The 55586-nt window shown below is 70.8% G+C and carries 57 protein-coding genes (2 of these 57 cut by a window edge); 22 read left to right on the top strand and 35 right to left on the bottom strand.

What is annotated here, in order from left to right:
• A protein-coding gene (locus tag ABZ470_RS25380; protein WP_352016259.1) for a Ku protein crosses the window boundary here: on the bottom strand, positions 1-529 show its 5' portion. 314 nt of this gene lie to the left of the window's left edge; 529 of the gene's 843 nt are visible here — the first part of the coding sequence; its start codon is at positions 527-529; its stop codon lies beyond the left edge, outside the window.
• A 204-nt stretch (positions 530-733) separates the two neighbouring features.
• On the opposite strand from ABZ470_RS25380, the gene ABZ470_RS25375 reads away from it, so the two are divergent.
• The 3 genes from ABZ470_RS25375 (at position 734) to ABZ470_RS25365 (ending at position 1968) form a co-directional block, all read left to right on the top strand.
• On the top strand, positions 734-961 hold the full coding sequence (locus ABZ470_RS25375) for a hypothetical protein (RefSeq protein WP_352016260.1): 228 nt from the start codon (positions 734-736) through the stop codon (positions 959-961).
• Positions 962-1020: 59 nt separating this feature from the next.
• Positions 1021-1647 carry a TetR/AcrR family transcriptional regulator gene (locus tag ABZ470_RS25370; RefSeq protein ID WP_352016261.1) on the top strand — a complete coding sequence of 209 codons (627 nt, stop codon included), beginning with the start codon at positions 1021-1023 and terminating at the stop codon, positions 1645-1647.
• Positions 1648-1737: 90 nt separating this feature from the next.
• Positions 1738-1968: a DUF3107 domain-containing protein gene (locus ABZ470_RS25365; protein WP_184718831.1), complete on the top strand. Its 231-nt coding sequence runs from the start codon at positions 1738-1740 to the stop codon at positions 1966-1968.
• Positions 1969-2447: 479 nt separating this feature from the next.
• Here ABZ470_RS25365 and ABZ470_RS25360 read toward each other — a convergent pair whose 3' ends face one another.
• Positions 2448-3098: a ferritin-like fold-containing protein gene (locus tag ABZ470_RS25360; protein WP_362914266.1), complete on the bottom strand. Its 651-nt coding sequence runs from the start codon at positions 3096-3098 to the stop codon at positions 2448-2450.
• Between the two features lie 364 nt (positions 3099-3462).
• Here ABZ470_RS25360 and ABZ470_RS25355 point away from each other — a divergent pair, with 364 nt between their 5' ends.
• Both ABZ470_RS25355 and ABZ470_RS25350 read left to right on the top strand, forming a co-directional pair.
• Complete coding sequence (locus ABZ470_RS25355) at positions 3463-5277, top strand: DEAD/DEAH box helicase (protein WP_352016263.1); 1815 nt, start codon at positions 3463-3465, stop codon at positions 5275-5277.
• Positions 5278-5391: 114 nt separating this feature from the next.
• Positions 5392-6264, top strand: coding sequence for an alpha/beta hydrolase (locus ABZ470_RS25350; RefSeq protein ID WP_362914264.1), 873 nt, complete (start codon positions 5392-5394; stop codon positions 6262-6264).
• Positions 6265-6274: 10 nt separating this feature from the next.
• On the opposite strand, the gene pqqE is transcribed toward ABZ470_RS25350, so the two are convergent.
• From pqqE to ABZ470_RS25310, 8 genes are all read right to left on the bottom strand, one after another.
• Positions 6275-7393: a pyrroloquinoline quinone biosynthesis protein PqqE gene (gene pqqE / locus ABZ470_RS25345; RefSeq protein ID WP_362914262.1), complete on the bottom strand. Its 1119-nt coding sequence runs from the start codon at positions 7391-7393 to the stop codon at positions 6275-6277.
• Positions 7390-7692, bottom strand: a complete 303-nt coding sequence (gene pqqD / locus ABZ470_RS25340) for a pyrroloquinoline quinone biosynthesis peptide chaperone PqqD (protein WP_352016266.1) — start codon at positions 7690-7692, stop codon at positions 7390-7392. The genes pqqE and pqqD overlap by 4 nt, the downstream gene beginning before the upstream one ends.
• Positions 7689-8375, bottom strand: coding sequence for a pyrroloquinoline-quinone synthase PqqC (pqqC, locus tag ABZ470_RS25335; RefSeq protein WP_362914260.1), 687 nt, complete (start codon positions 8373-8375; stop codon positions 7689-7691). Before pqqC ends, pqqD begins: the two co-directional genes overlap by 4 nt.
• Complete coding sequence (locus tag ABZ470_RS25330; RefSeq protein WP_362914258.1) at positions 8372-9232, bottom strand: MBL fold metallo-hydrolase; 861 nt, start codon at positions 9230-9232, stop codon at positions 8372-8374. The genes pqqC and ABZ470_RS25330 overlap by 4 nt, the downstream gene beginning before the upstream one ends.
• A 462-nt stretch (positions 9233-9694) precedes the next feature.
• Positions 9695-10591: a PD-(D/E)XK nuclease family protein gene (locus ABZ470_RS25325; RefSeq protein ID WP_362914256.1), complete on the bottom strand. Its 897-nt coding sequence runs from the start codon at positions 10589-10591 to the stop codon at positions 9695-9697.
• A gap of 7 nt (positions 10592-10598) precedes the next feature.
• Complete coding sequence (locus ABZ470_RS25320) at positions 10599-11312, bottom strand: MBL fold metallo-hydrolase (protein WP_362914254.1); 714 nt, start codon at positions 11310-11312, stop codon at positions 10599-10601.
• 325 nt (positions 11313-11637) lie between these two features.
• The gene (locus ABZ470_RS25315; RefSeq protein ID WP_352016271.1) at positions 11638-12255 is read right to left on the bottom strand and encodes a MarC family protein; all 618 of its coding nucleotides are present in this window, start codon (positions 12253-12255) and stop codon (positions 11638-11640) included.
• Positions 12256-12809: 554 nt separating this feature from the next.
• A complete protein-coding gene (locus tag ABZ470_RS25310; RefSeq protein WP_362914252.1) occupies positions 12810-13439 on the bottom strand; it encodes a DUF6758 family protein in 630 nt (209 codons plus the stop codon).
• 89 nt (positions 13440-13528) lie between these two features.
• Here ABZ470_RS25310 and ABZ470_RS25305 point away from each other — a divergent pair, with 89 nt between their 5' ends.
• Positions 13529-13933, top strand: coding sequence for an NUDIX hydrolase (locus ABZ470_RS25305; RefSeq protein WP_362914251.1), 405 nt, complete (start codon positions 13529-13531; stop codon positions 13931-13933).
• Here ABZ470_RS25305 and ABZ470_RS25300 read toward each other — a convergent pair.
• Both ABZ470_RS25300 and ABZ470_RS25295 read right to left on the bottom strand, forming a co-directional pair.
• Entirely contained in the window at positions 13896-17183 is a 3288-nt protein-coding gene (locus tag ABZ470_RS25300; protein WP_362914249.1) for a hypothetical protein, read from the bottom strand. The two genes, ABZ470_RS25305 and ABZ470_RS25300, sit on opposite strands and share 38 nt — an antisense overlap.
• A 316-nt stretch (positions 17184-17499) precedes the next feature.
• Positions 17500-18441, bottom strand: coding sequence for a CoA ester lyase (locus tag ABZ470_RS25295; protein ID WP_352016558.1), 942 nt, complete (start codon positions 18439-18441; stop codon positions 17500-17502).
• Positions 18442-18504: 63 nt separating this feature from the next.
• On the opposite strand from ABZ470_RS25295, the gene ABZ470_RS25290 reads away from it, so the two are divergent.
• Positions 18505-18867 carry a hypothetical protein gene (locus ABZ470_RS25290; RefSeq protein WP_352016557.1) on the top strand — a complete coding sequence of 121 codons (363 nt, stop codon included), beginning with the start codon at positions 18505-18507 and terminating at the stop codon, positions 18865-18867.
• Between the two features lie 33 nt (positions 18868-18900).
• Here the strand turns inward: ABZ470_RS25290 and ABZ470_RS25285 are convergent, their stop codons facing one another.
• Positions 18901-19857: a DMT family transporter gene (locus ABZ470_RS25285; RefSeq protein ID WP_362914247.1), complete on the bottom strand. Its 957-nt coding sequence runs from the start codon at positions 19855-19857 to the stop codon at positions 18901-18903.
• 118 nt (positions 19858-19975) lie between these two features.
• Here ABZ470_RS25285 and ABZ470_RS25280 point away from each other — a divergent pair, with 118 nt between their 5' ends.
• A complete protein-coding gene (locus ABZ470_RS25280; protein WP_362914245.1) occupies positions 19976-21217 on the top strand; it encodes a CBS domain-containing protein in 1242 nt (413 codons plus the stop codon).
• Positions 21210-21695, top strand: a complete 486-nt coding sequence (locus tag ABZ470_RS25275) for a DUF1003 domain-containing protein (protein ID WP_352016554.1) — start codon at positions 21210-21212, stop codon at positions 21693-21695. The genes ABZ470_RS25280 and ABZ470_RS25275 overlap by 8 nt, the downstream gene beginning before the upstream one ends.
• A 4-nt stretch (positions 21696-21699) precedes the next feature.
• Here the strand turns inward: ABZ470_RS25275 and ABZ470_RS25270 are convergent, their stop codons facing one another.
• Positions 21700-22167 carry a MarR family transcriptional regulator gene (locus ABZ470_RS25270; protein ID WP_362914243.1) on the bottom strand — a complete coding sequence of 156 codons (468 nt, stop codon included), beginning with the start codon at positions 22165-22167 and terminating at the stop codon, positions 21700-21702.
• Positions 22168-22389: 222 nt separating this feature from the next.
• Between ABZ470_RS25270 and ABZ470_RS25265 the strand changes: the two genes are divergently transcribed.
• On the top strand, positions 22390-23532 hold the full coding sequence (locus ABZ470_RS25265; RefSeq protein WP_352016552.1) for a P-loop NTPase: 1143 nt from the start codon (positions 22390-22392) through the stop codon (positions 23530-23532).
• Between the two features lie 50 nt (positions 23533-23582).
• Here the strand turns inward: ABZ470_RS25265 and ABZ470_RS25260 are convergent, their stop codons facing one another.
• The 5 genes from ABZ470_RS25260 to sigE all read right to left on the bottom strand — a co-directional run bounded on the left by ABZ470_RS25260 (position 23583) and on the right by sigE (position 28032).
• The gene (locus ABZ470_RS25260) at positions 23583-23960 is read right to left on the bottom strand and encodes a sec-independent translocase (protein WP_362914241.1); all 378 of its coding nucleotides are present in this window, start codon (positions 23958-23960) and stop codon (positions 23583-23585) included.
• 106 nt (positions 23961-24066) lie between these two features.
• Complete coding sequence (locus ABZ470_RS25255; RefSeq protein ID WP_362914239.1) at positions 24067-25698, bottom strand: trypsin-like peptidase domain-containing protein; 1632 nt, start codon at positions 25696-25698, stop codon at positions 24067-24069.
• A 96-nt stretch (positions 25699-25794) separates the two neighbouring features.
• Positions 25795-26820 carry a sigma-E factor regulatory protein RseB domain-containing protein gene (locus ABZ470_RS25250; RefSeq protein WP_362914237.1) on the bottom strand — a complete coding sequence of 342 codons (1026 nt, stop codon included), beginning with the start codon at positions 26818-26820 and terminating at the stop codon, positions 25795-25797.
• Complete coding sequence (locus ABZ470_RS25245; protein WP_352016548.1) at positions 26817-27347, bottom strand: zf-HC2 domain-containing protein; 531 nt, start codon at positions 27345-27347, stop codon at positions 26817-26819. The genes ABZ470_RS25250 and ABZ470_RS25245 overlap by 4 nt, the downstream gene beginning before the upstream one ends.
• A 52-nt stretch (positions 27348-27399) precedes the next feature.
• The gene (gene sigE, locus ABZ470_RS25240; protein ID WP_352016547.1) at positions 27400-28032 is read right to left on the bottom strand and encodes an RNA polymerase sigma factor SigE; all 633 of its coding nucleotides are present in this window, start codon (positions 28030-28032) and stop codon (positions 27400-27402) included.
• Positions 28033-28204: 172 nt separating this feature from the next.
• Between sigE and ABZ470_RS25235 the strand changes: the two genes are divergently transcribed.
• Positions 28205-28855, top strand: a complete 651-nt coding sequence (locus ABZ470_RS25235; RefSeq protein ID WP_362914235.1) for an O-methyltransferase — start codon at positions 28205-28207, stop codon at positions 28853-28855.
• A 9-nt stretch (positions 28856-28864) separates the two neighbouring features.
• Here the strand turns inward: ABZ470_RS25235 and ABZ470_RS25230 are convergent, their stop codons facing one another.
• The 4 genes from ABZ470_RS25230 to ABZ470_RS25215 all read right to left on the bottom strand — a co-directional run bounded on the left by ABZ470_RS25230 (position 28865) and on the right by ABZ470_RS25215 (position 32377).
• A complete protein-coding gene (locus tag ABZ470_RS25230) occupies positions 28865-30322 on the bottom strand; it encodes a leucyl aminopeptidase (RefSeq protein WP_362914233.1) in 1458 nt (485 codons plus the stop codon).
• Between the two features lie 175 nt (positions 30323-30497).
• Complete coding sequence (locus tag ABZ470_RS25225) at positions 30498-30665, bottom strand: DUF3117 domain-containing protein (protein WP_012894793.1); 168 nt, start codon at positions 30663-30665, stop codon at positions 30498-30500.
• Between the two features lie 378 nt (positions 30666-31043).
• The gene (locus tag ABZ470_RS25220) at positions 31044-31589 is read right to left on the bottom strand and encodes a DNA-3-methyladenine glycosylase I (protein WP_352016544.1); all 546 of its coding nucleotides are present in this window, start codon (positions 31587-31589) and stop codon (positions 31044-31046) included.
• Complete coding sequence (locus tag ABZ470_RS25215) at positions 31586-32377, bottom strand: hypothetical protein (protein ID WP_362914231.1); 792 nt, start codon at positions 32375-32377, stop codon at positions 31586-31588. The genes ABZ470_RS25220 and ABZ470_RS25215 overlap by 4 nt, the downstream gene beginning before the upstream one ends.
• 42 nt (positions 32378-32419) lie before the next feature.
• On the opposite strand from ABZ470_RS25215, the gene ABZ470_RS25210 reads away from it, so the two are divergent.
• Complete coding sequence (locus tag ABZ470_RS25210; RefSeq protein WP_362914229.1) at positions 32420-32719, top strand: hypothetical protein; 300 nt, start codon at positions 32420-32422, stop codon at positions 32717-32719.
• Here the strand turns inward: ABZ470_RS25210 and ABZ470_RS25205 are convergent.
• The 3 genes from ABZ470_RS25205 to dapE form a co-directional block, all read right to left on the bottom strand.
• A complete protein-coding gene (locus ABZ470_RS25205; protein WP_362914227.1) occupies positions 32696-33283 on the bottom strand; it encodes a TIGR00730 family Rossman fold protein in 588 nt (195 codons plus the stop codon). The two genes, ABZ470_RS25210 and ABZ470_RS25205, sit on opposite strands and share 24 nt — an antisense overlap.
• 40 nt (positions 33284-33323) lie before the next feature.
• Complete coding sequence (locus ABZ470_RS25200) at positions 33324-34118, bottom strand: TIGR00730 family Rossman fold protein (RefSeq protein ID WP_362914225.1); 795 nt, start codon at positions 34116-34118, stop codon at positions 33324-33326.
• Positions 34119-34300: 182 nt separating this feature from the next.
• Complete coding sequence (gene dapE, locus ABZ470_RS25195; RefSeq protein ID WP_362914223.1) at positions 34301-35365, bottom strand: succinyl-diaminopimelate desuccinylase; 1065 nt, start codon at positions 35363-35365, stop codon at positions 34301-34303.
• A gap of 176 nt (positions 35366-35541) precedes the next feature.
• On the opposite strand from dapE, the gene ABZ470_RS25190 reads away from it, so the two are divergent.
• A complete protein-coding gene (locus ABZ470_RS25190) occupies positions 35542-36393 on the top strand; it encodes a hypothetical protein (protein ID WP_352016538.1) in 852 nt (283 codons plus the stop codon).
• On the opposite strand, the gene ABZ470_RS25185 is transcribed toward ABZ470_RS25190, so the two are convergent.
• The 3 genes from ABZ470_RS25185 to fdxA all read right to left on the bottom strand — a co-directional run bounded on the left by ABZ470_RS25185 (position 36390) and on the right by fdxA (position 38599).
• Positions 36390-37055 carry a DUF4178 domain-containing protein gene (locus ABZ470_RS25185; protein WP_352016537.1) on the bottom strand — a complete coding sequence of 222 codons (666 nt, stop codon included), beginning with the start codon at positions 37053-37055 and terminating at the stop codon, positions 36390-36392. The genes ABZ470_RS25190 and ABZ470_RS25185 overlap by 4 nt on opposite strands.
• 11 nt (positions 37056-37066) lie before the next feature.
• A complete protein-coding gene (gene dapC, locus ABZ470_RS25180) occupies positions 37067-38146 on the bottom strand; it encodes a succinyldiaminopimelate transaminase (RefSeq protein ID WP_352016536.1) in 1080 nt (359 codons plus the stop codon).
• A 126-nt stretch (positions 38147-38272) separates the two neighbouring features.
• Positions 38273-38599 carry a ferredoxin gene (gene fdxA / locus ABZ470_RS25175; RefSeq protein ID WP_352016535.1) on the bottom strand — a complete coding sequence of 109 codons (327 nt, stop codon included), beginning with the start codon at positions 38597-38599 and terminating at the stop codon, positions 38273-38275.
• A 109-nt stretch (positions 38600-38708) separates the two neighbouring features.
• On the opposite strand from fdxA, the gene ABZ470_RS25170 reads away from it, so the two are divergent.
• The 9 genes from ABZ470_RS25170 (at position 38709) to ABZ470_RS25130 (ending at position 51987) form a co-directional block, all read left to right on the top strand.
• Positions 38709-38945, top strand: coding sequence for a hypothetical protein (locus ABZ470_RS25170; protein ID WP_352016534.1), 237 nt, complete (start codon positions 38709-38711; stop codon positions 38943-38945).
• 75 nt (positions 38946-39020) lie between these two features.
• Positions 39021-40085: an ABC transporter substrate-binding protein gene (locus ABZ470_RS25165; protein ID WP_352016533.1), complete on the top strand. Its 1065-nt coding sequence runs from the start codon at positions 39021-39023 to the stop codon at positions 40083-40085.
• Between the two features lie 129 nt (positions 40086-40214).
• Positions 40215-40967 (top strand): methyltransferase domain-containing protein, encoded by a 753-nt coding sequence (locus ABZ470_RS25160; RefSeq protein WP_352016532.1) that lies wholly within the window; start codon positions 40215-40217, stop codon positions 40965-40967.
• Between the two features lie 177 nt (positions 40968-41144).
• Positions 41145-43415: a hypothetical protein gene (locus ABZ470_RS25155; RefSeq protein WP_362914221.1), complete on the top strand. Its 2271-nt coding sequence runs from the start codon at positions 41145-41147 to the stop codon at positions 43413-43415.
• Positions 43416-43418: 3 nt separating this feature from the next.
• Positions 43419-45476: a UvrD-helicase domain-containing protein gene (locus ABZ470_RS25150; protein WP_362914219.1), complete on the top strand. Its 2058-nt coding sequence runs from the start codon at positions 43419-43421 to the stop codon at positions 45474-45476.
• 49 nt (positions 45477-45525) lie between these two features.
• Complete coding sequence (locus ABZ470_RS25145) at positions 45526-47373, top strand: sigma factor-like helix-turn-helix DNA-binding protein (protein WP_352016529.1); 1848 nt, start codon at positions 45526-45528, stop codon at positions 47371-47373.
• A 21-nt stretch (positions 47374-47394) separates the two neighbouring features.
• Positions 47395-48717, top strand: coding sequence for a cysteine--tRNA ligase (locus ABZ470_RS25140; RefSeq protein WP_362914216.1), 1323 nt, complete (start codon positions 47395-47397; stop codon positions 48715-48717).
• Between the two features lie 37 nt (positions 48718-48754).
• Entirely contained in the window at positions 48755-49231 is a 477-nt protein-coding gene (locus ABZ470_RS25135; RefSeq protein ID WP_352016527.1) for a GNAT family N-acetyltransferase, read from the top strand.
• Positions 49232-49452: 221 nt separating this feature from the next.
• Positions 49453-51987: a penicillin acylase family protein gene (locus ABZ470_RS25130; protein ID WP_362914214.1), complete on the top strand. Its 2535-nt coding sequence runs from the start codon at positions 49453-49455 to the stop codon at positions 51985-51987.
• A 6-nt stretch (positions 51988-51993) separates the two neighbouring features.
• Here the strand turns inward: ABZ470_RS25130 and ABZ470_RS25125 are convergent, their stop codons facing one another.
• The 6 genes from ABZ470_RS25125 to ABZ470_RS25100 all read right to left on the bottom strand — a co-directional run.
• The gene (locus tag ABZ470_RS25125; protein WP_362914212.1) at positions 51994-52962 is read right to left on the bottom strand and encodes an MBL fold metallo-hydrolase; all 969 of its coding nucleotides are present in this window, start codon (positions 52960-52962) and stop codon (positions 51994-51996) included.
• Between the two features lie 417 nt (positions 52963-53379).
• Positions 53380-53538 (bottom strand): DUF6355 family natural product biosynthesis protein, encoded by a 159-nt coding sequence (locus ABZ470_RS25120; protein ID WP_362914210.1) that lies wholly within the window; start codon positions 53536-53538, stop codon positions 53380-53382.
• Positions 53539-53661: 123 nt separating this feature from the next.
• Positions 53662-54084: a hypothetical protein gene (locus ABZ470_RS25115; protein ID WP_362914208.1), complete on the bottom strand. Its 423-nt coding sequence runs from the start codon at positions 54082-54084 to the stop codon at positions 53662-53664.
• A 153-nt stretch (positions 54085-54237) separates the two neighbouring features.
• A complete protein-coding gene (locus ABZ470_RS25110) occupies positions 54238-54660 on the bottom strand; it encodes a DUF6113 family protein (RefSeq protein ID WP_352013732.1) in 423 nt (140 codons plus the stop codon).
• Between the two features lie 5 nt (positions 54661-54665).
• Positions 54666-55571 (bottom strand): N-acetyl-1-D-myo-inositol-2-amino-2-deoxy-alpha-D-glucopyranoside deacetylase, encoded by a 906-nt coding sequence (gene mshB, locus ABZ470_RS25105; RefSeq protein ID WP_362914206.1) that lies wholly within the window; start codon positions 55569-55571, stop codon positions 54666-54668.
• A protein-coding gene (locus ABZ470_RS25100) for a hypothetical protein (protein ID WP_362914204.1) crosses the window boundary here: on the bottom strand, positions 55528-55586 show its 3' end. It continues 1354 nt past the right edge of the window; only the last 59 of its 1413 coding nucleotides appear in the window; its start codon lies off the right edge, out of view; its stop codon occupies positions 55528-55530. The genes mshB and ABZ470_RS25100 overlap by 44 nt, the downstream gene beginning before the upstream one ends.

Genomic DNA, 55586 nt, shown 5'->3' with positions numbered 1-55586 from the left:
GGAAGGCGAAGTCGGCCGGGCGCACCTCGTCGGGCCAGAGCATGGTCTCCAGCACCAGGACCCCCTCCCTGACCCGCAGCGTCGCGAGCGACTCACGCTGCCGCAGCGCGACCTTCGCGATCCCCACCCGCCCCGAGCGCCCCAGCGCCTCCCGCAACAGGACGTACGGCCCGGCGGCCCCCTCGTCCGGCTCCAGGTAGTAGGCCCTGCCGAGCAGGACCGGGTCGATCTGCTCCGCCGGGGCGAACTGCAGGACCTCGATCCGGTGCGCCGTGGACAACGGCAGGTCCTCGAAGTCCTCCCCCTCCAGTACGACCACCTCACCGGTCGGCAGTTCGTAGCCCTTGGCCACCTCGGCGTAGGGGACCTCCTGCTCGCAGGCCTCGCAGAACCTGCGGAGCCTGATCCGGCCCGCGTCCTCCCGGTGCACCAGGTTGAAGGTGACGTTCCGCTGTTCGGTCGCGGCGTACATCCTGACCGGGATCGTCACCAGACCGAACGAGACCGCGCCGTTCCAGATGCTCCGCATGGCGTCTCCCTGGATAGGGGCTTTCCCCAAGTCTCGCACGCGTGTTCGGAGACGTCACAGGACGAAGGCGAACACCCGCTCACGGGACCGGGCACATCCGAGGCCGTACGCTGACGATGTCCGGCCATGTCCGGTATTCCCCAGAGAACGGGGAAGGTGTCCACCGAGGAATCCGGAGAGCCAGGGAGAGCAACGGGAGGGCAGATGTCAGAGATGGACGTTCACGGCGAAGGCGCGCAGGACGAGCCGCAGGAGCCTTTCAGCGAGGAACTCGACATCGAGGCGCCCGAGGCGGACGCCGTGGAACAGCAGCGCCCGGCACGCGAGGAGGACTCCCCGACCTGGCCCGACCACATCCCCCAGGAGGCCGACACGGCGGACACCACGGAACAGAGCCGTGCTGTTGATCTTGATGAGGACGATTATCGCTGACGTGGATTACCCGCGCGTAGGATGAGCGAGACAGCATGAGACCCCGCGAGGAGACCGCCGTGACGACTACCCCGGACGCCAAGCCCCGGGGCACCCGGCTGCCCCGGCTGGCCCGCCGCCGCCAGTTGCTGAACGCGGCCCAGGAGGTCTTCGTCGAGAACGGCTACCACGCGGCGGCGATGGACGAGATCGCCGAGCGCGCCGGGGTGAGCAAACCGGTTCTCTACCAGCACTTCCCCGGCAAGCAGGAGCTCTATCTGGCCCTGCTCGACCTGCACGTCGACGACATGATCGCCCGCTGCCGCGACGCCCTGGCCTCGACCACGGACAACAAGCAGCGCGTCCAGGCCGCGATCGGCGCCTTCTTCGACTTCGTCTCCGGCCAGGGTGAGGCCTTCCGGCTGGTCTTCGAGTCCGACCTGCGCAACATCGCCCCCGTCCGCCAGCGCATGGAGCGCAACCTCCGCGAGAGCGCCGAGATGATCAGCCAGGTCATCCAGGAGGACACCGGCTGCTCAAGCGACGAGGCCCGCCTGCTCGGCGTCGGCCTGGTCGGCATGGCCGAGGTCAGCGCGCGCTACTGGATCAGCAGCACCGGCTCCATCCCGAAGGACGCCGCGACCCAGCTCATCGCCCGCCTGGCCTGGCGTGGCATCTCCGGTTTTCCGAGGACCGCCGACCACTGATCCGGCTGTTCGCTTGACGCGATCAGCCCGCATGTCGTGCCTCCGATGGGGCGACCATGGGACGAGCAACCCTCGTCGAAAGGGAGCAACATGGAAATCAAGATCGGCGTGCGCTCGGTGCACCGCGAACTCGTGGTCGAGACGGACCTGACGGCCGAGCAGGTCGAGGAGGAGCTCGGCAAGGCGCTCGCCGCCGACCGCGGGATCTTCTCCCTCACCGACAGCAAAGGTCGCAGGGTCCTCGTCCCCATCACCTCACTCGGTTTCGTCGAGATCGGCGAGGAGGAGGCACGCCCCGTCGGCTTCGGCGGCACCCTCTGACAGACCCGGTACGGCTCGCGCCAGGCCGTGACGCCGGTCGTGAGACCGGCGCACCGGTCCTGGCGCGACCCGTCACCGAGCCCTGGGCGATTCCGGCGCCGGCGGAGACGAGACGTCCCGCACCGGCGTCGGCGGACGCCTCAGTGCGGTCTCAGCACTCCCCGGGGCACTCTCCCCTCTCTCCGAGTCCGCACCCGCGCGGACGGCGGGCCCTTCTTGCGGAATGGCCCTCCGAAGGGGCCGCCGGACAGTCGGCGCCTCCCCTTCGCAGCACCGGACGTGACGTCCAGGGGTTCGGTCCACATCTCGTTAGGAAACTGCCATAGCGGCGCGAGGCCCTCATGTCTCGCACGGTACAACCGTTTGGCGCCTCGACGCGTGGTCTCGCCGGGCGCCTTTTCCTCCCGCACCCCACATCTGGCCCGGCGTTCCGCCCGATGGCGCTTTCGCCCGGCGCCGCCCCCGACGCCGGGAGGCGCTCACGGACCGGGGGTCAGGCCGAGGGCGGCCATCCGCCCGCCGTGCGCCTCGGTCAGCCTGCCGAACATCCGGGTGATGTCCTCCCCGGCCGCCTCGACCAGCAACGCCGCCAGCTCGGGGCGCGCGGCCACCACGTGCTGTCCCTGGCTCAGGGCCTCACCGACCAGCCGCCTGGCCCACAGGGCGAGCCGCCCCGCCTGCCTGTGGTCCTGCCTGATCGCCGCACCGACACGGTCCACCGCGAACTGGGAACGACCCTCGTCGACGAGCACCTCCTCGACCAGTTCCCGCGTCTTGTCGTCGACGTGGGCGGCGGCCTCCCGGTAGAAGTCGAGCGCGATCCCCGTGCCGACATAGGCCTTGACCAGCGCCTCAAGCCAGTCGGAGGGCGTGGTCTGGGCATGCCAGTCGTCCAGGGGCCGCACGAAGGGCTCCATCGCCTCCTCCGGATCGACCCCGAGCGAGGCTATCCGGTCACGCAGAAGACGGAAATGGGCGTACTCGGTCGCGGCGAGGTCGCTGAGCGCGGCCCGGTCGGTCAGTGTCGGGGCGTGTCTCGCGGCGTCTTCGGCGAGCCTGAGGAACGCGGTCAACTCGGCGTAGGCGAGCACTCCGAGCAGGTCGGGGACGCCAGGAGGGGAATCACTCATGCAGGAAGCCTATGAGTTGCGGCGCCTGCCCTTTCAGCTGGAATACGAAGAAATCGGCTGCACGTTGTGGTATCGAGTACACTACTGTGTGAAAGTGCGACCGCCCTGTGTTAATCCAGGAGACCTGCTCCTGGACGCCCCCAAGTCGGCATGACGCCGCAGCGGTCGCTGATGACATTGAGAGGGCTAGCCCTTCCGCGAGGACACGGCACGGGGAACCTTTGCGCCCGTGGTCCCGGCAGGACTGCCTTCAACGGAGATTAGGCAGGCCAAGCTGACGACGTTCCGAGACCTCGGAGTCACACCAGAGATCGCTGACGCCCTTGAGACCGAGGGCATCACCGCACCGTTCCCGATCCAGGAAATGGCCCTTCCCCTGGCCCTGACCGGCCAGGACATCATCGGCCAGGCCCGCACGGGTACCGGCAAGACCTACGCCTTCGGCGTGGCGATGCTGCAACGTGTCGGCAAGCCGAGGAAGAACCGAAAGAAGCCGCGCGGGCTGATCGTCGTGCCCACCCGTGAGCTGGCCATCCAGGTCACCGAAGACCTGGTCACGGCCGCGGGCAAGCTCGGCTCCCGCATCCTCACCGTGTACGGCGGACGCGCCTACGAGCCCCAGATCGAGGCGCTCAAGCAGGGCGTCGACGTGATCGTCGGCACCCCGGGCCGCCTGCTCGACCTGGTCAAGCAGAAGCACCTCGACCTCGGCCAGATCGACGCGCTCGTCCTCGACGAGGCCGACCGCATGCTCGACCTGGGCTTCCTGCCCGACATCGAGCGCATCATCAAGCTCGTCCCGGCCAAGCGGCAGACGATGCTGTTCTCCGCGACGCTGCCCGGCGAGATCGTCGCGCTGTCACGGCGCTACCTCAACCGCCCGACGCACGTGCGCGCGGAGAACAACGACGCCGAGGCCGAGGCGACGCCGCAGACCACCCAGTTCGTCTGGCGCGTGCACCGGATGGACAAGATCGAGATCCTGGGCCGCCTGCTCCAGTGCGAGGGCCGGGGTCTCACGATGATCTTCTGTGAGACCAAGCGCGCCTGCGACATGGTCGTCGAACAGCTCAAGGAGCGCGGGTTCGCCGCGGCGGCCGTACACGGCGACCTGGGCCAGGGCCAGCGCGAGCAGGCGCTGCGCGCCTTCAGGAACGGCAAGATCGACGTCCTGGTCGCGACCGACGTCGCGGCGCGGGGCATCGACGTCGACGACGTCACCCACGTCGTCAACTACGACTGCCCGCAGGACGAGAAGGCCTACGTGCACCGCATCGGCCGTACCGGCCGGGCGGGTAAGACCGGCGTCGCGGTGACCTTCGTCGAGTGGGAGGACCTCACTCGCTGGAAGGTCATCAACAACGCGCTCTCGCTCGACTTCGCCGAGCCCGTCGAGACCTACTCGACCTCACCGCACATCTTCACCGAGCTGGGCATCCCCGAGGGCACCAAGGGTGTGCTGCCGCACGCCAACCGCTCCAGGGCGGGCCTGGCGGCGGAAGAGGTCGAAGATCTCGGAGAGACGGGCCGGACCCGCTCACGCGGCCGCAGGGGCCGTGAGGAGGAGCGGGAGGAGCGCCGTGAGCGCCCCGCCCGCACCAGGGAGAGGCGCCGCACCCGCGGTGGCCGTACCGGCGCGGAGGCGGCCGAGTCCGCGGGGGCCCAGGAGTCCCGGCCGGCCGTCGCCGAGGCACAGCACGAGGAGTCCGGGCGCCGCCGCTCGCGGGGGGACCGTGTCTCCGAGGAGACCCAGGCGCCGCTCGCGGCGCGGAGGGTCGAGAGCCCGATCGTCGAACCCGCCGAGCTGGAGGTGGACGTGGATGTGACGCCCCGCAAGGACATCCGTGACGACCGGCCCGCCGAGACCGCGTCCCGCAGGGGCCGCAACCGGAGGGCAGGCCTGAACCCCGAGGTGAGTCTCACCGACGAGGGTCCCGGTGGGGAGGCCGCCGAGGCTCCGCTGTGGGACGACGAGCAGGACTGGGAGGACGAGGCGCCCGCGCCGCGCCCCCAGCCGGAGAAGATCATCCCGCCCAGCCCGTTCGCGGTGATCTTCCAGTCTCCCGACCTGGCCACCGACGACGACGAGATCGCGCCGTCCGCCGCCTCCGAGCGGGCGCAGAGCCGCCGCCGTCCGCAGGTCAGGGGCCAGCAGCGGGGTCCCCGCCGCCAGGGCTAGCCGTACCGGTGTGACGAGGGGCGCGACCGCGAGGTGGCGCCCCTTTGCCGCATCTCGGCACGTCCGGCCTCGGGGCGCGGAGACATGTCACCAAGAGAGGTATCGTGGGGCCACGTGAGTACGCCGCGTTTTCTGACCCTGCCTCCAGGCGTCCGTGCCCGTCGGCTGGAGACTGCGGCCGGCACGTTCGCCGCGCTGGAGGCGTTGCCGGTCAGCGGCATCGCCGAACGCATGCCCGCCCTGCTGGTTCCCGGTCTCACCGGCAGCAAGGAGGACTTCCTCGCGGTTCTTCAGACGCTCGCCCAGTCGGGCCGTCAGGTCGTCGCGATCGACATGCGGGGGCAGTTCGAGACGGGCGGCCCCGACGACCCGTCGGCCTACACGTGCGCGGCGCTGGGCAACGACGTCGACGCGCTGGCGCAGCTGATCGGCAGGGGTGAGCCCGTCCACCTGGTCGGGCACTCCTTCGGCGGCCTGGTCACCCGGGAGGCGGTCATCGACGGCCGCACCAAGTTCGCCTCCTACACGATGATGAGCACCGGCCCCGCCGCGATCGTCGGCCCCAGAGAGCAGGTGGGCCGGGAGATGCTGACCAGGGCCCCCGAGGTGGGGCTCGAACGGATGTGGGACGCCCACCTTGAGCCGGAGGCCCTGTCCGCCGGGGTGCCCGACGAGATCGTGGCCTTCCTGCGCAAGCGTTTCTTCGCCAACTCCCCGGTCGGGATGTCCGTGATGACCAAGGAGATCCTCGCGGCACGTGACCGCTGTGACGAGCTCAACCAGGTGGACGTGGCGACCCTGGTGCTGTTCGGCGAGCACGACGACGGCTGGCCGCCGATGGCACAGTCGGAGATGGCCGACCGGCTGAACGCCGACTGCGTCGTCGTGCCCGGCGCGGCCCACTCTCCCGCGGTCGAGGCCCCGGAGACGACGGCGGCGGCGCTCATCCGCTTCTGGACCGCCGCCGAGGCGAACCTGCGCAGCTGAACCGCGTTCCTCAGGGGTTCGGGCCGACCGCCTGTCGCGGCGGGGTGAGCCGTTCCGGCCGCCGGTAGACCAGCTCCCCGTCCCCCGCCGACTCGACCAGCTCGGTGATCAGGTGGTGGTCGGGTGAGAGCCCGCACGCCGGGTCCGTACGGCTCGCGTCCCCGGTGAGCGCGTAGGCCTGGCAGCGGCAACCGCCGAAGTCCACCTCCTTGCGCGGGCAACCGGCGCACGGCCCGCTCATCCACTCCGTGCCCCGGTAGGCCTCGAAGGCCGCCGAACGCCGCCAGATCCACTCAAGCGAGTGATTCCTGACGTTGGGGAACTCCAGTGGCAGGTCGTAGGAGGCCGGGCAGGGCAGCACCGATCCGTCAGGGCCGACGGTCAGCGAGATCGCCCCCCAGCCACCCATGCAGGGCTTGGGCACCCCGTCGAAGTAGTCGGGGACGACCCAGATCAGTTCGACGCCCTCGACCCGCTCGCGCAGCCGTTCCACGGTCTCCTTGGCCCGGGTGAGCTGCTCGCGCGTGGGCAGCAGCGCGCGCCGGTTGCGCAGCGCCCAACCGTAGAACTGGGTGTTGGCCAGCTCGACCCGCTCGGCGCCCCAGGAGGCGGCCAGTTCGACGATGCCCTCGATGGAGTCGAGGTTGCGCCGGTGGAGGACGACGTTGAGCCCGAGCGGAAGCCCCGTCTCGCGCACCAGGGCCGCCGCGCGCTCCTTCGCGGCGAAGGAGCGGGTCCCGGCGATGAGGTCGGAGGCCGCGGCCGTCGAGTCCTGCACCGAGAGCTGGACGCTGTGCAGCCCCGCCTCGACCAGCCGGGCGAGCCGGTCCTCGTCGAGCCCGACGCCGCTGGTCACCAGCTGGGTGTAGACGCCGTTGCGCGCCGCGGCGGCGGTGATCTCCTCAAGGTCGGCGCGCAGCAGCGGTTCGCCGCCGGACAGGTGCGCGTGGACCACCCCGAGCGCGGCGGCCTCCTCGAAGACCCGCACCCAGTCGGCGGTGGCCAGCTCCCGGGAGCGCGGGATGAGCCCGACCGGGTTGGAGCAGTAGGGGCAGTGCAGCGGGCAGCCGTGGGTGAGCTCGGCCAGCATGGCCCACGGCGGCGCGGGCCCGTCGCCCGTCTCACTCATCGCACCCACCCCTCCGTACGCACCCGGCTGAGAAACTCGGTGACGTCGTCGGCCACCGGCGCCCCGGGGAAGTCCGCGCTCAGCCGCTCGACGATCTCCGCCACGGTCCTGACCCCGTCGCACAGCCGCAGTACGGCGACCGCCCCGCCCTCAAGCAGCACGATCCGCTCGGGCATGACCAGCAGGTCGGCCCGCCGTACGGCGTCGTGCCGCAGGATGATCCCGGAGCCGAGGCGGGGCCGCCAGTCGGCCTGGGGCACGGTCTCCGCCCCCGGGGAGGGGGCCTCGGCGGCCGTCACGCCTGGTCCACCGCGTCGAGCAGCGCCCACAGCACGTCGCACTTGCGGGAGAGCGCGGCCACGGCCCGCTCCTGCTCGGCCCGTCCCCTGGCCCACTCCAGGACCATTTCGAGGGCCTCCCCGCTGTCCTGCCGTCCCTGGCTGATCCTGCCCCTGAAGTACTGCAGGCCCTCGGAGTCGATCCAGGTGTAGTGCCGCTCGAAGGCCTCGATCCTGGTCCGCATGATGTCGGGGGCGAACAGCTCGGTCAGCGACGCGGCGACGGCCTCAAGCGGCGTCCCCAGCCTGCACAGGTTCACGTACGCCTCGACGGCGAACCGCACGCCGGGCAGGACGCCCTCCCCGGACAGCAGGTCCTTGCGGTCCAGGCCCGCGGCCTCTCCCAGGCGCAGCCAGCGCTCGATGCCGCCCTCGCCCGCGCGCCTTCCGTCGTGGTCCTGGATGCGGCGGATCCACATGCGGCGCAGTTCCGGCGCCTCCAGCTTGGCGAGGATGAGCGCGTCCTTGATCGGAATGTGCCGCTGGTAGTGGAAACGGTTGAGAATCCACCGGCGGATCTCCTCCGGCGACAGCTCCCCGGCGTGCATGCGCACGTTGAAGGGGTGGCGGTTGTGGTATCGCGCCTCGGGCACGGCCCGCAGACGGGACTCGAACTCGGCGGGGGTCCAGGATTCGGCGTTCACAGCTCGATCACCATTCCGTCGGCGGCCACCTCGACGCCCAGTTCGGCCAGCCTCTTGTGCTGGGGCGCGTCCGGGTCGACGAGGGGGTTGGTGTTGTTCAGATGCGTGTACAGGCACCGGCCGGGCAGCCGGGACAGTCGCTCCGCCGTCGCCTCGACGGGCAGGTGGCCCATCTCGGTCGCGGTGCGCGAGGAGATCCCGGTACGGCGGGGCTCCTCGTCGTCCCAGAAGGTGCCGTCGACGATCACACAGTCGGCCTCGGCCATCGCCGCCTCAAGCTCGGGCGACCAGACGCCGAAGGCCGGGGCGTACAGGCACGTCCCGCCACTCGCCCGGTCGGTGAAGCGCAGCGCGACCACCCAGTCGGGAGCCGCCGCCTCGTCCGAGGCGTAGCGGGGGCGTTTCCCGGAGACCGGGACCGCCTGGACACCGACGTCCTCGGCGAGCGCGACCTCGCCGTCCGCCGTCAGGTCACGCCAGCGCAGGTCGGCGTACGGGGAGAGCACCTCAGACAGCCTCAGCCCACCGGTGAGCGCCCGGCGGACCGTGGGGGTGGCGACGATCTCCAGTTCGTCGGCCTCGCGCAGCCGGAACAGCCCCAGTGTGTGGTCGAGTTCGGCGTCGGTGAGGACCACGCGCATGACGCGTGTCCGCTCCGTGGGCGTACCGCCGGAACGCAGTGTCTCGACGTGTTCGGCGATGTCGGGGGTCGCGTTGACGATGTGGTCCTCGACGGCCAGCGACGCGTGGGTGCGCCGCCAGGCCGGGTTGGTGCGTGCCCCGGTACACCCGGGGCACGCACAGTTCCACTGGGGGACGCCACCGCCTGCGGCGGTTCCCAGAATTCGCAGTCGCATGGCGTGAACCCCCGTCCGGTTACCTGGTGGCCAGGAAGTACGCCGTCATCTCCATCGACGCCTCGACGACCTGGTAACCGGGCTTGTGCCAGGTGGCCTTCTCGCCTTGGCGCTCCGTGGTCTCGACCATGAGAGTGCACCGCCTTCCATGTGACGCGTGGGTTTTGGGTCACAACCGTTATGACCCGATATCAGTGCTTTCGTCAATGGTTGGCGGCAATTACGTCGGACCTATTTTCTGTTATTGGCCCCAAATATAATAATCTACCACTTTTGATACATATTTCATCGGATCAATCCGGGGCACAACACGACAGAAGCCCTGAGATACTCATGCACTGAACGCCAAATTCCGGACACCCGCGCCCCAGTCATCACCCGCCCCCGGAACCTCGTCTCAAGGGGCGCTCAGGCGTGCCGTAAGGGTCGCTCTGAGACCTGTGGAGATGCTTCGAGAACGCCTCAGTCGTCGCCGAGGCCGTCCCACGGCTGACGGCCGTCGGCGGCCCGCTGTCCCTCCGGGCAGTGCGCGCGAAAATCACACCAGGAGCAGAGCGGGCCCGTCCTGGGCGGGAAAACCTCGTCGATCCGAGGTGGTACTGCGGGCGGCGTGCGCCCCGCGGCGGCCGTACGGGAACCTCGGGGGGCCTCGCCCGCCCAGGCCCGGTAGGCCTCGTCCGCCTCCGACGCCTCGACCGCGATCGCCTCGGCACGCCCGATGTGCCGGGCCAGGGACTCCTCGGAGTGCTCCCACTCCACGATCGAGCCCGTCGGCAGATGGTGCAGCTCCACCCGGTGGCAGGGACGGCGCATCATCCGGGAGGAGGCGACGGCGTAGACGGCCAGCGCCAGCGAGGAACGCGCGTCGTCCTCGGTCAGCGGGCGGCGGCCCGTCTTGTAGTCCACGACGACCAGTTCGTCACCGCGCCGGTCGAGCCGGTCGACCCGCCCTGAGACGGCGATGACGGACGTCCTGGTGGCGACCGTACGCTCGACCCCGACCGGCTCGTCAGCGGGGTCCAGCGAGGCGGCGTAGCCCATGACCATCTCACGGGCCCGCGCACGCCACGCCGCCGACTGGGCGGCGTCGCGGAACCCCTCGCCGATCCAGCCGTTGTTCAGCAGGACACCCGCCATCACGGGCGTGCGCCGCTCGTACGGCTCCCGCCACCACCCGGCCAGCGCGTTGTGCACGCTGACGCCGACGCTGTTGTGCGCCCACGGCGGACCCTTCTGCGGCGCCGGCCGGTCCAGGTAGGTGAACCGGTAACGCCTCGGGCAGTCCAGCCAGGTGTTCAACCGCGACGGCGTGCACGAGTACAGCCGCCGCGGCATGCCCTCCAGGGGCAGCTGGTCCATGAAAGGACTACTCGTCGTTCAGGTTGATCCGGATGCCCGCGGCCCTGGTGCCGTCGGTGAGCGGCCCTTCCTTCTCCTCGACCGTGCCGCGGGTCAGCGAACCGGAGAGCCAGGCGTCGAACTGCGGCTCCAGGTCGCCGATCGTGGACTCCTCGCCGTGCGCGGGCAGCACCCGGGTGCGGTGCGGCAGCGTGAACAGCCTGCCGCCGATCGCGGTGAGCTGGTCGGCCAGCGCGGGATACTCCCCGCCGATCCTGCCGGGACCGTCGGCCTGCAGCGTCTTGCCGCTGAAGACCGCGTCGAGCGTCTCGCAGTACAGCGAGACCCCGCCCTGCGAGACACCGGGCGTCGAGAGGACCTCAAGCTGGACGCCCGCGACGCCGAACAGCCCCTCGTCCTCCATCTCGATGTCCGGCCACGTCTCCGACCAGGTCAGCCGCCACAGCGGCCGGTCCTTCGGGTGGAGCGCGACCACGGCCTCGTCACGGGCCGCCACCTCGATGGCCGCACCCACGTGGTCGGGCAGACCATGGGTGCAGACGACCGCCAGCACCTCCCGCTCGCCGACCTTCTCCAGGATCGCCTCCGCGTCACGCGCGGGGTCGATGACGATGACCTCCTCATCGTCACCCACGATCCAGGTGTTGTTCTCGACCTTGTGCTCGACGCCGTCGACATCGACGACGCCCTCGGTCACCACTCGCTCGATACGCGCTGTCACGCTTCCGCACTTTACCTGTTTTCTTTGCGACGCCTTCGGCGTCGCGGGTTCGGGCGCTCTGTCTCTTGCTCCGCCTGACGGCGTCGCGGGGTTCGGGCGCTTCGAGCCGACGCTCTGTCTCTTTGCTCCCCCTGGCGGCGTCGCGGGGTTCGGGCGCTTCGAGCCGACGCTTTCCCTCGTCGCTCATCCGCTTCGCTCCTTCGCTCCTCAGTCCAAGCGCCGGCGCGCCCGAACCGAAACCCCTCCCACACGACACCGGTAAGGCAAAGGCCAAGCCCTCACACGTGGCGCCGGAAGACCTGGGCCGAAAAGGCGAAGAAGGGTCTCAGGTGGGGGTGTTCAGGAGGGTGCGGATGGCGGTGATGATCAGTTGTACGGCCAGGGCGGACAGGAGGAGGCCGGAGACCCGGGTGATGAGTTCCACGCCGTTCTCCTTGATCACTCTTATGACGGTGACCGAGAAACGCATGAACACCCACAGCAGGATGTGCACGACGGCGATGGCCAGGGCCAGGGCCAGGATGCCGCCGTCCTTGTGGCCGGCCTGCTGCGCGAAGACGATCGTGGCGACGATCGCGCCCGGCCCGGCGAGCAGTGGGGTGCCGAGCGGGACGAGCGCCACGTTGACGTTGGACCGTACGGCGTTGGCGGGAGGCTCGGTGTCTCCGGTGAGCAGTTGCAGGGCGACCAGCAGAAGCAGGAGGCCACCGGCGATCTGCATGGCCGCCACCTCGACGTGCAGGTATCCCAGGATGGCCTGACCGAAAACGGCGAAGATCACGATGAGGCAGAACGCGACGATGGGGGCCTGCCAGGCGATCCTGCGACGTTCGAGGGCCGTACGACCACCCGTGTAGGCGAGGAAGAGCGGAATGATCCCGGGCGGGTCCATGATCACGAACATCGTGACGAACGCCTCGACGAAGAACTGGACGTCGAACACCCGTTTCCCCTGACCCTCGGTAAGGAACACGCCATGACAGACCAGACGTTCCCGACCCGCAGGGTAGCAAGCATCCCCGTTCTCCTCACTCCACGTAGCCCTCCCGGAATTCGGCCCCCTCAGACCACCCGGTAACGGCCCACCGCCCTCGGGCGGACACGCCTCACCACCTGCCCGAAGAACGACGAGGAGTTCTCCCGGCTCACACAGACGAGCCGCACCGGCCCTCAGACCCCCGGCCCCCACACGGAAAGGAAGAGCGCACGGCCGACCAACAAACCCGAAGCGAAGACTTTGATCTTGGCCCTACCGGTGCCGTGCGTGAGGGGTTTCGGCTTGGGCGCGTCGGTGCTTGGACTGAGGAACGCAGGAGCGAAGCGACGGAGTGACGAGGGAAAGCACCGACGCGCCCAAGCCCCGCGACGCCGAAGGCGGAGCAAAGAGACACAGCGACGAGGGAAGACACCGACCCAGGGCGCCCAAGCCCGCGACGCCGCCAGGCGGCGCAAAGAGACACAACCCGCGACGCCGCCAGGCGGAGCAAAGAAACACAACTAGTTTTCCAGGCGCGGAGAGAAAGCTCCCAGAGGGAGGTCGAGGGTTTGGTCGTGTTCCCTGAGATCTCTCAGGGAGAGTTCGGCGAGGGTCACCAGGTAGCCCGCCTCGCCCGGCCAGACGACCGCCCACAGCCAGTTTCCCAGGGCCTCGCCCGCGTAGACCGCCCGGTCGGGGGCCGCTTCGACGCACCACATGGGCGTGGGATGGCCCATGATCTCGACCTTGGCGTGCGGCGGCCCTTCGCCGAAGCCCTCTCCCGGGTCGGTTCCCGCGATTCCGGCGAACCCGGCGCCGAGTCCCACTCCGGGCTCCTCGGCGATGATCAGCATGTCGGCGGGGCCGTGGGTCAGTGAGGGGCCGGAGATCGCGACCACGGTGCCTCTGACGCCGCTGCGTTCGTCGCCCGCCTCCGCGAAGCCCGTCACCAGCCATCCCTGCGGCAGCGGCCACGGAAGCCAGGCCGGGACCCTGGAGTTTCCGAGGCCCTCGATCGCAGCCTGAGAGGGGCGTTTCGGCGACTGCAACGGCAGGACGTCACCGTGCGGTCCACACCGCCAGGCGCTCGACCAGGCACTGGGCGGGCGGAGGGGGCCGAAACAACGCGGACAAATGGGCTCGGCTCTCACGCCTACCCACGGTGCTTTGTCCACACCCGGTTCGTCAAGGGCGCTTCTCGTTGCGCAGCCGTAATCTTGTTCATGTGCGCGTAAATTGTGTGGGAGCGATCATCCGTGACGCGGAAGACCGGTTACTCCTCGTACGGCGAGGCCGTCCCCCGGGGAAGGGCCTGTGGTCCATCCCCGGAGGGCGGGTCGAGCCGGGCGAGTCCGACGCCGAGGCGCTGGCCCGTGAGCTGCGTGAGGAGACGGGCCTGACGGTCAGGGCCGTCGGCCTGGCAGGCACGGTCGACCGTCCGGGTCCCGGCGGCGTCGTCTACGAGATCCACGACTATCTCGCCGAGGCCTCCGGCGGCACGCTCCGCGCCGGGGACGACGCGGAGGACGTCGGCTGGTTCGCCGAGGACGACCTGGCCCGGCTGCCTCTCTCGCCGGGCCTGCTCGACGACCTCATCGGCTGGAAGATCATCGGGAGGCCGTCAGGGTCGAGCGCCACAGGGTGAGGTGGTCGCTGTCGTAGGTGGTCGAACGCCCCAGGGCGACGACCTGGTCGCCGGCGACGGTGACGGCGCCGAGCCGTTGCGCGCCCTCCCCGGCGAGGCCGTCCTCCGTCTGGGTGTGCGGCTGCCACTTCAGGCCGTCCTCCGAGGTCCACGCGACGCTGTCCCCTTCGCCCGGCGCTCCCTGCCAGCCGACCGCGACCACGCCGTCGGCCGTCGCCGCCATGTCCAGTACGGCGGCCGCCCCTTCGGCGGGCAGCCAGGAGAACTCCCACGAGATGCCGTTGTCCTCCGACATCGCCCCGAAGGCCCGTTGCCCGTCGCCGGTGACGGCGGTTCCGGTGGCGACGATGGTCGTGCCGTGCTGGACCACGTGTCTCAGGCCCGCCGCCGTCGCGCCCTCGGGCAGCACGGGTTTGCGCGCGACCCAGTTGATCCCGTCGGCGGAAACCCAGACCACACCGGTCTCGTGGCCGTCGGTGCCCATGCCGCCGACGGCGACGTACCCGGAGGAGGTGACGGAGACGTCGTACAGGCGCACGCCGACACCGCCTGCGGGCAGACGCGCCGCCCGGGTGAAGCGTTTGAGGTCGGCGGTGAACCACAGCACCGGGACGGTCGCGGACGGTCCCCGGTCCTCTCCGGCCAGCACGTAGCCCGAGGGACCCGCGGCCACCGCGTGGGGGGCGAGGAAGTCGTGTTCCGCGGCGGGGGCGAGGGGGCCGGTCGCGGGAAGCCTGCGCCAGGTCGCGCCGTCGGCCGAGGCGACCAGGAGCGGCCCCGTCGAGGAGGCGTCGGTCATCGTGCCGCCGACGGCGAGCCAGCCCTGCCTGCCCCGGGTGACGTCGCTGAGGGCCTGGCGCCACGAGCCGCCGAGAGCCTGTGCCGGGCCCGCGCCCTTCCAGGTGTGGCCGTCCCTGCTGGTCCATATGCCCGCGTCTCCGGCGACCGCGCCGACGGCGACGAACGCGCCGTTCCCGGCGGCGATCCTGGCGGTGTCGCGGGAGGCCCTGGTCAGACCGTCGATCCGGTCGAGGGCTACGGGACGCGCCTGGCCTCCCTCGGGGGCCGTGATGAGGACCAGGCGGTTGTCCACGTCGGCGGCGCGTTCGTCTCCGCCGACGACGAGGGTGCCCTCCTCCGAGATGGCCAGGGCCCGTAGCGAGCCGGGCACGTCGCCCAGGTCGGTGGACCTGCGCCAGTCACGGCCGTCCCTGCTGGTGTAGACGGCGTACCGTTCGAAGCCGGATTCGGCGACCGCGGCGATTCCGGCGTCCGAGGAGGCAAGGCGCCTGACCCCGGAGCCCTCCCGGGCCAGGCCGGTGATGCCGCCGCACTGCTCCCAGTCGTCGCCCCTCGCCGAGCAGTAGACGACGACGTCGCCCTTCGCGTCGCGCCGCTGGATCGGGACGAGTACGAACCCCGAGGAGGAGGCCGCGAGCGCGCCCGCCTCAGGGGTGACGCCCGAGGGCGCGGAACCGGCCCGCGTCCAGGTCTTCCCTCCGTCCGCCGAGCGCAGGACGGCCGGGGAGCCGCTCCGTCCCGGGTCGCCGAGCGCGACCACCGAGTCGCCTCTGGCCACGACCGCCTTGAGTCCTCTGACCTGGTCCGGGGTGCCGAGTTCACCGGCTTCGACCCTGCTCCACCCCTGCCCGTCGGGGGAGGTCCAGGCCACGGCCCCCGATGAGCCGTCCTGGAGCACTCTCGTGCCGACCGCGACGAACCCGGAGGAGGTCCTGGCCAGGTCCATGATCTTGTCGCCGGTCATGAACGCGCCCAGTTTCGCCGGGGCCACGGCGGTCCAGGTGGTGCCGTCCTCGCTGGTCCACAGGCCCCGGCCCGCGCCCAGGAGGTCGTTGCCCGCGGCCAGCCAGAGGCCGTCGCCGCCCGCGACCCTGCCCACGGTCGTGGGGCCGTTCTCGTAACCGGCCGGGCCGGTCACCTTGCCCAGCTGCCAGGTCACCCCTCCGTCGGGGGAGACGAGGAACAGCGGCCTGGGCACGGGGCTGGTCGTGTCGCTGCCCACGGCGACCATGACGGAGCCCGCCGAGGCCACGGCGTTGAGCACCTGGCTCGATCCGGTGCCGCCCGCGTCCGCCGGCGGGGCGAAGTCGGTGTCACCGGGACTCACCTCGGCTCCGACGAGTTGCAGGCCGGTGGTGAACGGCCCGCCGTTCCAGCTCCACAGCACCGCTCCCCCGCCGACCGCGGCGGCCAGTACGGCGGCGACCACGACGGGCACGACCAGGCCTCTGCGCCCGCGTCCGGCCGGGCTCGAACGGCGCAGCGCGGAGGGGGCGGTCGTGGAGCGGTGGTGCCGTCCGCCGGACCCCCTCCTGCCCGGCGGCCCCTCGGCGACCAGCAGGTCGGGCCTGGCGGGCCTGCCTCCGGGGGGACGTCCGAGCCGGTGCACCGGCTCAAGGTCGTCGTCCTCCCCCGGTACGGCGGGCTCGTCCTCGTCCGGTTCCCACGGCTGGGCCGGCGCCTCCTCCTGGAGGTCGTGCCACACGTCGTACGGGCCGGTCCGGTCCTCCTGGGCGGGCTCGGCGGGTCTGCGCGGCGGCCCCGAGGCCACCAGCAGGTCGGGCCGGTCGCCACGGCGGCGTCTGACCGGTTCACGGGGGACGTCCGGCTCCTCGGTCTCCCCCCAGGACGCGTCGGGACCGGGGGCCGAGAAGACCGCGTGGGCGTCGTCGCGCCCCGAGTGGCCGAGAAGGTCCCCGTAGTCGCCCTCTCCGGTCCTCCTGGGCGCCTCGGCCGCCGGGCCGAGAGGGTCGGAGTCGTCGAACCAGGAGGGGCTCAGGAGGTCTCCGTAGTCGCCGTCACCGGGGGCGTCGTCCCGCTCGCGGGACGGCCCGGAGGCCACCAGCAGGTCGGGGCGTTCGCCGTCCCGCCTGCCGTGCCTGCGCTCGGGCGGCCGGTCCGGCCACAGCTCGGGGCCGGAACGCTGGTCGGGGTCCGGCGGGCTGCCCGCCGGGGAGGCGTACGGCTGGGTGTGGGCGCGGCGGCGCTCACCGCCCAGGCCCTCGGGGCGGGCCCTGGGGGGCTCGTCCTCCGGGGTGGGCGCGGCGAACGGCGGCAGCCTCCACGGGGAGGCGAGCGGAAGTCCTCGGGGGTCGTCGTCAGAGGGGCCTGGGGGGGAGTGCTGGATCGTCGGAGGCGAGTCCGGATGCCGCCGGCGTCCGCCTCCGTGCGTCCCTTCGTCGTCCGCCGGCCACTCTCGTGAGCGCGGTTCGTGGGGGCCCGGGGCCACGCTCAGCACCTCCTCGCAGGAAGCCCGTCCAGCCCGGGGTTGGGCACTCCGGACCGTTCCATTCATCTCCGTGACACTCCGTCGCGTCACCGTACGGCCACGGCGAAGCGCAGGAGACCTTACTACTACCCCGTTCCGCGGAAACGATCACCTCCGTGGGGCGGCGGGGGTTCCAACCGTGCACATCAAGAGCAACACGCCGGAGCCCCGATGACGAGACCTCTCTAGTCAGATTTATCGGCGCGGCGCCGGAATTATCACTATCTGTGGCTTTAATTCCGAGATTTCATGACGGGAAAAACCCTCGGGCTGGGAGTCAGGGGGCCGGTGGGGTGAAGGCGGTGGTCCGGGTCATCCCCGCCGCCCTCCCCTTGGCCGTCACGACCAACGCCATCTTGCGGGACGCCTCGTCGATCATCTCGTCACCGAGCATGACCGCGCCGCGCCCCTCGACCGTCGTGTAGTGGTCGTAGGCGTCCAGGATCAGCTCGGCCCGGTCGTAGTCCTCCTGGGACGGCGAGAACACCTCGTTCGCCGCCTCGATCTGCGTGGGGTGGAGCACCCACTTTCCGTCGAAGCCGAGGGCCGCGGAGCGCCCCGCGACCCGGCGGAAGCCGTCCAGGTCCCTGATCGCCAGGTAGGGGCCGTCGACGGCCTGCAGGCCGTGCGTGCGGGCGGCCATCAGGATGCGCATCAGGATGTAGTGGTAGGCGTCGCCCTCGGTGTAGCCGGGAGGCTGTTCCCCCACGACCAGCGTCCGCATGTTGATCGAGGCCATGAAGTCGGCGGGGCCGAAGACCAGCGTCTCAAGCCGCCTGGAGGCTCCGCCGACCGCGTCCACGTTGACCAGGCCCCTGGCGCTCTCGATCTGGGCCTCGATGCCGATCCGGCCGACCGGCAGGCCGTTGGCCTTCTCGATCTGGGTCAGCAGCGTGTCGAGCCAGACCACCTGGGCCGGGTCCTCGACCTTGGGCAGCATCAGGCAGTCGAGGAACTCCCCGGCGCCCTCGACGACCTCGATGACGTCCCGGTAGGTCCACTGCGTGCTCAGGTCGTTGACCCGCACGACCCGGGTCCTGCCCGACCAGTCGCCCTCCCGCAGGGCCGCCACGACGTTCTTGCGCGCGCCCTCCTTGGCCGACGGCGCCACGGAGTCCTCAAGGTCGAGGAAGACCTCGTCCGCGGGCAGCCCCTGGGCCTTCTCCAGGAAGCGGGGATTGCTGCCGGGCACCGCCAGGCACGAACGTCGTGAGCGCATGACCCAACGCTAGCGGCAGCCCGCCCCGCCGGGGACGGCAGGCGAAGGCCGTACATTCGTGCCATGGGAGTGATCGAGGAGGGCGCCAGGAAGTCCGGGGTCCTGTGGCTGTCGCTGGACCGGCAGCGGCTCGCCTGGCACGTGTGGCACGACGGCGCGATCTATCTCGTCACCGGCGGGGACGAGCAGGACCTGCCCCGCCTCGCCGAGGCGGAGCGGGTCCAGGTGACGCTCAGGAGCAAGGACAACGGGGCCCGCCTGGTCGTCTTCGACGCGGCCGTCGAGGTGGTCGACCAGGCCGCCTCCCCCGAGGCGGTCGCCGTGCTGGCCAAGGAACGGCTCAACGCCCCCGACGCCGCGGGTCTGCCCGAGCGCTGGGCCGCCGCCTGCACGGTGGTACGGCTGACGCCCCAGGAACCCGCCTGAGGCCCGGCTGAGGCCCGCCTGGAACCCGCGGCCTCAGCCGACCCTGGCCGGTTCCCCGGCCTCGACGGGGACGGGCAGGGCCGCGGTGGCGCGCTGGGCCAGGTAGGCGCCGAACAGGACGATGAGACCGCCGACGATCTGGAAGGGGCCGAGCGCCTCACCGACCAGCACCCAGGCGATGATCGCCCCGGCGATGACCTCAAGCGAGGCGACCGTCGAACCGACGGCGGCCGACAGGCGGCGTACCGCGGTGACACCGAGGATGTAGGCGGCGACGGTCGCGATGAGGATCATCCACAGCGCCGCGGCCAGCACGGGCAGGGGGTGGCCTCCTGCGGGGGCGACGACCTGGCCGAAGGCCCGCCACGGGATGTTCCACGGCTGGGAGACCGGCACGAGCACGATCGCCGCGCCGACCAGGCCCCAGGCGATCAGGCCGAGCGGGTCGACGTCCCCGCCGAAGCCGTCGCTGAGCAGGAAGTAGCCCGTGCAGCAGGCGGCGGCGCCGAAGGCGAGCAGCAGTCCGAACGGGTCCAGGGCCATGCCCGACCACACCTCGACCACGATGCCGAGGCCGACGACCGCGACCACGGCGCCGACGAAGGCGGCGCGCGGCAGCCGTACCCGGCGGACGAAGCGCACCCAGAGCACGACCAGCACCGGGGCGGTGAACTCGATGAGCAGGGTGACGCCGACCGGCAGCCTGGTGATCGCCGCGAAGTACAGCGCCTGCACCCCGGCCACCGCGACGACCGCGTAGGCCACGAAGAGCGGCAGCCGGGAGCGTGGGATGCGCAGCGCGGCGGGCCGCAGGAGCGCCAGTACCCCGGTGAGCAGCAGCCCGGCTCCGGCCATCCGCACCCAGACGGCCTCAAGAGGGGACAGCCCGGCCGCGCCGAGATATTTGGCCATCGGCCCGGAGAACGCGAAACACCAGGACGACGCGAAGGCGATCAGCAGACCGTCACGCCGCACGGATTCACCACCCATGTAACTACCGTTCGCATGCTTTGATGCTGACATATCGGATATGCGCACAGCAAGGGGACGTCCGAAATGTGAGCGAGCCTTGAACCGCCCCGGCGAGAAGGCGACCTACCCTGCAAATGTGAAGATCTTCATCGCGCGACTCGCGGGAACCCCGGTCTTCGACCCGGTGGGTGACCAGATCGGGCGGGTGAGGGACGTCGTGGTGGCGTTCGCGGGCGCCGCTCCCCCACGCGTGCACGGCCTCGTCGTCGAGGTGCAGCCCAGGCGGCGGGTCTTCCTGCCGATCACCAGGGTCCGCGGCATCGAGGCGGGCTCCGTCGTCTTCAGCGGCCAGATCAACGTGCGGCGCTTCGAGCAGCGGGCCACTGAGAGCCTGGTCATCGGCCAGATGCTCGACCTGGAGGTGCAGGTCGAGGGCGAACGTGTGACCGTCCTGGACCTGGCCATGGAGCAGGTCAGACGCGCCGAGTGGCTCATCACCAAGGTCGCCGTCGTCAGGGTGGGCCAGGGCCTCGGCCTGCGGCGGCGCGGCCCGGCCAGGATCGTCGACTGGGCCGAGGTCAGTGGTTTCAGCGCGGTGCAGAAGGACCAGGGCGCGGCCGGCCTGCTGGTCGCCTTCGAGACGATGCGCGCCGCCGACCTGGCCGGCGCGCTGCACGAACTGCCCGCCAAACGCCGCACCGAGGTCGCCGCCGCCCTCGACGACGTACGGCTCGCCGACGTGCTCGAAGAGCTCCCGGAACGGGACCAGATCGGCATCCTGGGCAGGCTCACCCCCCGGCGCGCCGCGGACGTCCTTGAGGAGATGAACCCCGACGACGCGGCCGACCTGCTCCAGGACCTCCCGGCCGAACAGGCCGAGGCCCTGATGGCGCTGATGGAGCCCGAGGAGGCCGCCCCCATCCGGCGGCTGCTGATCTACCCGGAGGACACCGCGGGCGGCATGATGACCAGCGAACCCGTGGTGCTCCCGCCGAGCGCGACCGTCGCCGAGGCGCTCGCCCACATCCGCCAGCGGGAGGTCACGCCCTCCGTGGCCGCGCAGGTCTACGTGGCCAGGCCGCCCATCGAGACCCCGACCGGCCGCTTCCTCGGGCTGGCGCACTTCCAGCGGCTGCTGCGCGAGCCTCCCTCGACGCTGCTCGGCGGGGTCGTGGACAGCTCGCTCGACCCGATCAGGCCCGAGTTCACACTCAACCAGGTGGCCTCCTACATGGCCACCTACAACCTGATGGCGGTGCCCGTGGTGGACGAGCTCGGCCGTCTGGTCGGCGCCGTCACCGTGGACGACGTTCTCGACCACCTGCTGCCCGAAGACTGGCGGGAGCGCAACCACGAACCGGGAGCCGAACATGGTTGACCGTCTCGACCAGCCGAGACAGCAGGGCCTGCGTCTGCGCGCGCACTACGACCCCGAGGCCTTCGGGAAGCTGTCCGAACGCATCGCGCGTTTCCTCGGCACCGCCAGGTTCCTCGTCTACATGACCGTCTTCGTCGGAGTTTGGGTGGTGTGGAACGCCCTGGTGCCGGGCGAGGGGAGGTTCGACCCCTACCCGTTCATCTTCCTCACCCTGATGCTCTCGCTCCAGGCCTCCTACGCGGCGCCGCTGATCCTGCTCGCCCAGAACCGGCAGGACGACCGGGACCGCGTCCAGACCGACATAGACCGGGCCGCGGCCGAACGCAACCAGGCAGACCTGGAGTACCTGACCCGGGAGATCGCGGCCCTGAGGATCGCCCTTGGCGACGTGGCCACCCGCGACTACGTCCGCTCCGAACTCCAGCGCCTGCTGGAGGACCTCCAGCAGCCCCGGCCCCCGGCGAACGACCTCCTCTGAGAGATCAGTCGTCCGCGGGGAAGAGCTCGGTCAGGATCGAGGCGCACCGGCGCAGTTCCTCAGGGCCCAGGGTGTCGAGGAGCTGGGCGCGGATGCCCCGCAGATAGGTGGGCCGCGCCTGCGCCAGCCGTACGCCACCGGCCTCGGTGAGCACCGCGAACAGGCCACGCGCGTCGCTGGGACAGGCCTCGCGGTCGACCAGGCCGTCACGCTGGAGGCGGTCGATCAACCGGGTCAGGCCGCTGCGGGAGAGCAGGACCCGCTCGGCCAGGTCGTTCATGCGCAGTCTGCCCTCCGGCGCCTCCGCCAGATGGGAGAGCACGTCGTAGGAGGCCAGGGCGAGGTCGTGACCGACGAGCAGTTCGGTCTCCAGTGCCCGGGTGACACGCGCCTGGACGCGTTGCAGCACCCTCCAGACCACCAGTTCCTCTGAACTGACGGCCTCCTTCGGCTCGTCCGCCGTAACGGTCACGCAGTAACCTTAGACTGTTGCACGCGCACCTACATAGGGGATCACCCGGGTGCGGGAGCCCGGAATTCCCGGCGTCAACTCCCGGTTCATACCATGGGTCCGTGACCCCTCCCACTCTCAGCCGGGAGCGGCACGAACTGTCCGTGAAACGCCTGGACGACAATAGACAAGGAGGGACGGCAGCCCCGCCGCCTCATCGCGACGCCCGTTGCCGACACTTCGATGGCACCTACCCCGGAACTGGTCACGGCCGCGCTGGCGACCGTCAACGACCCTGAGATCCGTCGGCCGATCACCGAACTCGACATGGTCAAGAGCGTCGACATCTCCCCAGAGGGGGTGGTGCGCGTCGGAATCTACCTCACCGTGTCCGGCTGTCCCATGCGTGACACCATCACACGCGACGTCACCACGGCCGTCTCCAAGGTCGAAGGGGTGACCGGCGTCCAGGTCGAGATGGACGTCATGAGCACCGAGCAGCGCAAGTCGCTCCAGACGAAGCTGCGCGGCAACCGGGGGCCGGAGAAGGAGATCCCCTTCGCCCAGGCCGGTTCCCTGACCCGGGTGTTCGCGGTCGCCTCGGGCAAGGGCGGAGTCGGCAAGTCCTCGGTGACCGTCAACCTCGCCGCCGCGATGGCCGCCGGCGGCCTGAAGGTCGGTGTCGTGGACGCCGACATCTACGGCCACAGCGTGCCCCGCATGCTCGGCGTCTCCGACCGCCCGACCAAGGTCGAAGACATGATCATGCCGCCGGTCGCGCATGACATCAAGGTCATCTCGGTCGGCATGTTCAAGCCGGAGGGCAACACCCCGGTGGTGTGGCGCGGCCCGATGCTGGACAGGGCGCTGCACCAGTTCCTCGCCGATGTCTTCTGGGGCGACCTCGACGTCCTGCTGATGGACCTGCCCCCCGGCACCGGTGACATCGCGATCTCGGTGGCGCAGCGGATGCCCTCTGCCGAGATCCTCGTGGTGACGACCCCGCAGCAGGCCGCCGCCGAGGTGGCCGAGCGCGCCGGTTCGATCGCCGTGCAGACCCACCAGCAGATCGCGGGCGTCATCGAGAACATGGCCTGGCTGCCGTGCCCGCACTGTGACGAGCGGATCGCCGTCTTCGGCGAGGGCGGTGGCCAGACGGTCGCCGACGCGCTCACCCGCACCCTCGGCGCCCGTGTGCCGCTGCTCGGCCAGGTGCCGATCGACATGCGGCTTCGCGAGGGCGGCGACGAGGGCAAGCCGCTCGTGCTGACCGACCCCGACGCCCCGGCCGCCGCCGAGCTGATCAAGATCGCCTCGGGCCTGAGCAGGAGGTCGAACAGCCTCAAGGGCATGCAGCTCGGCATCTCCCCGACCAGGGGCCGCTAGAGCGGGACGTACGGCGGGCCCCAAGAGGTCACTGCGGGGTCACCGAGAGGTCAGGTGGCCTCGGAGTCGTAGGGCGGGAGCTCGCCGTACCCCAGTTCGTCGAAGTCGTCCAGGACGTCGGTCCCCGTGCGGCCGGAGACGGCGGCCCCTCCGGCGACGCCCGCCGTGGCGCTGCGCCACTCGTCCTCCAGGTCACCGGTGAGGTGCTTGCGGACGAAGTTCTTCGGGTTCAGGTCGGTCGGGTCGAAGTTGGCGAACTCCGGCCCGAGACCGTCCTGCAGGTCCTGCTTGGCGTTGTTGGCCATCTGCCGCAGGGAACGCAGCGTCTTGCCCGCCTGCGCGGCCGCCTGGGGCAGCTTGTCCGGCCCGAAGACGAGGAGCGCGATGACCACAAGCGCCAAGATCTCAGGCCAGCCGAGTCCGAACACCGTGATCTCCTAGCGGGATGACACCAAGGCGGCGCTCCGGGCACACGCCCGGAGCCTTTTCCAGACTAATGCCCACGACCCGTGCCCGCACCAGCCCCTCCATCGATCATGAGGGACTGGGCGTGGGCTGCGGGGACGCGGCACCGACGGTCACGACGACCGTCTTCTCCTGGCCGCCGCGCTGGAACTTCACCGTCAGCCTCTCCCCCGGCGCCTTGTTGCGGATCAGCGCGATCAGCTCGTAGCCGTCCTGCAGCACGATGCCGTTGACCTCGGTGATGATGTCCCCGGGCTTGAGCCCGGCCTTGTCGGCCGGCCCCTCGGGCTCGACGGGCTTGGTGGCGCCCCTGACCTCGGTGTCGATGCGGACGCCCGCGCCCTGGTAGGACTGGTCGATGGTGACGCCGATCCGGGACTTCTTCGCGGTGCCGGTGGTGATCAGCTCCTCGGCGACCCTGCGGGCGTGGTTGACCGGGATGGCGAAGCCGAGGCCGATGCTGCCGCTCTGGCCGCCGACCGACCTGCCGAGGGTGGCGATCGCCGAGTTGACGCCGACCACCTCACCCGCCGAGTTGACCAGCGGTCCGCCCGAGTTACCGGGGTTGATGGCCGCGTCGGTCTGGATGGCGCTCAGCCAGGTCGTGTCGGTGCTGTTCTCCTCACCGGCCTGGACGGGACGGTTGAGGGCGCTGACGATGCCCGAGGTGACGGTCCCGGTCAGGCCGAGCGGGGAGCCGATGGCGACGACCGGGTCGCCGACGACCACGTTGTCGGAGTTGCCGAGGGCGATCTCCGGGGCGCCGAAGGTCTCGTCCGGCTTGACCACCGCGAGGTCGGACTCCGGGTCGCGGCCTACGACGTGGGCGGAGGTCGACTTGCGGTTGCTGAACTGGATCTGGATCTGGCTGTTGTTCGGCTCGGCCCCGGCGACCACGTGGTTGTTGGTCACCACGTAACCGCCCTTGATCAGGAAGCCGGAGCCGGTGCTCGCGCTCGTGCCCGCGTTGACCGACAGCGAGACCACGCTGGGCAGGACCTTGGAGGCCACGCCCGCGATCGACTCGGGGGCCCTGGAGTTGGAGCCGCTCGGCGCCGTCCCCAGCCGGTAGGACGGGTCGAGGTCGGAGTTGGCCGGGCGGGTGAGCAGGTAGGTGCCGAAGCTGCCCGCCGCGGAGGCCAGCAGCGCGATCAGCACGGCCAGTACGGCCAGCGTGCCGGTGCGCGGGCCACGCCGCTCGGTGACGGCCGACCCGCCGAAGGTCCCGTCGTACGGCCCCGGCCCACCGGGGACCGGAGGCGCGGGCGGCGGTGCCCAGCCCAGCCCGAGGCCGTGCGCCCGCGACGGCGGGGGCGGCTGGTTCCCCGGAAAGCCCCCGGGGGCGGCGAAGACCGCGGTGTCGCGGTAGGTCCTGCCCGACGGGTCTCCCCAGCCGCCGTTGGCGGGAGGCGCGGCCTGACGCCCGGTCCAGTCCTCGTATCCGGGCCCCTCGGGCTCCCGGGCGCCCCAGCGGGCACGCCCCGGGGGCTCACCGAGCTGGCTCCAGCCCTCGCCGTACCCCTGGGAGCCCTGGACTCCGTGGGACCGGTCCACCGGCGAGGGAGGCGTCTGCCCTGCGGGCAGGAACTCCGGCCTGGAGAACTCCGAGGTCGCGCCTGCACCGCCTCTGTCGTCGGTGAGGCCCGACTGCGTACGCCCCTCGGCGTCGTCCGCCTCGTGGGTACGGTTCTCGTCGGTCATCGAATGTTCACCACTCCTCGCCTCGCATGAGGCAACTCACCGGGGGGCACCCGGCAATCTTCCCCTGAACGGCATACGAGAGACGTAAAACGCGCCCTATCCGAAGGGATTGACCCAGGAAAGCAGGCGGTGGGCTCCTCTGCCCAGCCGGTTCCACAGGTTCGGGGCGGGTTCGTGGGGCAGTGCCGCGACCGCGGCGTCGACCGTGTCGGCCGGAGCGTCCGCGAAGACGGTGTAGACATGGTCCCCACTGGCCCAGATCGTCCCCTGCTCGGCTGAGTTCCGCATCCAGATCGTATGCCCGTCATGACGCTGGGCATGCCACCCACGGAGCTTTTCCCCATCAAGCACACCAGAGTCCACGAAAACCGACACGACCGACAACCCATCCGAATATCCCAGATACAAGTATCCGGCAGGTGCGGTGTGCGCCGCGAACAGCTCAAGGTGACCGGGCAACTCGGCGGGGAAACGCCACCCCCGGTCCAGGAGCTCGGGCACCTCGCCCAGGTCGAGCCCGCCCGGAGGCGGCACGGGGACGACGCTCCCACGCGCAACCGGATCGAGGGTCAGGTCGAGGAAGCCGCCCACGTGGACGGTCCGGCCCCGGCCGTCGAACAACTCACGGCGCAGCGCCAGGCCCCCCGACTCGTCCAGCCAGTAACGCGCCGCGGGCGTGCCGTCCGTGCGCAGGACGTCCACCAGGCGGGCGGCACGTCCGCCGGTACGGGTCCTGCCCGCGTCGACCACCCGGTAGTTGCGGGCCAGCACCTCAAGCATCGTCTCCGAGGGGGCGGCCATGCTCCCCGCGGGGGTGCCGGGGTCGACCCAGCCCGCCGTACCCGAGGGGCGTGAACTCACCGACAGGCCGCGCCCGGGGACGTTGCGGACCTCGACCATGGAGGAGAAGGACCCGGAACGGCCCCAGGTCGTGACGTACTGGGTGCCCGAGTAACCGCGCCCCCTGGCCGCGGCGGCCGCCTCACGCAGCAGCCGCAGGCCCGTGTCCTCGTCGCGCTCGCCCTGCTGCACAGACTGCTGTACGGCTCGCGCCGGGCTGCCCGCCACCAGGCCCAGCACCATGGCGACCACCACGGCCAGGCAGGCGGGCAGCCGGATCACGGAGTCGGCGAGAAGCTCGGAGTCGCCGAGCCTCCGTACGGGGCGGTGTTCCTGTGCTGGTTGGCGAACATGTCGACCGGAGGCACACGCGGGCCGGGGTCGGGACCGCCGACGACGAACAGCGTGCCGATGGCGACCGCCGCGGAGGCGACGCCGACCGCGACGTAGCCGACCCTGCGGGCACGGCGCGTCGACGCGGCCCGCCCGCGCGGCCGGTTGTCCGGCGGCGCGACGGTGTGCATGCCGGGGATCGGCGCCCCGCCGAAGGTCCGTGAACCGCTGGGAAAAGGCCGCTCACGCGGCGGTAGCGGGTCGCCGGGGTCGGCCATCCGCAGCAGGGACATCGTCAGGTCGGCGGGCATCGCGGGCCCGTCGAGCGACCTCAGGCGGCTCTTCAGCGCCCGCATGGCCTCCACCTCGGCCCTGCAGGAGGCGCAGAAGGCGAGGTGGGACAGCGCCCGGTCACGCTCGTGGTGGTTCAGCTCGCCGTCGACCAGCGCGGAAACACGTTCTCCAAGATGACTCATGACCACTCCTTGCCAAGCGGCTCGTCGTGACATTCGTCATAACTGCGGCTTCTCATGCGAGTTCCTCCCCGCGGGTGATGGTCGGGGGGAGTTGATCTCCGCGGGGCGCGCGGTGTTCCAGCGCGTCACGCAGCTGAGCCCGGCCACGGTGGATACGGCTGCGGACCGTGCCGAGCTTCACGCCGAGTGTCGCGGCGATCTCCTCGTAGGACAGCCCCTCGATGTCACACAGAACGACGGCCGCGCGGAACTCGGGCGCGAGCGCGTCGAGTGCCGCCTGGATGTCGGGTTCGAGATGGGTGTCGTCGTACACCTGGGCGGGGGACGGCTCACGGCCACGCAGCCGTTCCGCCGCGTCGTCCGCCAGGCCCTCGAACCTGATGCGCTGCTTGCGCCGCGCCATGTCGAGGAACAGGTTGGTGGTGATGCGGTGCAGCCAGCCCTCGAAGGTCCCCGGAGTGTAGTTCGACAGGGACCTGAAGACCCGGACGAAGACCTCCTGTGTGAGGTCCTCGGCGTCGTGGACGTTACCGGTCAGCCGATAGGCCAGCCTGTAGACACGCGCCGAATGGGTCCGAACCACCTCCTCCCAGGTGGGAGGTGTCCATTCAGACACGGGAGTATCCGTCTGGTGGTCGAACTCGTCCACCAGCACTCCTCTCTCCGGGACCACCGCTATCGCCATAGTGCCTGGTTTCGTCCCTTCGTGCGCACTCACTACCCTCAGGACCGGCAAAGGCCGCTTAAACCGTGCAACGCACCAGGCATGACATGAGTTCCCGATCGGGCTTGGCTCCCCTAGGCTGCGACCCAGTCCCTATATGGCTCTGTACGGAGAAAGCGGGAAGGAGAGGCCGATGGCAGAGACGCCGACAAGTCCGTTGGAGGCCGCTCTGGCCTATGCCGAGGAATTCCACCGGGAGGACGAGATCCTCTGGGAGGCGCGCCGACGCGCCGCGGAGGTCGGGGTCACCCCCATCCCGCCCGGCACCGGCGCCGCGCTCTGTTTCCTCGCCTCGGCCACCAACGCCAAGGCCGTCGTGGAGGTCGGCACGGGATGCGGTGTGTCCGGGCTGTGGCTGCTGCGCGGCATGCGCCAGGACGGCACGCTCACCAGCGTGGACGTCGAGCCGGAGTACCAGCGCCTCGCCCGGCAGAGTTTCGCCCAGGCGGGCTTCCCCGGCGGCAGGACCCGCCTCATCACGGGACGGGCCCTGGACGTGCTGCCTCGTCTGTCCGACGGCGGCTACGACCTGGTCTTCTGCGACGGAGCCAAGCAGGAGTACGCCGACTACCTGGCCGAGGCGGTCCGCCTGCTGCGTGTCGGCGGCATCGTGATCTTCGACAGCGCGCTGTGGCAGCACAGGGTGACCGACCCCACCCGGCGTGACCCGGACGTCGTGGCCCTGCGGGAGCTGGGCAAGCTGGTCCGCGGTGACGAACGACTGCGCCCCCTGATGATCCCTCTCGGCGACGGCGTCCTGGCCGCCGTCAAACTCGGCTCCTAGCCGCCCGGCTCAGCTCCTGGTCAGCCAGTCGAGCAGCAGGCGCACGCCGTAGCCGGTGGCGCCCTTGCTGAGGAAGCCCTCGTCCGCGGTGCTCCTGCCGACGCCCGCGATGTCCAGGTGCGCCCACGGCCGCCCGCCGGTGAACTCACGCAGGAACAGCGCCGCCGTGATGGAACCGGCGCCGTAGGTCGATCCGGCCTCGATGTTGGCCAGGTCCGCCACACTCGACTCCAGCGCCGGAGAGTAGTCCTCGATGAGCGGCATCCGCCACAGCCGCTCCCCCGCCTGCGTGCCCGCCTCGGTCAGCTCGGCCGCCAGGGCGTCGTCGGAGGCGAAGACGGCCCCCACGTCCTTGCCCAGGGCCACACTGATCGCGCCGGTGAGCGTCGCGACGTCCACCATGACGTCCGGGTCAAGCTCGGCGTCGGCGTAGGCCAGCGCGTCGGCCATCACCAGCCGGCCCTCCGCGTCGGTGTTGAGCACCTCGACGGTCCGCCCGCCGTACTGGGTGATCACGTCGGAGGGGCGCTGGGCCGTACCGGAGAAGGCGTTCTCCGCGGCGGCGACCAGGGCGGTGACCCGCACCCGCGCGCCCAGTGCGGCGAGCGCGGCGACGGCCGCGATGACGGTCGCGGCGCCCGCCATGTCGGTCTTCATGAACTTCATGCCGTCGCTCGGCTTCAGGGACAGGCCGCCGGTGTCGAAGGTGATGCCCTTGCCGACCAGGACGACGTGCCTGGTTGCGCCCTGCGGGCTGTAGGAGAGCCGGACCAGGCGCGGCGGGCTGACCGAACCCTGACCGACCGCCAGGATGCCGCCGAAGCCCTCGGCGCGCAGCTCGCGCTCGTCCCACACCTTCACGTCGACGCCCCCGGCCGCCTCGGCGCGCTCCGTCGCGCGCTCGGCGAGCCACTGCGGCGTCTTGATCGAGGCCGGGGTGTTGGCCAGGTCCCTGGCGAACGAGACGGCCTCTGCGACCACGGCACCCCTGGCGACCTCGGCCTCGACGCCGTCGCCGACGAGCTCGACCAGGGCCGCGGGGGCGGACCTGGTCTCGCCGATCCTGAAGGTGTAGGTGGCCAGCAGCGCGCCCTCGACGAACGCTGCCACCGGCCCCTCCGGCAGCACGACCCTGATGGAGGACCTGCCCCTGCCCCGCCGTACGACCGTGGCGCCGGCCTTGCGCAGCGCGCCCGCCGAGCCGTCGCCGACCCCGTAGAGCAGCACCCGGCCGACGCCGTCGCCGTTGGCCACCGGGACCTCGACGACCTCACCGGCCTCGCCCTTGGCCTCGTAGTGCGCCAGCAGGGCCTCGACGGGCAGTGGCAGCTCCACCTCGGGCGCGCGGTCGGCGGAGAAGGGTACAGCGAGCAGCCCTGCCTCCCCGAGCGGCGGCACCCTCGCCGGGACGGCGGCCCCGGGTTCCGAAGGGGCACCGGTGAGCAGGGTGTACGGAGAGATGGGCATGTGGAACTCCAGTCATCAGCCGGGGGACACCGCGGCCCTGGCACGAGCCGCGCTCCGGCGGTCCGGTGGCCAGGGCCGTGTTCGTCGATCGGGGGCGCACGGGCCGCAGTGGCTGTCGTGCTCCGCGAACGAGATCGAGTCGGGGCCCGGCGTCACCGCTGGTCTCAGGCCGGGATCAGACGACGACCTTCTTCAACTCTTCGCCAAGGGCGCTGGCCTCGTCCGCCGAGAGCTCGACGACGAGCCGGCCGCCACCCTCAAGGGGAACCCGCATGACGATGCCCCTGCCTTCCTTGACGACCTCCAGCGGACCATCACCGGTCCTCGGCTTCATAGCCGCCATGCGTGTATCCCTTCCTGCTTCGGGCTCCGGATCTCCGACTGACCCGAGGGTGGCCGACGCATTCACGTCTTCTGTGATGTCCTATTATCCCGTCTCCGCGCTCGGAATGGGAACGATCAGCCCCAGCATCGACTCATCGGGCAATCAAGACCGTCCTTCGCGCTCGGGGACGGCCCCGCGGACATCCGGGCCGTCGCGGTCCGCGGGACCTCTCACTTCCCTGACCAGGCCACAGAGGTGGCAGGTTACGAAGCGGTCCCGGAACGGGCGGGACGGGCGCGCGTGGCGGCGCGGAGAATTTACCGGACCGAGACGATCAACTGAACGGCCCGGGGGTCGCCGGGAAGGCGTTCCGGCTCGGCGGGGTCAGGTCCGAGGTCAGTAGGTGCCCCGCACCCAGCAGTCCTCCAGATGGTCGTTGACCAGTCCGATGGCCTGCATCAGGGCGTAGGCGGTCGTCGGGCCGACGAAGCGGAAGCCGTTCGCCTTGAGCTCCTTGGCGAGGGCCTTCGACCCGGGCGTCTGGGGAGGCACGTCCGCCAGTGTCCTGGGGACGGGCGCGCCGGGATCGGCGTGCTTCCAGATCAGGTCGGACAGGTCGACGTCGAGCGCGGCCCGCGCGTTCGCGACGACCGCCTCGATCTTGGCCCGGTTGCGGACGATGCCGGTGTCGGCGAGCAGCCGCTCGACGTCGGCCGCGCCGAACGCCGCGACGGCGGGGATGGAGAAATCGGCGAAGGCCGACCGGAAGTTCTCCCGCTTGCGAAGGATCGTGATCCACGACAGACCCGACTGGAAGGCCTCAAGGCACAGGCGCTCGAACACCCGGTCGTCACCGGTGACCGGACGGCCCCACTCTTCGTCGTGGTAGGCGATGTACTCGGGCGCGGAGCTCACCCAGCCACAACGTGTCGGTTCCGTCACCGGCCCTCCTTCACGCCCTGCTTCTCCCGCTTCTTGTCCTTCTCATCTTGCTCGTCCGGGTCCTTGTCGGCGCTCTCGGCGGGCTCGGCGGACTCCTCAGGGGACCGTACGGTTTCCAGGGGCTCCTCGGGTTTGGCGGCTTCCTCGGCCGCGGGCTTCCCGGTTTCCTGAGGCTCCGAGGCTTTCCGGGGCTCTGCGGCCTCCCCGGGTTCTTCGGCCTCCTGAACTTCCCGAACGGCCTGGGGCTCGTCCGGCTCCTGAACCTTCTCGGGCGCGTTCGCCTCCCCGGTCTCCACCGGTTCGCCGGCTTCGGAAGCCTTCTGAGCTTCCTGAACCTTCCCGGGGTCCACGACCTCGTCCGTGTCCGTCTCTCCGGCCGTCGGCGGCTCCTCGGACTCGGGGTCCGCGCGCCGTACCGTGTCCGTGGGCCCGGGGAGGGCCTCACGCATGACCGGCGGGGCCGTGAGGGCGGCGTCGTGGCGGGCCTGGAGCCTGCCCGCGAGCAGTTCGGCGATCTGCTGTTCGAGGACCGCGATCCTGGTGTCACGCTCGCTCAGCGCGTTCACCACGCGGTTGAGGGTCTCGTCGACGCTCTGCGTGTTGTAGCCGATCACGCTCACCGGCAGCTGCAGGGCCATGAAGTCGGCGGCCCCGAGTCTCTTCGGCTCGGGCAGCTCAAGCGGGGGGACGTCGGGGACGAATCTGGCCAGTTCACCACCCCGCCCCATGGAGACCGCCACGACTGCGGCGATGACGGCTAAGGCGGCGAGGGCGAGTACGACCAGCACATACGAATCGTGCCACAACTCCCACTGATCTAGGATCGCCTCATGACCGCTCTCACGGTGCTCACCCCCGGCGACCAGGGCGATTCCTCCTGGGCCGAGGCGAGATCGATCGCCGAGATCGAGAAGTTCGTCCGGGCCGGGCACACCGTCGTCGTCACGCCCGCCGAACTCGCGGGACACGACGGAGAGGCCGCCGAACTCGCGGCGGCCTCCGTCTGCGCGTGGGCCGGAGCCAGGGTGTTCCGCACCAACCGTCCCGAGCAGGTACGGCTCGCGGTCGAGATGACCGAGTCGCTGGCCGGGCGGCGCCCCCCCGCGCTAACCCGCCGTGGCCTCGCCTAGCTCCTCGATGCCCGGCTCCAGGTGCCTGGTCCGCTTCTCCAGGTGCTCGAAGGCCTCCTCGACCGTGGTGGTCCAGGAGATCGCGTCGAAGACGTTGGGCCGGGTGAAGCCCTCCGCGTGCATGCCCTCGACCAGGCTCCGCAGCGGCGCGTAGAGTCCCCACGGGTCGAGGAGCACCAGCGGCCTGTCGTGGAGACCCAGAGTCCTGGTCGTCCAGATCTCGAACAGCTCCTCCAGCGTCCCGATGCCGCCGGGCAGCACGAGGAAGGCGTCCGAGCGGGCGTCCATGACCCCCTTGCGCTCACGCATGTCGGTGGTGACGACCAGTTCGTCGGAGTCGTGGTCGGCGACCTCGACGTCCACCAGGGCCTGCGGGATCACCCCGACCGTACGGCCGCCGCCCGCCCTGACCGCTCCGGCGACCGCCCCCATGCACGAGACCGTCGCCCCGCCGCTGACCAGGGTGTGCCCGCGCCGGGCCAGTTCGGCCCCGACCTCCTCCGCCAGCGTCAGGTACTTCCTGTCGATCTTCCGGTGTGATGCCAGGAAAACGCATATGAACACATCGGAACCATAGTCGTGGCCCGGGATCGCGGGGAAACCCTTATTCGGCGTCGGCGACCGTGCTCCGCGCGGCCTGCTGTCCCTTCCCGAGACCGCTCGCCCGGTCCCTGTCGGCCTCGACGATGATCCGTACGGCCTCGTCCACGTCGTCGGTCACCTGGATGAGGTCGAGGTCGACCGGGGAGATCTTGCCGGTGTCCACAAGGGTCGTCCTGATCCACTCGTACAGGCCGCCCCAGAACTCCGTGCCGAGCAGCACGACGGGGAAGGAGGTGACCTTGCGCGTCTGGACCAGCGTCAGCGCCTCGAACAGCTCGTCCAGCGTGCCGAAGCCGCCGGGCAGCGCGACGAAGCCGCGGGAGTACTTCACGAACATGGTCTTGCGTACGAAGAAGTAGCGGAACTCGATGCCGAGGTCCACATATTCGTTCATGTGCTGTTCGAAGGGCAGCTCGATGCCCAGGCCGACGGAGACGCCGCCCGCCTCCCTGGCACCGCGGTTTGCGGCCTCCATGCAGCCGGGACCGCCACCGGTGATCACGGCGTAGCCCGCCTCGGAAAGCCTGCGGCCGAGCTCCACGCCCAGTTTGTAGTCCGACGACTCCTGCGGGGTACGCGCGGACCCGAAGACGGTCACCGCCTCGGGCAGTTCGGCGAGCTGACCGAATCCCTCGACGAACTCCGCCTGGATGCGCATAACCCGCCACGGGTCCATGTGCAGCCAGTCGGCGGGGCCCCTGCGGTCGAGAAGGCGCTGGTCGTGGGTGGAGTCGGAGACCAGGTCACCGCGGACGACCGCGGCTCCCTGACGGCGTTCGGGGCGTGTCTTCTTCATGCCGAACACGCTAGCGCCGCTTCTGGAAAAATCTTGAAAATTCTGGGGGAAAACCGGGAACCGGATTTCTCCGGAGCCACGTCTAACTGCCGAGGGTGCTGCTCGGGACTGAAAGTGGCTTTCCCCGCCAAATGGCCGGCGAGGAAAGCCACTTTCATTTGTGCCCGTGTACCGTGCGGCGCTCAGCCGCGGAGCCAGCCGATCATCCTGCGTTCACAGTCGGCGATCTTCTCCAGCGAGACGTACTCCCCCCGCTGGTGCGCCAGATTGGGGTCGCCGGGACCGTAGTTGACCGCGGGAATCCCGAGCCCGGAGAACAGCGAGACGTCGGTCCAGCCGAGCTTGGCCCTGGGCGTGCCGCCGACCGCGGCGACGAAGGCCCCGGCGACCGGGTCGGTCAGCCCGGGACTCGCGGCCGGGGCGAGGTCGGTGAAACGGAGCTCGAACCCGTCGAAGACCTCGCGCACGTGCTCCTGCGCGGCGTCGAGGGAGAGATCGGGGGCGAAGCGGTAGTTGACGGTCACCACGCACTCGTCGGGAATCACGTTGCCCGCGACGCCGCCGCGGATCGCCACCGCGTTGAGCCCCTCGTGGTATTCGAGCCCGTCCACGACCGGCTGCCTGGCCTGGTAGGCGTTGAGGATCTCCAGCACCGGCATGGCCCGGTGCACGGCGTTGACGCCGAGCCACGACCTGGCGCTGTGCGCCCTCCTGCCCCGCACGGTGATCTCGGCCCTGAGCGTGCCCTGGCAGCCGCCCTCGATCTCGCCGTCGGTCGGCTCCATGAGGACGGCGAAGTCGCCGGTGAGCCAGTCGGGGTGGTCGAGGCTGAGCCTGCGCAGGCCGTTGCGCTCCGCCTCGATCTCCTCGCAGTCGTAGAAGACGTAGGTGACGTCCCTGGCTGGCTCGTCGAGCGCGGCGGCGAGCTTCAGCGCGACCGCGACGCCCGCCTTCATGTCCGAGGTGCCACAGCCGTACAGCAGGCCGTCCTCGACGTGGCTGGGCAGGTTGTCCGCGACCGGGACGGTGTCGATGTGGCCCGCGATCACCACCCGCTCGCTCCGGCCGAGCCCGGTCCTGGCCACGATCGACTCGCCGTCACGGTCGACACGGAGGTGCGGCAGTGCCCGCAGTGCCTCCTCGACCGCGTCCGCCAGGACCTTCTCGTCTCCGCTGACCGACTCGATGTCCACGATTCGCGCGGTCAGCGCGCCGACGTCCTGTGTGAGGTCCAGCCGCGTACTCATGCGGCGACCCTATCCTCAGCCGGTCTTCGGCCGCCCCGGACCCGGCCGTCCGCCGTCACGAAGGGCGATCCCGTTCGCAAAACCTGTGAAACGATAACAGAGCGCGACGGCTCCTCCGGGGGTTCGCAGGAAGTGCCGTCGCCTTCCCGCTGTCTGCGATCGGTAGGTTCTTCAGCGTGCGTCGGCGCTTCTCCAAAGGGGTCATCGCGATCGTCGCGATCGTGACCGTGCTCGCCGCGGCCATCACCGTGGGGGTCTTCACCCTGATCAACCGGGTGACGCCGTTCCGGGAGACCGGTGAGGGGTGCAAGATCACAACGCCCGGCGGCACGCTCGAACTGGAGATCGACCAGGCCCAGGTCGCCTCGGTCATCGCGGCGGTCGCCGCCCGCAGGAAGCTGCCCGAACGGGCGGTGGTGATCGCCTACGCCACCGGCATCCAGGAGTCCAAGCTGCTGAACCTGCCCTTCGGTGACCGTGACTCCGTCGGGGTCTTCCAGCAGCGGCCCTCGCAGGGCTGGGGCACCCCCAAGCAGCTGATCGACCCGGTCTACGCGTCGGGGAAGTTCTTCTCCGCGCTGGTCAAGGTGAAGGGCTACCTCAAGTTGCCGCTCCACGAGGCGGCGCAGCGGGTGCAGCGCTCCGCCGACGGGTCGGCCTACGCCCAGCACGAGGACGAGGGCAAGATCCTGGCGGCGGCCTTCACCGGGCGGGTGCCCAAGGCCGTGCACTGCTGGTTCCCCGAGCCGACCTCGACCCCCCGCACGTCGGGCACGGCCACCACGACACCGCGCCCCCCTGCGGACAGGGCGATGCGCGGGCTCGTGCACGCGCTCGGCGCCAATGCCACGTTCGAGGCGGCGTCCTCACGTGACGGCTGGCTGATGGCGAGCTGGTCGGTCGCCCACGCGCAGAAGTTCGGGCTGCGGCGGGTCCGCTACAGCGGCCAGGCGTGGACGTCCGCCGACGGCGAGAACGGCTGGCGGCCCGACACGACCACCCCCAAGGGCAAGGTCGACATCTCCTAGGCCCGTTTCTGGATGGTGATGGAGCCCGGGGCCAGGGGCTGGGCGTAGGAGGAGGTCCAGGGCTCGTCCTGGGGACGGTCGAAGGAGAGCAGGCGGCCGTCGGAGGCCCGGTAGTCGGCGAAGTCGAGCAGGCCGCGTTCGGGCATGAAGGTGACGCCCTCCGAACGGAAGGCCGCGGTGCCACGGCCGACGGGGAAGAACTCGACGCCCTCGACGCTCAGCGTGGTCCTGGCCGGGACCATGCCCTGTGTCGGCACCGGCGTCCACAGCAGCACCTCCAGGTGCGGCGCGTCGGAGTCGGAACCGGTCCGCGTCTCGATCGACAGCCACTGGTAGCGACGGCTGCCGTCGTCGAGGAGGTACTCGGTCCACTCGACGCCCTGCGACGACAGGTACAGGGCACCCAGGACACGGGTCCGCACGCCCTGGCAGTCGATCGTGTCACCGACCTTGATCGTGCGAGGGTCGGGGTAGTCGATGCCGACATGGCCCGCGCTCGGCCTGGCAGGCTCCGCGGCCTGTGCCGCCTGGACGGGGGACTCGCCGGGGGCCCCGGACCCGCGTGGCCTCCTGTCCTGGCGCGTGGTCGCGAACAGCGCGCCCAGCAGCAGAACGAGCGTGACCGCGCTCAGTCCCAGTATCGCGGCGACCTCAGGGGTCATGGCGCGCGATCCTACTGGAGGCGGCTCACCGCCGCACTTATGCGCTCGTCACTCGCGGTCACGGCGATCCGGACATGTTCCGCGCCGGCCCTGCCGTAGAAGTCTCCGGGCGCGACCAGGATGCCCTTGTCCGCCAGCGAGCGCACCTGCTTCCAGCAGTCGGTGCCGTTGGTCGCCCACAGGTACAGGCCCGCCTCGGAGTGCTCGATCCGCCAGCCGGCCGCCTCAAGGGCGGGGCGCAGGAGCGCGCGACGGGCCGCGTAGCGCGCGCGCTGCTCGTCGGCGTGCGCGTCGTCGTCGAACGCCACGGCCATCGCCGCCTGGACCGGCCCCGGCATGATCATCCCGGCGTGCTTGCGGACTTCGAGCAGCCGCCCGACCAGCGCCGGGTCTCCGGCCACGAAGCCCGCCCGGTAACCGGCCATGTTGGAGCGCTTCGACAGCGAGTGCACCGCGAGCAGGCCCTCGTGCGAGCCGCCGCAGACATCGGGGTGCAGGATCGAGATCGGCTGTTCCTCCCAGCCCAGCTCGATGTAGCACTCGTCGGAGGCCACGACGGCGCCGCGCTCACGGGCCCACGCGACCACCTTGCGCAGGTGCTCGGCGGGCAGGACCTTGCCGCTCGGGTTCGAGGGGGAGTTCACCCAGACGAGCGGCACCCGCTCGGGACCGAGGGAGAACAACCCGTCGGTCGCGTACGGCTCCGCCCCCGCCAGGCGCGCTCCGACGTCGTAGGTGGGGTAGGCCAGCGCGGGGAAGACCACCCGCTGCCCCGGCCCGACACCGAGCAGGGTCGGCAGCCAGGCGACGAACTCCTTCGAGCCGATCAGCGGCAGCACGTCGGCCTGGTCCAGGTTCACCCCGTGACGGCGGGAGAGCCAGCCCGCGGCCGCGGAGCGCAGCCGTTCGGTGCCGTAGGTCAGCGGGTAGCCGGGACTGTCGGAGGCGTCGGCGAGCGCCTGCCGTACGAGAGGGGGCACCGGGTCGACGGGGGTGCCGACGGAGAGGTCGACGATCCCGTCGGGATGCTCCTGCGCCAGCGTCTTGAGCGGCGTGAGCCGATCCCACGGAAAATCTGGCAGGCCGATCACAGCTCTCCCCGCTGATGACTGTCCCCCCGCCTCACCGGCCGGGAGAAGGGACCTCTTCGCCCGGGACGTCCGGGTGACTGACTCTCGCGGGCGGACGGCGTCGCCCCCCGCCCGCGGGGATGTTTTCTAGTGCTCCTCGGCCTGCGGGGGCAGAGCCGAGACGACGGAGTGGTCCTTGGCGATCTTGCCGATCTTGGAGGCGCCACCCGGGGAGCCCAGGTCGTCGAAGAACTCGACGTTGGCCTTGTAGAAGTCCTTCCACTGGTCGGGAAGGTCGTCCTCGTAGAAGATCGCCTCAACCGGGCAGACGGGTTCGCACGCGCCGCAGTCCACGCACTCGTCGGGGTGGATGTAAAGCATGCGCTCGCCCTCGTAGATGCAATCGACGGGGCATTCCTCGATGCACGCCTTGTCCAGGACGTCCACGCAAGGCTGCGCGATGACGTAGGTCACCTCGGGCTCCTTCTTTTATCCGCACCTAGGCACGACTTCGACCGCGGGTTGCTACGCCCTAGTATTGCCGTGCCCACCAGATGTCTGAAACGGGAGGGGGCAAAAGACGATGATCCTCGGTATCAGCGCTGCCCTCAAAATCACCCTAACCCCTTCCGACGTGGGCAAAAGGGTAACTACCCGGCGTCGTGTTCCCGAGGGCTTCCGTGACGCCGTCGGCGAACTTGAGTTCTGGCGTGACGATCTTCTCGGAGTGCGCAAACGCGACGGCACGCTCGTTGAGATCCGCCGTTCCGAACTCGTCGCGGCGAAGGTCGTCCAGGGCGGACGGCCCGGCCGGACGTAAGTCGTTCCCCAGTCGTTTCCCAAAAAAGGCCGCGCCTCCTCGACCCGCCGCGCGATCACCGAGAGTATTCGATGAGTGACCGTACGCATCAGCGCCGCCGCCATGCTCCTCATCGCCACGACCGCCGGATGCGGCGGCACACAGGCACAGGACGACGGGAAGCTCCCGCCGATCAAGCCACAGGCCGCCTCCCTGAAGGACGGCTTCTCGACGATGGACCGCCTCGTCGAGGCCGCCAGGAAAGAGGGTTCGCTCACCGTCATCGGGCTGCCGCGTGACTGGGTGAACTACGGCGAGATCATCGACACCTTCTCCGACGAGTACGGAATCAAGGTCAACCAGGTGGAGCCCGCGGCCAGCAGCCGCCGGGAGATCGAGGCCGCCGCGCAGCTCAAGCCGGACGTGTTCGACCTGAGCCTGGAGGTCGCGGTCGCCAACGCCCCGATGTTCGCCCCCTACCGGGTGCAGCAGTGGCCGGACGTGCCCGACAACCTGAAGGACTACGGCGGGCGCTGGTACGCCGGATACGGCGGCTACATGTCCATCGGTTACGACCCGCGCAAGGTCGCGACGCCCGCCTCCTACCAGGACCTGCTCAAGCCCGGCTACAGCGTCTCGCTGCCCGGCGACCCCCGGCAGACGGCCGCCGCCTTCAACGGGGTGATGGCCGCCTCGCTCAGCGCGGGCAAGGCCGAGGCCGCCAGGGGAGTCGCCTTCTTCGGCCGCCTGAAGAAGGCGGGCAACCTCGCGGCGAACGAGCGGGCGGCCACCGTGGTGGTCGACTGGGACTACCACAACGCCGAGCGGGCGGCCCACGAGGCGAACGGCTGGAAGGTCGCCATCCCCGGCGACAGCGTGCTCAGCGCCTACTACGTCCAGGCCGTCAACAAGGACGCCCCGCACCCGGCTGCGGCCCGCCTCTGGCAGGAGTTCCTCTTCTCCGACCGGGGTCAGAACCTCTTCCTCAAGGGGTACGCCAGACCTGTCAGAATGGAGGCCCTGCAGATGCGTGGCACCCTGGACACCGAGGCCGCCGCCAGACTCCCGGTGACCGGCGCGAAGCCGGTGATCCTGACGATCCCCGAGACCGACACGGCCAAGACCTACCTCAAGAAGGAGTGGGGGGAGAGGGTCGGTTAAGCCGGAGGCTGATGCGACTGATATGTCGGGACATCTTTGAGGCTCTAAAGTGTCTGGGGAGGACCGATAAGAGGCCGTGGCGTCTCGGAATGTGAGCTGATCGTCTTGCGATACGACACCCCGAGTCAGATGAGGTGGAACGCTCGCGCCTACGACAGCAGCTTCGGATACGTCTCGGCCCACGGCGCGCCCCTGGTCGACCTGCTCGACCCCCAGCCGGGGGAGCGTGTCCTCGACCTCGGCTGCGGCACCGGGCTGCTGACCGCCGAGATCAGCTCACGGGGGGCACGGGTGCTCGGCATCGACGGCTCCTCCGCGATGATCGAGAAGGCGCTCTCCCTGCATCCCGGGCTTGAGTTCATCGTGGGGGACGGGCGCGACTTCACGGTCGCGGAGCCGTACAACGCGGTCTTCTCCAACGCGGCCCTGCACTGGATGGGGCGGGAGCCCGACACGGTGATCTCCAACGTGTGGCAGGCGCTGACGCCGGGCGGGCGGTTCGTCGCGGAGATGGGCGGCGCCGGCAACTGCGCCGCGCTGACGGCGGCGCTGTCCACCGCCTGGCGGGAACACGGGCTCCCCGAACCCGATCTTCCGTGGTACTTCCCCAGTCCGGCCGAATACGCCACACGGCTGGAGAAGGGCGGTTTCACCCTCCGCCTGCTTGAGTACTTCGACCGGCCGACCCCGCTCGACGAGTGCCCGGGGGGAGCCGCCGACTGGGTGCGAACGTTCGCCGGTTCCCTGATCCAGGGAAAGCCGGTGGAGCTGGTCGAATCCCTGCTGCTTCGGGTGAACGAACTGGCCGCTCCCGCCCTGCGGCGGGAGACCGGTTGGATGGCCGACTACGTGCGGCTCCGCTTCGCGGCCGTACGACGCTGACCAGACCCGATGCGCTGGGGCGATTTGCCAGACTATGGTCTGTTCCATGAGTCTCGTTCCCCGGCGACGAGGAGTGACTCGGGCGGCTTGAGGGGCTGGTGAAGGGAACGGATGAACTTCTGTCTGAGTGACCTCGTGCCGCCGCTCCGCTGGAGCGACGCGGCCACGATTCCACTCTTGCGCGACCAGTCTGAACTGCCCGGCGCGTGGTGGCGCAGCCTGCCCGTCTCCCGGGTGCTGGCCCTGCTCGGCCCCGAGCGGTTAGCCGGGATCCTCGCCGGGATCACCCTGGAGCACTGGCCCGCCGCCGCCGTCGGCGACGTGTTGCCCGCCCTGTACGTCCTGGACCCCGAGGACGCCGACGAACCCTGTACGGCCATCGCCCTCGACCGCGCGGGCTCGTGGGCGGGGCTGCTGGCCCTGACCGGTCACGAGCTGCGCGAACAGCCCTTCATTCAGCCGCTCCCCGTGCTGAACGCGCTGTTCGGCGCGGTCTTCTCCCGTCTGGCCGCCCCCGGCGTCGCACCCGCCCGTACCGGTGGGACCGCCGAGGACGTCGCGGAGAACGCCGAGGCCGCCGGAAGCGCCAAGGCCCCCGAGGCCGCCCAGGACGCCGCGAGCGCCGAAGGTGCCGGGAAGACCGAGGACGCCGCGAGCGCCGAGGGCATCGAGGATGCCGGGGACATCGGGGGCTCCGAGGGTTCCGAGGACTCCGGGGAGGCCGCGCCGCAGGACGCCCCTGAGGCTCCTCAAGAAGCCCCCCAGGAGGCCCCGCAGGACGACGCCGAGGCCGTACCCGAAACCACGCCCGAAGCCACGCCTGAGGCCGTGTCCGAGGGCATGCCTGAGGCTTCCGAGGCCGAGAAGGAGGACGCGGAGAGGGCCACGGACAAGGCCGGGGAGGAGCCCGTGGAGGCTCCGGCTCCCCCGGACGTCCCGTTGGCCGTCTCCCCTGCCGCTCCCCCGGCCCCGCCCGAGCCCAAGCCGATCCCCCTTCCCGTACGGCCGAAGCGGACCCCCGGGTCCACGCTCCCCAAGCCGCCGCCCCAGGTGGGTTCCACTCCCGAGCGCGGGCTCTTCGAGCCGATGACCGCCGTGAGCCCGGAGACCGGACCCGAGCCGAAGCCCGAACCGGAACCTCAGCCCGAGCCGGAGGCCGCACCGGAACCAGAGGTCGCACCGGAACCGGAGGCCCTGCGGGAGCCGGAACCGGAGCCCGTTGAGTCCGCCGAGCCTGTTGGGCCCGTTGAGCCCGTCGCCGAGCGGGCTCCCCAGCCGGGCGACCTGTACGCGCTGCTCGACGGTGCCTTCGCCGACCTCGACGACAGGAGCTGGGCCGTCGCGCAGAACAGGGTGTTCACCGACGCGCCCGCGGCCGTCGAGGCCCTGTCCAAGCTCTTCGCGGTGCCGCCCGAGGTCATCGACGAGGTCGAGGCCGCCCTGCGGCACCGGCTCGGCGAGTGGCTCGCCTCAGCGGAGGCGGAGCCGTACCGGGAGCATCTGGCGGAGGTCGGCAGGGCGCTCGGCAAGGCCGCGCCCAAGGCCCGTCTGGCCACGGTCGCGCCCTGGCACGCCCGTGAGCTGCGCTCGCTGGACGTGCCCGCCTGGCAGTTCGTGCTGGCCACCCTGCCCCACCACCGGCTGGCCGAGGACTGGCTCGTCGAGGGGGACATCACCGAGCTGCGTCACCTCACCCGCGACGTGATCAGCGGCGCCAAGCCCCCGCTGACCATGTCCAAGGCTCTCGACCTGGTCGCCTCCCTGGGCATCCACCACGAGGTGGCCAAGGACTGGCTCGCAGGCGTCCCGCAGCTGCGCATCCTCGGCGCCGGGCAGCGTCCTGCGCAGCAGGGGCCCCCACAGCAGGGATCCCCGTCTCCGCGGCAGGAGCAACCCGTCCAGGAGGACGAGGAGCGCAGGGAGGGCCCGTTCCGCCCGCTGAAGGACGTCTCGCTGACCCGGCGCTGCTTCAGGCAGCCCGACGGCCGCTGGTGGCTCAGGATCGACGTCACCGCCGAGCACCTCCAGGGCGTCGAGTGTCCGCTGCCCAGCGGGTTCGCCGCCTATCTCGGCCTGTCGCCGGGGAGCGCCCGCAGGGTGCAGAGCGCGGTCGGCGAGCTGGGCCTGAGCTGGCAGGAGCGTCCCGTCCTCGAATCGCTCAGGACACTCCTTGAGGACGCGGGGGCCAAGCCCGGCGGCCACCTGTTCGTGACGCTGTCCGACGAGGGGGTCCTGCGGGCCAGGCACCTGCCCGCGGCGGGCGGTGACACGGAGCCGGTCGCGCGGGCGCTGCGGCTGGTCGGCTACACGGCACCCGGCGGTACGGCGGAGCAGGCGGCCAGGGTCATCGCCACCCGGGTCGGCATGACCGGGCAGGTCGGCCTGCCGGACCTGCTCGCCCGGTTGAGAGAGCGTGGGGACCGCGACCTGTTGTCCCTGCTGGCCTAGCCCATGCCCCGACTCGCGATCTCCCCGGACTTCCCCGCCGAACTCGGCGCGCTGGCCCAGCCCGCGCGCCGGGACGCCGTCGTCGCGGTACGCCGCTTCATGCAGAACGTGGCGGGGGCTCCACACCCGGAACGGGTCAGGGGGGCCAGGGACCCCAGGGTCGTCACCCTCAGGCTGGCCGAGGGCCATCGCGGCGTCATGGTCAGGCACCGGGACGTCCACTGGCTGCTGACCGTCCTGCCGGAGACGGAGGCCTGGGCCTACGCGAGACGCCACCGTTTCAGCGTCAACACCGCGCTCGGCGTGGTCGAGATGTGGGACGCCGAGGCGCTCGAACGGATCGAGCCCGCCGTGCTCAGGGCGGCCGGGGCGACCTCGGTCCGGCTGTTCGCCGACACCTGTGACACCGACATGGCCGAGCTCGGCGTCGAACGCGGGCTGCTCGGCCTCGTCAGGCAGATCACCGACGAGCTGACCCTGGAGGCGCTCGAACCCCTGCTGCCCGCCACGCAGTACGCCCCGCTGGCCGCGCTGGCCAGGGGTGAGTCGATGGCCGGGGCCTGGCGGGAGCTTGAGGCCTGCCGGGCGACCGCGCCTCCCTCCGGGCCGATCGACCCCGACGACCTGACCGCCGCGCTGCTGCGCAGCCCCGACCGTGCGATCTTCGTGGGCAGCCCGCGTGAGCTGAACCACGTCCTCGACGCGCCCGCCTGGTGCGTGTTCCTCCAGCCGACGCTGCACCGCCTGGCCCGCTGGGAGACCCACGAGCAGCCGACCCTGGTCACCGGCGGGGCCGGGACGGGCAAGACCCTGCTGGCCCTGCACCGGTCGGCCTTCCTGGCCAGGCGTGGCGCGGGTCAGATCCTGCTGGTCACCTTCTCCCAGCGGCTGAGCGCCGACCTCGCCTCCCGTCTCGACCTGCTGATCGAGGACGAGGTGACCCGTAAGCGGATCGAGGTCGGCAACGTGGACCGGCTGGCCCACCGCATCGTCGCCGAGGCCGAGGGACGGGCGCCCGCGCTGGCCGGGGCCGCCGAGGTGAACGCGCTCTGGCTGGAGACCGACACCGGCCACAGCCCGGCCTTCCTGCTGCGCGAGTGGGAACAGGTCGTGCTGGCGCAGAACCTCAAGACTCTGCAGGAGTATCTCGACGCCCCCAGGTCGGGCCGTGGCGTCGGGCTCTCCGCCGAGGAGCGGACCGAGGTGTGGCGGGCCGTCGAGCACGTCACCCTGCGGCTCAGGGAGCGCGGCAAGCGCACCCTGCTCCAGCTCGCGGGCGACGCCTGTCAGCTGCTCGGCCGTACGACCGGGGACCTGCTGGCCGACAGCGCGCCGCGGCGGGAGCCGTACCGGCACATCGTGGTCGACGAGGCGCAGGACCTGCATCCGGCGCAGTGGCGGCTGCTGCGGGCGGCGGTGCCGTACGGGCGGGACGACCTGTTCATCGTGGGAGACCCGCACCAACGGATCTTCGACACCCGGGTGACACTCGGTTCGGTGGGAATCGACGCGATCAGACGGCGTCTGCAGGTGTCGTACCGGCTTCCACAGGAGATCCTCACCTGGGGCGTGCGGTTGCGCGGCGGCGGCCCCGCGGACGGCCTGGTCGACGGAGTGCAGGAGCTGTACGGCTTCCGCGCGACGCGGAACGGGGCACGTCCGATGGTCCGTGCCTACGATTCACCGGAGGAAGAGCTGACCGGTCTGGCCACACAGGTGGGACAGTGGGTCCAGGAGGGCGTGCCGCCCCAGGAGATCGGGGTGGCCGCCAGGACGGCGGGCCTCGTGCGCGACGCCCGTGACGCCCTGCGCGAGGTGGGGGTGCGGGTGACGACGTTGCACGGCATGAAGGGCCTGGAGTTCCGCCGGGTCGCCGTGATCGGAGTCGCCGACGGTGTCGTGCCCGCTCCCGACTCCCTCACCCCGGCCGAGGAGGACCCGACCGCGCGGGCGCACGACCTCCAACGGGAGCGTGGCCTGCTCTATGTCGCGTGTACCCGAGCCAGGGAGCTTCTTTACGTGTCCCACTCCGGACGAGCAAGCCCCTTTCTCCCGACCTAACGACATACTCTGAACTGCGGATATATTCCCCTTTGCCGGTTGGACCTCAATGAACCTCAGCCTGAGCGACATCGCGCCCCCCCTGCGCTGGACCTCTCCCGGCCAGGTAGCGCCGATCGCAACCGACCCCCGTCTTCCCGAGGCGTGGTGGCAGGCGCTCCCGCTCGACCGGGCCTGCTCGACCATCGGGACGTCCGAGGTCGCCGGACGCCTGGCCGACCTCGCCCTGACGTGCTGGGGCCACCTGATGCTCGGCGACGTCCTGCCCCTGCTCAGGTTCTCCGACCCGGCTTCGAGCGTCAGCACGCCGGAGGGCCTGGGACGCGAGGTGGTGCACCGGATGTTCACCGGGGTCATCGAACGCCTCCTGGAGCCCGTCACCGAGGAGAGCGTCGGCCAGACCCGCCCCACCCGTCCTGACCGGCCGCTGCCCGAGCTGATCGACGAGGTCTTCGCGACCCTGGACGAGCGGCAGCGGGCCATCGCCAGGGACCGCCTCTACGCCTCGCAGCGGGCCACGCTGGACGACCTGGCCCAGCGTTTCTCCGTGACCAGGGAGCGCATCAGGCAGATCGAACGCGACCTGCGCGACCACGTCGAGGCCTGGCTGACGAGCGAGGACGCCGCCCCGCTGGTCGGGCACGTCTCCTGGCTGCGCGGCAGGCTCGGCTCCGCGGTCCCCGCCGACGACCTGGCCGCCGCCGTCCCGTGGCACCGCAGCGACCTGGCCACGCTGGGCATCCCGTCCTGGCGGTTCGTGCGGACCCTGCTCACCGGCTACGACCAGGTGGACGGCTGGCTCGTCGCGGGCGGCGCCGACGAGCTGCGGGAGAAGACCAGGCAGCTGTTCACCGACGGGCCGCGCCCCCTTGAGGAGGCCGTCTCGCTGGTCAGCCAGCTCGGCATCCGCGAGGACGTGGCCGAACGCTGGCTCATCGCCGTACCCCAGTTGCGGGTGCTCGACGGGCACGTGGTGCCCTGGCCGCGCAGCGTCAACGACAAGGCCGAGGCGGTGCTCGCGGTCGCGGGCACCGCGCTGACGCCGGAGGAGATCCAGGAGCGCATCGGCGAGGACTACAGCCTGGTCGGCATCCGCAACCAGCTGACCGCCGACGACCGCTTCCTGCGCCTCGACCGCAACAAGTACGGCCTGGCCAGGTGGGGCGGCGAGGAGTATCTCGGCATCCGAGAGATGATCGCCAGGGAGATCGAGCGGGCCAACGGAGAGGCCTCGGTCAACACCATCGTGACGAACCTGACCTCGCGCTACGACGTGAGTGAGAGCTCGGTGCGCGCCTACGCGGGCGGCCCCGGGTTCGAGCGCACCCAGCGCGGCTGGATCAGGGTCGCGGGCTCGGAGCAGTCGGACTACCAGCCCCGCAGGGACGTCTCCTCGACCAGGCGGTGCTTCCGCAGCCGTGACGGGCGCTGGTGGCACCGGGTCGACGTCAACGCCGAGCACCTGCGCGGTTCCGGCTCCCCGCTGCCCACCGGGTTCGCCGCCTACCTGGGCATGGCCCCCGGAGGCCAGCTGACCGCCTCGACCCCGTCCGGCGACGTGGTGATCAGCTGGCACAACCAGCCGACCATGGGCTCCATCCGCCCCATCCTGGTGGCCGCGAACGCGGCGGAGGGCGACCACGTCTTCCTCACGGTCTCCGACGGGGGCGAGCTGCTGACCCGCTACCTGCCCTCGGCGGCGGCGACCCTGCCCCCACTGAACCGGGCCCTGCACCTGATCGGCTACACCGCGCCCGTCGCCTCGGAGGCCGAGGGCATACGTCTCATCGGCGCCCGCATCGGCCTGCCGGACGGCTCTCCGAAGGAGGATGTCGGCGCCCGGCTGCGTGACCGGGGCGATCGCGACATTCTCGTCCTTCTTGAGGGGGCCGTCTGAGGCTTCCCGTAGGCTCGAAGAATGCTACGGCTGTATGACACGCGGCACCGCCGCGTCGAACCGGTCCTCCCGCAGGGTGCCCGTTCGATGCGCGTCTACGGCTGTGGCCCGGCCGCCGGGCGTGTGACGAGCCTGGGCGACCTGCGCGCCGGTCTGCTGGCCGACCTGGTCAGGCGGGTGGTGGAACGGCGGGGCGTCCGGGTCGTCCGCTGTCTGGGCCTCACCGATCTGGGCCGCCCTCCCGCGGGCCACGGGGCCGAGGGGCGTGGTCGGCGCGACGCGTTCGAGGCCGAGGCTCTCGCGCTGAACATCCATCCGCCCCAGCACTCCCCCGAGGTCTCCGAGACCGTCGGCCCGGTGATCGAGATGATCGCCAGGCTGGTCGAGCGGGGGCACGCCTATCCGGCCTCCGACGGGTCCGTCCTCTTCGACGCCACCTCCTTCCCCTCCTACGGCGAGCTGTCCGGCAACCGCCCCGAGCGGCTGCGGCCCCGCGCCGGGGAGGCCGGCCCGCGCAAGCGGCACCCCGCCGACTGGGTGCTGTGGCGGCCCACCGAGGAGGAACCCGCCTGGCGGGCGCCGTGGGGGCGGGGGGTGCCCGGCCGTCACATCGGGTGCTCGGCCATGGCCCTGCGCTCCCTCGGCGAACGGATCGACCTGCACGTGGGCGGGATCGACCTGTGCTTCCCGCACCACGAGAACGAACGCGCCCAGTCGGACGCGGTCACCGGACACGAGGTGGTCGCCCACTGGGCCCACTCCGGTCACCTGCTGTTCGACGGGCACGAACTGGACGGACGCGCGGGCGGGGCGCCGGCGCTCGGGGAGGTCACCCGGGCCGGTCTCGACCCGCTGGCCGTACGGCTGGCGCTGCTCGAACACCGCCACCGCGGGCGGCTGAACCTCACCTGGCAGGCCCTGCGCGTCGCCGACGCCACGCTGCGGCGCTGGCGTTCGCGGGTGGCCGGGTGGGCGGAGGCGCCGAGCCGCCCGATGCCCTCGGGGCCGGTCTCCGCGATCGAGGACGCCTTCGACGACGACCTCGACACACCGCTGGCGCTGCGCCTGCTGCGCGGGCTCGAACGCGACGAGGCGGTCGCGCCCGGCGCCAGGCTTGAGGCGTTCCTGCATCTGGACCGTGTCCTGGGCCTCGACCTGTCCTGCGGGATCGGCCGCTCCGAGAGCCTGCCGCCGGGCGCGGCCGAGCTGCTCCAGCGGCGCCCGAGGGCGCGGGAGGCCGGAGACTGGGCCGCCGCCGACCGTCTCCGCGCGGAGCTGGCCGGTCTCGGGGTGCTCGTCCGTGACACACCCGAGGGGCAGGACTGGTCGGTGCGGCCCTCCTGAAAGCCGTTTGTCGGTGGCGACCGGTAGCGTCCCGATCATGAGTGACAATGGCGTTGTCGTACGGCCGGCCACGGCCGCCGACCTCGACGGGGTCGTGGCGTGCAGTTCGGCCCTCTTCGCCGAGGACGCCGGCAGGCGTGACCCCTCTCTCGACGTGAACTGGCCGAAGGAGCACGGCCCGGTCCACTTCGCCGCCGCGCTGGGCGACCCGGCGCGCCTGGTGATGGTCGCCGACGACGGGGGCAGGGTCGTCGGCCACATGACCGGCTCGCTGTCGGGGCCGACCCCGATGCGGCCGGTCGCGGTCGCGACGCTGGGCAGCATCTACGTGCAGCCCGCCTACCGGGGGCAGAAGATCGGCAGCAGGCTGGTCGCCGAGTTCAGGACGTGGGCCGGGGGCAACGGGGCGCAGTACGCCGGGGTGACGGCCTACGCGGGCAATGAGGGGGCGGTCCGCTTCTACCAGCGCAACGGCTTCGCCACGCGCTCCGTCGTCCTGGAGACACCGCTGTGACCCATCGTCGTCGCCGATAACCGGCTGTCACCGTCCTCCTTGAGCCGTTCCACCGTCTTTTCCCGTCTCACCGCGGGTTTTCCCCTGTTGTACACGGGGCCGCCACGCGGTTCCCCGGGGGTCGCGGAGGTGGAAGCGGCGTTCTGACGTGCGAAGAGCTGCCAAACTTGTTCGAGCACGCCGCCTAGGAGGTGTTTGTGAAGTTCCGGCCATATGCCCGGATGCCCCGACCGCTCATGTGGCTCGCGCGGGTGGTGACCACCCTCGTGGTGCTCTGCCTGGCTCTGGCCGGAGCGGGGGTGCTGGCCGTACGAGCGTCGTTCCCGCAGGTGTCGGGCGACCTCAAGGTGAAGGGCCTGACCGGAAAAGTCACCGTATATCGCGATAAAACAGGGGTGCCGCATATCTATGCGGACTCCTCGGAGGACCTGTTCCTCGCCCAGGGCTACGTGCACGCCCAGGACCGGTTCTTCGAGATGGACTTCCGCAGGCACGTGACGGCCGGACGCCTGTCCGAGATGTTCGGCCCCTCGACGCTCCCCGAGGACAAGGCCATCAGGACCATGGGCTGGCGGCGGATCGCCGAGCGGGAGCTGCCGATGCTCTCCGAGCAGACCCGCCGCTATCTCGACGCCTACGCCAGGGGCGTCAACTCCTGGATGGAGCAGCACGAGGGCGCACTCGGCAAGAGCCTGGAGTACGGCCTGCTCAGGCTCACCAACTCCGGCTACCAGCCGGAGCCGTGGACCCCCGTCGACTCCGTCGCCTGGCTCAAGGCCATGGCCTGGGACCTGCGCTCCAACCTCTCCGACGAGATCGGCAGAGCGGTGGCGGCGAGCAAGCTGCCCCGTGAACGGGTCGAGCAGCTCTGGCCCGGCTACCCCTTCGGCACACACCGGCCGATCGTCACCAAGGGCTCGGTCACCGACCACGGCTTCGACCAGGCCCAGGAGCCGCGTGGCGCCTCACCCGGCCCCGAGGAGAGCGCCGACCCCACGGCGCTGACCGGGGCCGCCGCGACCGTCGCCGCGGTACCGAGCCTGATGGGCGACCCCAAGGGGGGCAACGGCATCGGCTCGAACTCCTGGGTCGTCGGCGGCGCGCACACCGCCTCGGGCAAGCCGCTGCTGGCCAACGACCCGCACCTGGCGCCGGGGATGCCCTCGATCTGGTACCAGGCCGGGCTGCACTGCCGTACCAAGAGTGAGCGGTGTTCCTTCGACGTCACCGGGTTCACCTTCTCCGGGCTGCCCGGCGTGATCATCGGGCACAACGACCGGGTCGCCTGGGGGTTCACCAACCTCGGCCCCGACGTCGCCGACCTGTATCTCGAACGGGTGAAGGACGACTCCTACCTGTTCATGGGCGAGTGGCGGCCGCTCACCACGAGGGCCGAGAAGATCGAGGTCGCGGGTGGCGATCCGGTCACGCTCACTGTGCGCGAGACCCTGCACGGGCCGATCATCTCCGACGTCATGGGCGACGCGAAGGACGCCCTGCCCGGCGCGGCCGCGGTCTTCAGGGAACCGGCGGACGCGGTCGCCCTCAAGTGGACCGCGCTGGAACCCGGCAGGACCGCGGACGCGATCTTCGACCTCAACACGGCACGTGACTGGCCGAGTTTCAGGGCGGCGGCGAGCAAGTTCGAGGTTCCCTCGCAGAACATGGTCTACGCCGACGTGGACGGCAACATCGGCTACCAGGCGCCCGGCCGCATCCCCGTCAGGACCAGGGGCGACGGCACCTGGCCCGTCCCCGGCTGGACCGGCGAGTACTCCTGGCAGTCGACCATCCCCTTCCAGGACCTGCCCAGCGCCTACAACCCACCGGAGGGCTACGTCGTGACCGCGAACAACGCGGTCGTCGATCCCGGGCGCTACCCGCACATGCTGACCAAGGACTGGGCGTACGGCTACCGCTCCCAGCGCATCCTCGACCGCCTTGAGGCCGAGATCGCCAAGGGCAAGGTGGACGTCGAGACCATGGGCGCGGTCCAGCAGGACACCGGCAACGGCCTCGCGCCCTTCCTGGTGCCCCGCCTGACGGCCCTGAAGGTGGCCGGGGACCCGGCACGCGCCCTCGACCTGCTGCGTTCCTGGGACGGCTCGCAGGGTGTCGACTCGGCCCCCGCGGCGTACTTCAACGCCGTCTGGCGACACCTGCTCATCGAGACCTTCAACGACGACCTGCCGGAGGTGGCCTGGCCGACCGGCGGCGACCGGTGGTTCGAGGTGGTCCGCGTCATGCTCGACCGGCCGGAGGACCCGTTCTGGGACGACACGCGGACGCCGCAGCGGGAGACCCGCGACGACATGCTGCGCCGGGCCATGGCGCTCGGCTACGACGAGCTGCGGCGGCTCCTGGGCGAGGACGTCAAGGCGTGGCGCTGGGGTGAGGTGCACACGCTCACCCTGACCAGCCAGACCTTCGGCTCCTCGGGGATCTCTCTGGTCGAACGGCTGTTCAACCGTGGCCCGTTCCCGGTGCCGGGCAACGACGACGCGGTCGACGCCGCGGGCTGGGACGTCCAGGAGGGGTACGAGGTCAGCTGGCTGCCGTCGATGCGGATGGTCGTCGACCTCGCCGACCTGGACAGGTCACGATGGATCAACCTGACGGGCGCCTCGGGACACGCCTTCCACGCCAACTACTGGGACCAGGCGCCCCTGTGGGCCGACGGCGGGACGACGCCGATGCTCTCCCGCGAGGAGTCCGTCAGAAAGGCCGCCGTCGACACCCTGACCCTCACGCCGTGACCCGTCTCACGGCAGGACGCGGGACTCGCCGACGGCCAGGTCCCACAGGTCGGCGCGGTCTCTGCCCGCCGCGGCCCATGCCGCGCGGGCCTGTTCGACCGGGGCCAGCAGCGGCTCGCCGGACAGCAGGAAGGTGCCCCAGTGCATCGTCGCCATCCGCCGCGCCCCGACGTCCGCGCACGCCTGTACGGCCTGCGCCGGATCGACGTGCGAGTTCTTCATGAACCAGCGGGGCTCGAACGCGCCGACCGGCATCAGGGCCAGGTCGACGCCCGCCGGATAGCGCTCCCCGATCTGGGCGAAGCGCTCGCCGTACCCGCTGTCCCCGGCGAAGTAGACCGTCTGGTCCACGGTCCTGATGACCCAGCCGCCCCACAGCGTCCTGCAGGTGTCGCTGATCGACCTGCGGCTCCAGTGGTGGGCGGGGACGAAGTCGAAGGACACCTCGCCGATCTCGGTGCTCTCCCACCAGTCGAGTTCGACGACGTCGGTGAAGCCCCGCCGGGTGAACCAGGGCCTCAGTCTGGCCGGGACGAGGACGGGGGTGTCCCTGGGCAGGCGCCGTACGGTCGGGGCGTCCAGATGGTCGTAGTGGTTGTGGCTGATCACCACGGCGTCGATCCTGGGCAGGTCCGTCCAGGCGACGCCGGGCGGGGTGAGCCTGGGCCTGCCCCCGGGGATGCGCCTGGCCCAGACGGGGTCGGTGAGGATCGTCAGGCCGCCCATCTGCAGGACGTAGGTCGCGTGCCCGACCCAGGTGACCACGGTCTCGGTCGCCACCGGCCTGGGCAGCCCGTTCCTGGTCACCGGGATCAGGTCGGCGTCCCCGGTCTCCGGCCGGAACCCGCCGTGCCACATGGCGGCGAGCAGTTCCTGGAAGGCGGGCAACGGAGAGGTCAGCCGGTCTCTGAAGCTACGTGGCCACGCCCGTTCCGGTACGCGCGGCGAGATCTCAGGCTGGATCGTCTGAGACATGGGTGACCCCCTTGGCAACCACCGGTCCGGGCGATGATCCCTATATGAGGTGATTTATTCCCATTAAGGTGACTTAAGCCGAAACCGCCAGGGCGATTTACGGGTCCAGTTCCCGTCTTCCAGGTTCGCGAGGCGCTCGGGCACGCGCGGGGCCCCATGCCGGAGGGGCCGGACCGCGCACGCGGCCCGGCCCCTCCACTGTGGATCACCACAGTGTTTCCGCTCCGTCACGGGGAACCGCGGAATCCGGTCCCACGCCGTTCATCGATCAACGAATCAATGCCGACGGAGATGTTCACCGAATTATCCTCGACCGATCACACCCCAGAGGACCGGACGTGGAACAACCCGGCGACCGTCTCCCCGGAAAACGGCGTCGTCCCGATGTTCCTCGGTCTCCACCGCCACGGAGTCGGTTCAGCGGGGACCCTTCGCCCGGGCGTACTCGATGTCGTACGGCATGCCGGGCAGGGTCATCCCGGGCCTGACGCACCGGTCGTATCCGGGCCGGTCGAAGGTCCGCCCGACACGGATGAGAACCCGGTCGGAGGAGCCACAGTGGTGGTAGCAGGCCACGGCACCCCTTCGTGTTCTGGCTGGAATTTCGTCAAAACTATCCGCCGGACGGACTCCGGCTCCACCGTGATCCCTGCCAAATGACGAAGGTTTGCCGCCAACCTCCTCCGCCGTCACAAAATCCTAAAACCGCTTCCTGAACCACCATGGTGATTTACGGATGTAGTTTCCGTCCTCCAGGTTCGCGAGGCGTTCGAAGACGTTCCACGAGGAGGGGTCGCCGCAGACGAGCACCGAGACGACCACCGCCACGACGTACAGCGGAAGCATCGGCAGTCCCGCGCAGAACATGTACTGCGAGGCGTGCCTGCCCTCGTGCCTGACCAGGGACTCGGTCAGACTCCCCTCCTGCGACCTGGTCAGCACCACGTTGCCGACGGTGAACGCCCCGGCGACGGGGAACGGGATGCGGTAGCCGTAGGCGAGGATCAGCCCGTCCGGCCCCGCCCTCCTCCTGGCGCCGCCCAGCCGTACCAGCAACAGTCCGAGCGGGGTGGACAGGTTGAGGTAGTTGAGCGTGCGCCGTACGCGATGCAACCGCCGCATACCAGGATTGTGCGCCGCCGTGCCGCGGGGAGCCAACGGCTCTCCGGTACGGGAGATGACCGGATCGTCTGCCTCGCGACCGTTCGCGAGTCCGAGGTTACGATTGGCGGCTGCGACGCGGTGGCGCGATCGTCACCGCCAACGTGGACATCCTCAGTGGCGGGTCAGCAGCCAGGAGCCGCCGTGTGAGGTCGGGGTGATCAGGACGGCCACCAGGGCGGCGATCATGCCCCCGTAGAGGTAGACGTAGCCCGACAGGTCGGCGGCGATGATCACGTCGCCCTCCTGTCTGCCGGAGAGCCACATCATCGTCATCACCAGCCAGCCGCTCGCGGCGGCCAGGGCCGCCAGCTTGCCGCGCATCATCCGCCCGGCCCCGTAGCAGACGGCGAACAGCGCCAGGACGCAGCCGAAGGAGGAGATCGGGACCGTGGTCGGCCTGAGGTACCACGAATGCTGGAAGGCGCCCAGAAGGCCCATGAGAAGGCCGAGAACGAAGAGGACGGCGTACGCCGCCACGGCGACCGCCCTGCCCGAGGACCGCTCGGCCGTGGGGACCTGCTCCATCACAACCATGGAGGCTAGTCGATCCCGGCGAAGAGATCGTCCTCCGGCTTGTACGGCTCGCCGAGGCCGCCGACCTCGACCGGTGCCGCCGGAGCGCCGGAGCCGGGGAGGCCGGAGCGCAGGATGTAGTGCTCGACCGCCAGCACCTCCTGGCCGACGTCGTTCGACAGGGCGTACCACGGGGCCTCGACGCTGATCTGGGTGGCGTGCGCCCGCATCGCCGCGAACTTGGCCTCGATGTGCGCGCGGGCGTCGATCTCGGTGGTGACGTCCTCGTCGGCGCAGCCGTACGGCAGGTCCTCGACCCGCTCGGGGAGGAAGCGCGTCCCGGCCTCGACCAGCGCCTGGGCGGTCCTGCGCATCGTGGACCTGGCCACCGCGGTGACGTAGAACTTGGCGATCCGCCACGGCTCGCCCTCGCCGAACGCCGGGTCCGCGGCCAGTTCGAAGGCCCGTGCCGAGACGCGGTGCGCCTGGATGTGGTCGGGGTGGCCGTAGAAGCCGTTCTCGTCGTAGGTGACGAGGACCTGGGGACGCGTCTCGCGGATGACCTTGACCAGTTCTCCGGCCGCCTCGTCCAGGTCGGCCCGCCAGAAGGCGGCGGGGTGGTCGTTCGAGGCCACGCCCATCATGCCGGAGTCGCGCCAGCGCCCCGGGCCGCCGAGGAAGCGGTGGTCGGTGACGCCGAGGGCCGCGCAGGCGGCGGCCAGCTCGCCGATCCGGTGCCCGCCGAGGGCGTCGTCACGGTCGGACGTCAGGTGGGCCAGGCCGGGCGGGATGACCTCGCCCTCGTCGCCCAGGGTGCAGGTCACCAGGGTCACCCCGGCTCCCTCGGCGGCGTACTTCGCCATGGTGGCGCCGGTGCCGATCGTCTCGTCATCGGGATGGGCGTGCACGAGCAGCAGACGGCGGTCGTTCATGGTTCGAGGGTAGCC

Origin of the sequence: Streptosporangium sp. NPDC020072 (assembly GCF_040631445.1) — a bacterium.
Taxonomy (GTDB): domain Bacteria; phylum Actinomycetota; class Actinomycetes; order Streptosporangiales; family Streptosporangiaceae; genus Streptosporangium.
Note: the sequence above shows the minus strand (reverse complement) of the source record. Positions and strands in the feature narration are given on the sequence as shown.

What these genes read in the sequence shown, in the direction of transcription:
- ABZ470_RS25225 (WP_012894793.1), bottom strand. Translation starts at nt 30,665, where the DNA reads ATGGCGGCTATGAAGCCGAGGACCGGTGATGGTCCGCTGGAGGTCGTC.
- ABZ470_RS25200 (WP_362914225.1), bottom strand. Translation starts at nt 34,118, where the DNA reads ATGAAGAAGACACGCCCCGAACGCCGTCAGGGAGCCGCGGTCGTCCGC.
- mshB (WP_362914206.1), bottom strand. Translation starts at nt 55,571, where the DNA reads ATGAACGACCGCCGTCTGCTGCTCGTGCACGCCCATCCCGATGACGAG.
- sigE (WP_352016547.1), bottom strand. Translation starts at nt 28,032, where the DNA reads ATGGCGATAGCGGTGGTCCCGGAGAGAGGAGTGCTGGTGGACGAGTTC.
- ABZ470_RS25375 (WP_352016260.1), top strand. Translation starts at nt 734, where the DNA reads ATGTCAGAGATGGACGTTCACGGCGAAGGCGCGCAGGACGAGCCGCAG.
- ABZ470_RS25210 (WP_362914229.1), top strand. Translation starts at nt 32,420, where the DNA reads ATGACCGCTCTCACGGTGCTCACCCCCGGCGACCAGGGCGATTCCTCC.
- ABZ470_RS25235 (WP_362914235.1), top strand. Translation starts at nt 28,205, where the DNA reads ATGGCAGAGACGCCGACAAGTCCGTTGGAGGCCGCTCTGGCCTATGCC.
- ABZ470_RS25360 (WP_362914266.1), bottom strand. Translation starts at nt 3,098, where the DNA reads ATGAGTGATTCCCCTCCTGGCGTCCCCGACCTGCTCGGAGTGCTCGCC.
- ABZ470_RS25160 (WP_352016532.1), top strand. Translation starts at nt 40,215, where the DNA reads ATGAGGTGGAACGCTCGCGCCTACGACAGCAGCTTCGGATACGTCTCG.
- ABZ470_RS25170 (WP_352016534.1), top strand. Translation starts at nt 38,709, where the DNA reads ATGATCCTCGGTATCAGCGCTGCCCTCAAAATCACCCTAACCCCTTCC.
- ABZ470_RS25290 (WP_352016557.1), top strand. Translation starts at nt 18,505, where the DNA reads ATGGGAGTGATCGAGGAGGGCGCCAGGAAGTCCGGGGTCCTGTGGCTG.
- ABZ470_RS25110 (WP_352013732.1), bottom strand. Translation starts at nt 54,660, where the DNA reads ATGGTTGTGATGGAGCAGGTCCCCACGGCCGAGCGGTCCTCGGGCAGG.
- ABZ470_RS25145 (WP_352016529.1), top strand. Translation starts at nt 45,526, where the DNA reads ATGAACCTCAGCCTGAGCGACATCGCGCCCCCCCTGCGCTGGACCTCT.
- ABZ470_RS25285 (WP_362914247.1), bottom strand. Translation starts at nt 19,857, where the DNA reads ATGGGTGGTGAATCCGTGCGGCGTGACGGTCTGCTGATCGCCTTCGCG.
- ABZ470_RS25325 (WP_362914256.1), bottom strand. Translation starts at nt 10,591, where the DNA reads ATGGACCAGCTGCCCCTGGAGGGCATGCCGCGGCGGCTGTACTCGTGC.
- ABZ470_RS25185 (WP_352016537.1), bottom strand. Translation starts at nt 37,055, where the DNA reads ATGACCCCTGAGGTCGCCGCGATACTGGGACTGAGCGCGGTCACGCTC.
- ABZ470_RS25130 (WP_362914214.1), top strand. Translation starts at nt 49,453, where the DNA reads ATGCCCCGACCGCTCATGTGGCTCGCGCGGGTGGTGACCACCCTCGTG.
- ABZ470_RS25255 (WP_362914239.1), bottom strand. Translation starts at nt 25,698, where the DNA reads ATGACCGACGAGAACCGTACCCACGAGGCGGACGACGCCGAGGGGCGT.
- ABZ470_RS25125 (WP_362914212.1), bottom strand. Translation starts at nt 52,962, where the DNA reads ATGTCTCAGACGATCCAGCCTGAGATCTCGCCGCGCGTACCGGAACGG.
- ABZ470_RS25115 (WP_362914208.1), bottom strand. Translation starts at nt 54,084, where the DNA reads ATGCGGCGGTTGCATCGCGTACGGCGCACGCTCAACTACCTCAACCTG.
- ABZ470_RS25330 (WP_362914258.1), bottom strand. Translation starts at nt 9,232, where the DNA reads ATGCGACTGCGAATTCTGGGAACCGCCGCAGGCGGTGGCGTCCCCCAG.
- ABZ470_RS25230 (WP_362914233.1), bottom strand. Translation starts at nt 30,322, where the DNA reads ATGCCCATCTCTCCGTACACCCTGCTCACCGGTGCCCCTTCGGAACCC.
- ABZ470_RS25135 (WP_352016527.1), top strand. Translation starts at nt 48,755, where the DNA reads ATGAGTGACAATGGCGTTGTCGTACGGCCGGCCACGGCCGCCGACCTC.
- pqqE (WP_362914262.1), bottom strand. Translation starts at nt 7,393, where the DNA reads ATGAGTGAGACGGGCGACGGGCCCGCGCCGCCGTGGGCCATGCTGGCC.
- ABZ470_RS25365 (WP_184718831.1), top strand. Translation starts at nt 1,738, where the DNA reads ATGGAAATCAAGATCGGCGTGCGCTCGGTGCACCGCGAACTCGTGGTC.
- ABZ470_RS25295 (WP_352016558.1), bottom strand. Translation starts at nt 18,441, where the DNA reads ATGCGCTCACGACGTTCGTGCCTGGCGGTGCCCGGCAGCAATCCCCGC.
- ABZ470_RS25245 (WP_352016548.1), bottom strand. Translation starts at nt 27,347, where the DNA reads ATGAGTCATCTTGGAGAACGTGTTTCCGCGCTGGTCGACGGCGAGCTG.
- ABZ470_RS25355 (WP_352016263.1), top strand. Translation starts at nt 3,463, where the DNA reads ATGGCCCTTCCCCTGGCCCTGACCGGCCAGGACATCATCGGCCAGGCC.
- ABZ470_RS25140 (WP_362914216.1), top strand. Translation starts at nt 47,395, where the DNA reads ATGCTACGGCTGTATGACACGCGGCACCGCCGCGTCGAACCGGTCCTC.
- ABZ470_RS25265 (WP_352016552.1), top strand. Translation starts at nt 22,390, where the DNA reads ATGGCACCTACCCCGGAACTGGTCACGGCCGCGCTGGCGACCGTCAAC.
- ABZ470_RS25150 (WP_362914219.1), top strand. Translation starts at nt 43,419, where the DNA reads ATGCCCCGACTCGCGATCTCCCCGGACTTCCCCGCCGAACTCGGCGCG.
- dapE (WP_362914223.1), bottom strand. Translation starts at nt 35,365, where the DNA reads ATGAGTACGCGGCTGGACCTCACACAGGACGTCGGCGCGCTGACCGCG.
- ABZ470_RS25275 (WP_352016554.1), top strand. Translation starts at nt 21,210, where the DNA reads ATGGTTGACCGTCTCGACCAGCCGAGACAGCAGGGCCTGCGTCTGCGC.